This window comes from Pseudomonas sp. FBCC-B1565 (genome assembly GCF_059133265.1).
Genome location: NZ_CP101438.1, coordinates 3,202,332 through 3,259,319, shown reverse-complemented (window position 1 = coordinate 3,259,319; position 56,988 = coordinate 3,202,332). Strand labels below are relative to the sequence as shown.

Here is a 56,988-nt window from a genome sequence, read left to right as displayed (position 1 = left end):
TCATCATCGCCGTAATGCAAATGCGACTGCTCGGTTTGCACCAGCCCGGGGCTGACACAGACCACCCGGACCCTGGGCGCCCACTCCACCGCCAAGGATTTGGTCAAACTGAGCACGCCCGCCTTGGCCGCCGCATAGGTCGCACTACCCGGCCTGGCCGAGTAAGCGCCCACGCTGCCGATGAACAAAATGACGCCTCCCGTATCCTGATCCTGCATAAGGGCATTGGCCTTTAATGCAGTCAGCAACGGTGCGGTCAAATTCAGGCTGATCAACGACTCGTGGAAACGCGCTGAGCCGCTGGCCGCAAGAGCATATGGAGTGCCACCGGCATTTTTGACCAACACATCGAGCCGGCCATAATGCTCTTGAATGTGAGAAAACAGTCGGTCCAGGTCGGTGCCCTCACGCACATCGGCAGGAAAGAACTCCGCCGATCGCCCTTCTGCGCCAGGCAACGTCTGCGGAGCGTTACGTCCACACACCACCACCGTGGCGCCGGCCTTCAGGAAGCACTCTGCTATACCGTATCCGATTCCTTTGGTACCACCTGTAACCAACACCACTTTATTGGTGAAATCTCGTTCAACAGTCATACCCGACGCTCTCTCTGAAATTGGCCGTTGGATCTGATCCTAAAGGTCAAACAGATAGGCGTCTTAGTCTGAAGAGACGATAGAGAGCGTTTAATAGTTGATCGCTCGTATCCGTCCGGCCAACACACCTTCCTGACGCAACCGCCGAAGGCCATGGTGTCCCCCTAATTTGAACTGCCCCCCAAAGGTTGGACACCCGCGGGCACGGTAGCTCATTGGTAAGTGCCGGCCCCATAGCATCGAGAAAAACGGCAGGGACGTATTGACCCTGCTGGATGCGCTCGACGTGCAGCCAGCCAGCTTCTGTGGTTTATCCATGGGAGGCCTGATTGGTCAGTGGTTGTTGCTCAATGCGCCTCAGCGCCTGGACAAAGTGGTGCTCTGTAAGACTGCAATGAAGATCGCGAGCCGGAAGTCTGGAACCCGCGTATTGAAATGGTCCTGCGTGATGGCAAGGCTGGGATGCTGAGTCTGCGTCAGGCGACCGTCACTCGCTGGTTCAGCCCAAAGTTCGCGGCTTCACAACAAGGCGAAGTGGGACGCTTGCTCGACAGCCTTGTAAACACCTCTCCACAAGACTACGCCGCCAATTGCGCCGCCCTGCACGACGCCGACTTCACTCATCAACTTGCCGCAGTTCAGCTGCCTGTTATGGTTATATGCGCAGACCAAGATCCGGTTAACAACGTGGCTGACGGAGAATTGCTCGAACAGGCGATCACCGTCGCACAGCTTGTCACGCTGTGCGCAGCCCATCTTTCCAACGTAGAGGCTAGGCAATTCTTCAGCTCAGCACTTTTAGCCTTTCTGATGTCTCGCGCTTAGTGCAGTCGAGGGCTCGACAACAGCGTTCATGTTTGGGAACCACTGCGTCAGTGATTTGCCCGCTGCAAAGAACTGACAAATGGAATGATTACTACAGGGCTAGTTGCGCAGCACCATCAAGATGGCAATCGCTCAGCAAGCGCGACAGCGGGCTTCAACGCATGCAGTAACCACTATAGCCCCTACCGTTCAACGCCCAGTCGCCCTCATCCAACTCCTCGACGAGCAGCATAGGAGGCAGGTGCGGCAACAGGCTGGCCGCGCTGTTCGCGCGCGGAGTCGCCTTCGTCGTGTACGCCTAACCAAATGCAGTCACTCACGTCAATCCGCGAAACCGTTGAAACGCGAGCAGCGCGCCCCCAGATCTTCGTGACGTCTTCCTGTGACATGCGTGGGGCGACCGCCAAGGGCCTGCCAATGAGCTGAACAGATTGTTCGTGACTACTGATGTCAAAGTTCGGTTTAGCGAAAAGGACCTTGACCTCGGCGGACTGCGGCAATCAAACACCAGCGCTAGAGGCTCGCAAGCCTGAATAAACTTTTGAACACCAAGTCATCAAGGGCGACTGTCTAAAAAATAGTGCCCTCAAGAATGAGGGCACCTCCACCAAGGAGCAAAGTGAAAACTATTCCAGCCGCCACCCGGCTGAATGACTTAAAACGATTGACTGGTTCCGATCTCTGACTGCGTTTTACTCATGACCATCAGCTTTACGGCCTATTACGACAACTTGAAGGGGCAGGCGGTCGGGTTCTGTAAAAACCCGTTTTTGCTGAAGCCTCATATTCCCAGTTGGTTACTTATTTCATGCGTTTCTCTGGTCAAGCTATGGCGCCAAAGATGCCCAGAAATTTTTCCAAGCCGAACCCGGCGATCAAACCCATGGGCTATCGCGCTTATGGGCACATACCTTGTCTAAAGGGTCAGGGTCGAAAACGGTGACTGTAGTCACCCGCCAGAGATCAAAATGTGCTAGCAAACACTAACTGGGTGTAGACGTTGCTATCGTTGTTACCCAACTGCGTCCCCCCCTGCTCTGCGCTCTTGTCTGGCTGGTAGATGCCTAACAACGGCAAAACGGTCAAGTGCTGATTAACGCGCCATTCGGCATACAAGTCGATTTCATGCCCATCGGTGTTACGCACGTTACGATCGATGGTGTCGTAATTGAAGTACATGGCTCCAAGGGTCAGGCTTTCCAAAGGGGAGACCTTGAACGTGACGTTCTGGATACGAGCATTATTATTGAAGGGGCCGGCATAGTTACTTGCCACTTCACCTTGGAACCATGTGCCGTAGCCACGGCCCGTTCCATAAAACAAAGTGTCATAATCCTCTGAAAAGCGGCTGTAGCGATAGCTGGCGCTCGGCTTCCACGGAGCATCAGCAAAGGTCCACCCTGCTTCCAGATACCAAGCGTCCTCATTCGCCGCATTCGGTTTGTTTTGCCTGGCGTATTCACCCGACAAAAACAGGTTTTCCACGCCCGCATTACCCGCTGCGCGCACGCTGTAGGTCTTCATACCGTCACGTTCAAGCTGAAGAGGGGAAGCGTACTGTTCAGCGATTTTCGTGGTGTTGATGTACGTCAGGCCAACGGTACCCGCTGCAGCCACGTGTTCCAGCGTACCGACGTACATCTCGGTATTGGCCTGAGAGGGATTATCGGATTTAAGCCACATCAGATCGCCACGCCAACCCTCTTTACCGCCAATGCGCAATACGGCTGTCTTATCGAATGCTTTGCGGGCAGCCACGTAGAAAGCACCTCCACGATTGTACTGTCCGTCGCCGAGGCCGCGACCCGCACTGAAGGCGTCGCCCTGAATAAGGAAGCCGTCGCCCACTGCAATATTCTGTCGACCGAATGAAAAGTCGATGCCGTCTTTGCCAAGGACTTCAAACAGGTTGCCCGAACGCCATCCCAGATAAGCATCTTCAATCTTGGTGGTGCGTTCAGAACCATCAGTGTAGCCTGCAGCGTCCCCGTCCCCCCATGTGGCCGAACTGACGAGCGAGAAGGCACCATAGGCCGTCCCTGCGCCTCGCAACCCCTGATCGCCGCTCACGCCATACTTGATGTAGCCCTCTCTCCATGAGGACGATCCCTGTGTTAACCGGCCAGAGGCTGGATAACTTTCACGACTGTGGAAAACGCCAAAAACCGCATCCAGGTTAGCATTGAGACGGGTGTCATCTCGGGAAAAAAGCTCGTAAGCGCCCGCGGGAGTTGTTGCATTGAATAGTGCAGCGAGGGTAAAAAAGTGAAGCAGGGAATATCGACGCATGGTTGCATTTCCATTTTTTTATTGGATTAAGCGATGCATTAAATGGGCTATTCCTCACCTGCATTTAAATGTCGCCAGGATTCTGCAGTCGCTGGGGTAGTCAATGCGAACTACTGATTAATAGTTGCACAGTCTATTTTTTAAAAATCTGTTGCGTTTTTCTAAATTTTCACCTCCTCGCGATAGCTTGCTTGAATAACTCTCTACCAGTCCTAACATGAACATTATTATCTGCCCAGCAATTGCCTGAGTCTGAAGTGCTTTTTTATAGGGTATGTGCCAAGTATAAGAAGGGCTAAAACCTTAACTGTGCTGACTCAACAGAAAATACCCGCCTTTACAGAGACTGATATTTAAATCTATAACCGACGCCCTCAACAGACTTTGCGCCCATCAGCTCGATAAGAGAGAAAGGATCGCTTGTTATGCGTGAGCACTCCCCTTCTCAAGCACTACCTAACACAATGTTTTTAAGCCTTAACTGTTCAACCCCTACAAGGTGCCTTCCGATCAAAACGCTTGGCGAGTGTCAGAAGGCACCACTGTTATAGTCGGCGGAAACAGTGCGGACACTCCTCGTCTCCGGCACCCGAACTTTTAATTAAAGTATATAACCTATCCCAGCGAGCGCGTCGTCAGCGTTGATCAAACGAATCAACTTACGCTGAATCTTGAAAGTGTCACTGACGCGCTCAAGCTCGTAGACGATGTCCGCGCTGTAATGTTTGAGCGAGTCCTTACGGAACTCGCGCAAGTTTTGCGCGCAACGGACCGTCACTTTTCCATCGCTTTCGAACAGCACCCGAAAACGTGACAGGGTGCGCACAGTACGCGGCTGCGGGCTCGTGGAAATCGAATCACCTCCGGTCAAACGCTGGATTCGCAACTGACGCATGTGATGATCGTCATAGGCGTAGTTGAGGGTGTTTTCGAAGTCTTCTTCCTTGGGATTGATCGGGATAATGTAAGTACCCTTTTCGTTCCACAGGTTCAACCAAGTGTCGAATTCGCCATGGTCGAGCATGTCGCCTTCAGCCCAGATAAAAGCGGTGACTTGATTCAGTAATTGCAGGTTCATTTACTTAGTCTCTGCCGTCATCATCTTTTTCCACTGCTGGTAAGCAGCGCGCATGCCGGTCTCGGCGCTTACGTCGCTGACCAGCCCGTCTTCGGTCGGTTTCTCACCCGGCAGGCCACGGTTCAACATGATCCACAGGTCTTCGCCAGCACTTGCGCCTTTCTGCACACGCTCCCAGGCTTCGGAGTCGTCCGGAGTGCCAAAGCCCATCGGACCCTGGAAGTGCTCATGCAAACGCAGGCGGTAGCGGTTGGCTATAGCAGGGCCGCCGTCCATGGTGATTACCGAGTGATGAATTTCCGTCTCTGTCACCGATATCGGTTGCAGTGCGCGAAAAAACGCCATGGAACAGGCAACGTTGGGGAACAGGTTAAGATTGAAACCCGAGCCACCGACAGCACGAACAATACGGCGTACTTGCTGCTCTTCAATACCGTCGTCGCGCAATTGCGCAGCAAGCTCCTCGAAGCGCTCCGGAATCGGTTTGTCGAGATCGGCTTCAAGATCCACCAAGTCGGGGATCATCACCATTACGCTGTGCCCGTTACCAAGGTCTTCGACGTAACCCGGCCCTTCAACGAAGTCGAACAGTTTAAGGGTTTGCTCATCAACCGATGCCAGGAATGACTTGTGCACCAGCGGGAAGTGGTAGGCGTCTGTGGTATTTTCCAACTGGATTTTCCAGTTGCCCGGAAAGCGGAAACGGTGCTCACCTGGGACCTTGATCGGGTAACCGGCACCCTGTTTCATGAACAGGTCGATCCATTTCTTGGCAGGCCCGAGGAAGTCGACCAGTGGTTCGATGTCATCCTTGAGAGTGGCAAACAGCATGCCCGCATATTCTTCAACACGCAGGCTGACCAGAGGCAGCTCGCCCTTATCCAGGCAATCACCATAGCTTTCAGGGCTCGGCACACCACGCAGTGAACCATCCAGCGCGTAACTCCAGCCGTGATATGGGCAGACAAAGCTGTTGGTCTTGCCCTTCTTGTGTTCGCATACCGTAGCGCCGCGATGGCGGCAGCGGTTGAGGTGCACATGGACCTGTTTCTTGCGGTCGCGCACCACGATCACCGGCTGCTTGCCGATGTAGGTGCTTTTGTAGCTGCCCGCCTCCGGGATCTCGCTGACGTGCGCGACCCAGACCCAGGTACTGTAGAAAATCTTTTCCAGTTCCATGTCAAACAGCTTGGCGTCGGTGTACAACGAGGTGTGCACGCGGTCGTGCTTGATCAAGCTTGCGGGCTCCATATCAAGCCCCACTACGTTAATTAAATCGCTCACAATTAATTACCTTTATATCGCAATGTGACGAGAGTTATTTTGAAATAACCTTAAGCCCGCACCCACGCCTCATCAACCGCCGACCGCGAGAGGTTTATTGTTTTAAAGACAACAAGCGTCAGCCCACCTGGATCAAGCTTAACGGCGGTGTAGGCATGGCCTATATCATTTGATCCCGGACGAGTCAGCTTGCCTGAAGCGCCCCTTGATTATCCCGTAGAGAAACAAGACAACCAGAAGTAATGGAGTGCCATTGACCCAGGCAGATTCACTGCCCGTTAGCATGCCGTAATTATCGTAGATGAGATAAACGGCAGTACTAAGCCCAGCCAGTGCGATGAGTGGGCTGAGTAACGTTTTAAAATACCGTTTATCGTTGGCTTTTTTGAAGTGAACGACGACCCCCAATGTGACAAATGTCTGAAGCCCTATCAATCCAAGCGTCGACAATGCCACCGTTACGGGAAACAAAAATACAAAGGCGTCATAGCCCAGGGAGGAAGAGACGATAATGGTCAGCGCAACGAGCACGGTCACAAGCAGACTTGCATTGGCTGGAGATTTTTTCGTTTCATGAACATGTGAAAGAACATTCGGCAAGTGCCTATCTTTGGCCAAGACTTGAACATACCGCGTCGCAGCATTATGCAGTGACAACAAACAGCAAAAGTTGCTGGTGCACAGCATCAGGGAAACAATTGTCGCCATCGTGCTACCCAAACGAGTCGTGAACAAATTAATGACCAACCCGCCCTTCGCTATTGCTGCCTCGTCCTTGATGGTGTCAAACCCAACCTCACCGATGATCAGCCAGATAATGATCAAGTAGGCGACGCCTACCAAAACGACCGCCAAACGAGTGGCATGCGGAATGGTTTTTGCTGGCTTCCTGGCTTCCATCGCATAAAGCGCGGCGGACTCGACACCGAGGAATGACGCCAGCGCCACCATAAGTCCAACCCCCAGCCCCGGCAACATTATTGCGTCTACCGAGATGGCTTGAACTGGGAAGGCGTTAAGACCTTTATCCAAGAATATGGAAATACCCAGTAGAAAAAGCACAAAGAACTCTGCAAGCACCAAAGGCACCAGGATCTTTGCGGCAAAATCAATATTCGCCCGCCCCAGGTAACAGATCGCCCCCACGTATAACACGGTCCATGCTGCCCAGCCGATATCAATACCAAACCCTTGCATGGTCATATTCGTGTAATACCCGGACGCCACAGCAATCGCCGTAGTAATCGCCAGATAAGAGGCTAAGGCAACCCATGCCGCCCCCGCTCCTACACCCCGTCCAAAGATCACCGTGAGGTACTTGTAAAATGCGCCGGCCCCCGGGACCGCCCGGATTAATTCGCCATAGCCTATCGAGAAAAAAATCATCAGAATTCCCGCCAGCAGGAATGCTCCGGCAAGGCCAGCGCCATTACCGTGCTCAAAAGCAATGGGGGCCGCGGTGAGAACTGCCCCTAACGGTCCTGCGGCTGCAATCACCAATAACGCGATTTTATAAGCACTTAGATTACCTTCTAATTGCTGGCCGCCTGCAGGCACATCTGCAGATAGGGGCTCGGATAGCTCTGTCATCCCAATTCTCCACTCTAATTATTTTATGAATAACGGAAATAAATCGATGCAGCAGCATCCTTGCGGACCAACGCGAGCGCTCCTCAAGCGAAAGCGATACCTGCCCGCTGCCCCTGAAAACCGCAGCCTGGCTATTCTTTAGATCGCTCTTCACTCGTTGCCAAGTTCATCAAACTCTTATCTTGCCAAAGGCGGGTACTCAGAAACTCAAACCAATCACTTGTCTTCAATGACACGATTCATGACGTCTATTCAACGAGGCATCGATGTGAAGTGTATATTCCTGGCCTTGGCAACCGGATTGAATCTGGTTCAAGCGTATCCTTCTAATTTTCGGCGCGATGTAGATTGCGCATCAGATGTAGCCGGCTTCATATGGGGGTACGGCCTACCGGTATCCTTGCAGTACTTCGCCGCGAAAACGATGACATCGTAAGCGACATTCGTTGTACAGATTGCAACGCTGCAACCTTTTGGGTGACATCCCTGATCAGGCCCTTCGTCGCGCGAGAAGGAACTGAGTCACTTTTTGATTGCACCGCCTGACCAGCATGCTTGCTGCGCTCGATGACGAACGCTGATTTATTCAAAGGAACGCACCAGCAATAGCACACAGACGTGCATCCGCTCCCTTTGCTCCGATGAGTTGCAGGCTGGTTTTAATGGAGGAACCCGGATATGGAATTGGCACACTCAATGCCGGGTGCCCGCTCAAGTTGAACGGCCTGAGGAAGCGAGTCAGATCGATCACCGATTCACCCTTGCATACATCAACCAATAGCGGTGGCAGACGAGGCAAACTCGGAAGGACAAGTGTATCGAAGCGTTCCAGCAAATGGTCTACCTGTTCGCTGAATGCCATGCGCACCGCATGCGCAGCTTGTACGGCCACGGCATCGGTGTTGGCCGCACGCAGTAACCTCGCCTCAATATCGGCACCCAGTAAAGCCTGGCCGGTGTAATGACCATAAGCAGCCCACGTTTCAGCATTAATGACGGTCAATGCAGCTTCGAATGCCTGACCAAGAAGCGGCAGCGTGACGACTTCCCAGGCCCAGCCGCGACGATTCATCTCGTCCCGTATGGCTTGCTCAATCGCAGGATCGCAAGAGACATTGACCAAACCTACCCGAAACTTCCCGAGAGGCTTATGCGCCGAGAAAGTTGAGTCCATTGAAGTCATCGCAGCCACGAGCGTCTCGAGATCACGAGCCATGGGTCCTACAACATCAAGAGAACTGGAAGCCGGATACACACCGTGACGACTCAAACGACCGAACGATGGCTTGAGACCCAAGACCCCACAGCAGGCAGCCGGCATGCGCACAGAACCTCCTGTATCAGTACCCAATGCCACATCCACATTTCCCTGAGCAACGATGACCGCTGAGCCACTGGAAGAGCCACCAGGTATCCGATCCGGTGCCTGTGGATTAACTGGCGTTCCAGCCCACTCGTTGATACCGGTCACACCGAAAGCCAGCTCGTGCAGCACAGTCTTGCCAATGATTTGCCAACCATCGTCGAGAAGCGCCTTCACAACAGTTGCATGGTCTTGGGCTGACGGGGCGTGCTCGAAAGCACGACTCCCACACCGCGTTGGCCAACCTGCCACATCCAAAGAATCCTTGATGGCGACCGTCCGACCTGGCCCCCCGATGCAACCCTCAATGACCAGCGGGCTCACAGTGACGCCCCCTGGACATTCTCGAGACGAAAGGCATCAACGCGTTCAGTTGAAAAAGAGGAGATGCGCCAGGCGTCTGCCTCCCAGAGAAATTCCACGCTGAGGGCGGCGACAATTGATCCTGATTGGCCAGATTCGTAGCGACTGAGTTGCTGCATTACCCATCGGCCTTTGGCTTGAAAACCATCGACAGATATCTGCTCACCGGAAAGAAAGTGCATATTCGACAAAAAGTGTGGAGCCGGCGGCAGGTAACTCATGAGCATCGCCACTATCGCTTTGCGTCCGCCTACACGACCAAACTTAAGGGCATACCGAGATCCAACCCCCTGCCACACTGCGTCCTGGCAGAACAATTGGCCCAGCTCGCTTTCACGTGTTTCAGGCCCGGGAACGTCGCACAAAAACATATACCGATTCAGTAAATGGCGAACCGCAGATTCGGCCTCAAGTACCCGAATACGCTCTTCCAGCAGTGAAATGTCAGAAATGGGGGAAATCATGAAAAGGCTCCTGTCGAATCTGCAAAAACAAGACAAGGAAATTACTGACATAGAAATCGGACCACAATCACAGCAACCAGGGATCATGTTGCTTTTTAGGCAATGATGTTGATCGGTGCTTGACTGGAATTGCAGCTATAACCTGCTAGCGCAAGCGTTGTCATTACCACAACAAGTGTCGCCTCGAATGTCATCGAGTTCAAAAAAACGAACTGTAGGATAAGCGTGGTCTGTTACCTAGTTTAGCTTGAGCGCCAGAACTCATGCCGAATGCTCCAAGGCTGATTTGGAGCAGTTAAGCGCCGAAAACAGCGCATAACCGTCATGGCTCACCCGATTATTCGAAGGCCCTGCGATTTGGACCGTTCGATTCAGAATGACAACGGCGTTGAAGGTTAGAGCGCAACCGGTCAGATCACGTCCCCGCTGAGAAAGGTTCGTATCAGCGGCAAGAGCAGTATTTCAAAATGAGCATCAACGACTATGCACAACTTACCAAATATTGATTTCATTTACCTCTCCGAACCGGACATGATTCAGGCGGGCGTCACCAATATGGCAGCCTGCGTTGACACGATGGAAGAAATGTTTTCCCTGATGTACCACGGCGACTACCGGATGGCAGGTCCCAATAACAATTCCCACGGATCTGTGGTGGTATTTCCCGAAGACTCACCTTTTCCGGACATGCCCAAACCTACCCCCGATCGACGCTTCATGGCGATGCCTGCGTACCTTGGCGGTCAATTTCGAACAGCCGGGATGAAATGGTACGGATCCAACATCGCGAATAGAGAGAAGGGCCTTCCCCGCTCCATCCTTCTGTTCGTACTCAACGATGCCGATACGGGCGCTCCTCTGGCAATCATGTCAGCGAATCTTCTTTCTGCTTATCGAACAGGCGCTGTGCCTGGCGTAGGCGCCCGCCATCTGGCCAAAAAGAATTCGAAGGTGGTTGGCATTCTGGGTCCAGGCGTGATGGCGAAAACCTCACTTTCTGCATTCGTTGCCGAGTGTCCTGAGATTGACACAGTTAAAGTCAAGGGACGCGGCCAAAAAAATATCGATGCGTTTACATCGTGGGTTCGTGAGACTTTTCCGCAGATTGTCAACATTCATGTGGTTGACACCAACGAAGCTGTGGTGCGCGACTGTGACATCGTCACATTCTGCAATTCCGGAGCAATTGGTGATGCCTCTGCCTATCCTGTGGTGAAGCGTGAATGGGTAAGCCCTGGTACGTTCCTGTCCATGCCCGCCTTGACGAGTATCGATGAAGGCATGCAGTCACCCGACATCCGCAAGGTTCTGGACAATCCTTCTCTCTACCAGGCATGGCATGAAGAAAATCCCAAGCCAGTGCACAACATCGTGCCAGTAGTGGGCATCCAATTCCTGGATCTGATCGACGAAGGAAAAATGTCACCTGACCAGCTCGAGGATCTGGGCAAGATTGTTGTCGGTGAAGCACCCGGCCGTAAAAACGACGATGAAATCATCATCATGTCGGTCGGCGGTATGCCAGTAGAAGATGTTGCGTGGGGCACCGTGATTTATCGGAACGCATGCGAAAAAGGTATAGGCGTCAAACTTAATCTCTGGGAAACCCCAACGCTAAGTTGAGCCCGCACGGTGACCGCGCCTTCTGAGTCTTCATTGAATATCGGACACTCCACATGAAAGAAGTTATCGACGTTATTAAAGTTAAAACCGGATCCAAGTTTGAGGAGCTGGGTAGCTATTCGCGCCTGATCGCCGTCGGCGATCTGATTTTCGTATCCAATACCGCCGGCCGCAATCCCGCCACAAAGGAAATGCCCGAAGACCCGGCTGAGCAGACCCTTCAAGTCTTGGCCAATATAGAACATGCCCTTTCGGCCGTTGACGCTTCGCTTGGCGATATCGTCGCCGCGCGCGTGTTCATACCGTTTGCGAAGGACATAGATATCGTAATGGCGACCTACGCAGAAAAAATGCGAGGCATTAATCCAACGCTGACGCTGACCAGCCCTCCCCTGGGATCTGAGATATACAAAGTTGAAATTGAAGTCACCGCCTATCGCGGGGTCTCAAAGGCCAATGTCAAAGAAATCACGATTACTCATAACAACACGTGACACTTAGCAGCCTAAGGGCGTAGCGATTTAGTGCACTTTCGATAACGTATACAGTATCAAGGATAAGAAACTTGGCCCCCTCTATCTCTCCCGTTCAGACTTCTGTAGTTCTTCCTGCCGCCACGACAGTGGTGGTGATCGGAGGGGGCATCATCGGACTCACTGCGGCATTGTCGCTGGCAGAACGTGGCATACCCGTCACAGTACTTGAAAAGGGCAGAATTGCTGGCGAACAATCCTCGAGAAATCTGGGGTGGATCAGGAAAATGGGGCGGGCCAAACTGGACCTCCCTCTTTCAATCGCTGCAGAAAAACTATGGGGCACCATGGCGCAACGGCTCAATGCCGATGTTGGCTACAGACAGACCGGTATTTTATATACCGCCAGCTCAGCCTCAGAAATGGCTTTACATCAAGAATGGTTGAACTCAGTCGCTGATGCCTCGCTCGACTCACGCCTGGTCACGGCGAGAGAAATCGCTGATCTTTCTCCAGGGTGCACCGTCGATTGGGCCGGCGGAATTTATACAGCCTCTGATGGCCGAGCAGAGCCTACTCTTGCCAGCAGTGCCATCGCACGGGCGGCTATTGCAAAAGGCGTTATCATCGTGGAGAACTGCGCGGTGCGAACGCTATCCATGTCGGCAGGCAGAGTAAGCGGTGTTGTAACCGAGCGGGGGGAAGTGCGTTGCGATAACGTAATCCTTTCCGGCGGCATGTCATCGAGACGCTTCCTGGCTACCTTCGGTGTTCCCCTCTTGACGTTGCCGGTAGTCGCCTCAGTCCTTCGAACGGCTCCTCTGACGATAGAGGGAATGACTGAGGTAGCAGTAGGAACTCCAGATATCTCTTTTCGCAAACATCAGGACGGCGGATACATCATTACGAACCGGGGAGCTTTCATGGTGCCGATCGTACCTGACAGCTTGCTGATCGGGCATCACTACTTTTCCACACTGCGTTCCCAATGGAAAAACATGAATCTTTCCCTGGGACGAGAGTTCATGACAGAACTGGCCCTGTCGCGACGCAATTCTGATCAAGGTACCTCTGCTTTCGAGCAGAGACGGACAATAGACCCAAACGTCAATCACGGACTGAATCGGGCTGCATTACGCAATCTCACTGAAGCTTGGCCCGCTTTCAAAAAAGCCACCATAGAGCTCGAATGGGCTGGCATGATCGATGTAACACCGGACGGCCTCCCAGTGATATCCCCCGTGGATAAAATCCCGGGCTTGACGCTTGCTTCCGGATTCTCAGGACATGGTTTTGGCACCTCTCCAGCAGCCGGACAACTGGTCGCTGATCTCGTCACTGGCGACACACCCATAGTTAATCCCGCACCGTATCACCTCAAGCGTCAGCACAGCTGATCAAGCCAGGAAATCAGGGGTACCTCAGCAATCAAGAGTCCAATAGAACGTTAAACGTGGAACCTGGAACCTGGAACCTGGAACCGCAAATTCGGCGCATACAGAAACGCCTTCTTAGATCAAAAAGCTATAAAAACATTGTAGGTCACTGACCAAAAAAACTAGCCCGCAGTATTGCTTCCCGGCATTCACTAGCATAGATTCGTCAGCATAATAAAAAACTTATGATGCGAACCGTGCGAGGCACCCATGATGAATTCCCAAACTGAGCTTCAAGATCAACGCTTCAAGTATCTGTATTTGAGCTCCAGACTGGGAACCATGCGCGCGGCGGCCGAAGAGCTGGAGCTCGCCGTCTCCTCCATCAGTCGCCAGATTGCAAAACTGGAGTCCGATCTAGGTATTCAGCTCATACAAGAAGGTACTCACAGGATCTGCCTGACCGCCGCTGGTCAGGCTGCGGTTGATTATTATGTTGAGCGTATGGGTCATCACAATCAACTTTTGAAAAAACTCGGCCAACTCAAAGAAGGATATTTAACTAGAACCAGCATTGCGGTGGGCGAAGGACTACTTAGTACTCAGGCCATAGGTGAGCTTTATCAATTTTTTAAAGCTAACCGACAATCGCACACTGAGCTTTTGATTGCGCCCTCTCACGAAGTTGAGCGAATGGTCGCTGAAGACGAAGCAGACATAGGATTGGTGTTTTCCCCTACCAAGACCGCCAACATCAATAGGCTCCATTCTTTCGACCAACCCATGAGAGCTATTGTCCACCCCGACCATCCGCTGGCGGGCAGATCGATACTCAGTCTTCAAGACCTGGCTGGCGAAGATATTGTTCTCCCCCCGCCTGAGTACCGGATCAGAGGGATTATTGATCAGTTGCAAAGTGAAAGCAGCGCTCACTTCCAGCCTTACATTACTTCAAACTCACTGAAGATAATGTTGGACCTCACGCGCAATGGCATCGCTTCGACAATACTCAGTGACTTTCCCGTCATTGATGAGTTATGCAACGGCACATTAAAAGCTATTCCTATCGATTATCACGCCTTGAATGTAACACAAGTACAAATCATTTCGCGCCAATCCAGGAAGCTGTCCCCTCTTTCGCGTGATTTGGTGCATCACTTGGCAATGGCGATAAACGCACAGATTCGGCGCATTCGTGATTGCACCAGCAGAAATCCCAATAAGATTTTCTTGGTTCGGAAAAATGCCATAGCTACGGCAGTTGACTAGTCTCTTTTTTCTGAGCAATATTTTCCATGATTCTCCATATGATGGATTTAGCGTCTTGAACTATTCGCTCATAATTCTGCGCATCCGGCCAATCCACCATGTAAAGCACCATAATGCCATCGATGTGTAACAGCACTTGGGTTGCGACCCGTTTGATGGTCTCGCGCGATGCCTCAGGGTAAACCCTGGTAAGGATTGTCGAAAATTTTCGCCTATTGACTCTGTACAGTTTACGCTGAAAAAGGCGCGCCTCTACATCCCGGAGTGCCATCCCCCAGAGCTCGACGAAGATAGCTGTAACATCCAGTCGCATGAGATCGCTAAACAAATAATCCAACACAGCACACATCTGTTGCTCGGGACTGTTATAGGACTCCATCATTATGAGTTTATAATTTCTCAGATAGTCATTTACGGTATACCTGACCATCTCCAAAAATAGTTGATCTTTGGTCGGAAAAAAATATTGAAGATGACTCAGCGACATATCGACTTTTTTAGCCACGCTTCTCATACTGAATCCGGCATTTCCCGAATCGAGAAATACCATCCTTGCCTCGACCAAAATAGCCGTACGCCTCTCTTCAGTCTTTTGATTGTTTTTAGCAATCCTCATTGAGAATTTCCTTTTTCACCTAAAAAATTCCAAAAATTATACAACACTCTTAATTCGCCTTAAAGCCCATACTTGCTTGTATTACATACACGCCAGATATACCTGGCCGTTTAGATGCACTACTTTTTTACCCGATATCGTCATCGTCTCAGCTTAGTGCAGTCGTGGTCCACGGCCTAGGGCACGATCAGCAAAAACCAATCCGTCCTACACGCAAGTGAGACATTGGACGCACCACCTGGATGATTCGCCTTTGTTGCAGCAAGGGCAACAATAGGTACCTCTGCTGTCATTGTCCAACTCTTGACGGTGCGGGATATTAATTTCCATTATATTCCGCTAGTACGATAGCGGCCCCCGAAACAATAACAATGGGCATTCGATCATGACATTGGCAAATAACTACGAACACCTCAGCGCTGGGGCTCAATCCAGGATCGGCAAACGCACTCAAATCTTCATTAATGGTGAGTTCAGGGAACCGCATTCAGAAAAATACTTTTCTATCGCCGATCCTAGTAACGGTCTTGAATTAGGTCAAATCGCACAGGCAGACCAATTTGACGTCGACCTGGCAGTTGCCGCTGCACGCAAGGCATTTGAAGACAGCGCCTGGTCCAGAATGAGACCCTATCAACGTGAAGCTTTGATGCTGCGGCTAGCTGATTTGATTGCGGAAAATGCTCAGGAGCTTTCTGAACTCGAGACGCTCAGCAGTGGCCGCCTTATTCGAAACACTCGCGCATTCGATGCGGACCTGTCGGTTTATACGCTGCGTTATATGGCGGGGTGGTCCACCAAAATCTCTGGAAAAACCCTGGATTTGTCCGTTCCTTACCTTCCGGATCAAAAATTCTTTGGTTTCACAAAACGATCGCCACTGGGTGTCGTAGCAGCAATTACCCCGTGGAACGTGCCGCTTTGCCAAGCGGTCTGGAAATTGGCACCTGTTCTTGCAACGGGGTGCACTGTTGTTCTCAAGCCCGCTGAGCAAACCCCGTTCACTACTTTGCGCCTGGCGGAGCTGTGTAATGAAGCTGGTATTCCACCTGGCGTTGTCAATGTCATTACCGGCCTAGGTCATGAAGTGGGTGCGGCGCTTGTTGAGCACCCTGGCGTGGACAAGATAAGTTTTACAGGCTCGACTGAGACAGGGAAACGAATCGCCGCAATAGCAGCGCCCCTGATGAAAAAATACACGCTTGAGCTCGGCGGAAAGTCACCGGTCGTCATCGCCGAAGATGCCGATCTGAACATCGCTATTCCCGGCGCTGCCTGGGCTATTTTCGGCAATCATGGTCAAAACTGCTGCGCAGGTTCTCGGCTGTACGTCCACGAACGCCACTACGCCGAAGTCACTGCGGGAGTCGCTGAAATCGCACGGACCATCAAAATTGGCCCGGGTCTGGATTTAAGTTCGCAGATGGGCCCACTCGTTCATCACGCCCACCGCGACAAGGTTATGAGCATGATCCACCAGGGCCTTGAGTCCGGTGCAGAATTACTGTGTGGGGGCGAAACGATCAACAGCCCTGGTGCTTATATTCAGCCTACCATTTTGACCGACCTTACAAACAACAGCATCACATCCCAAAAGGAGATTTTTGGGCCGGTGCTAACAGCCTTTTCCTTCAAGGACGACCGTGAGGTTATCCAGCGCGCCAATGCGACCTCATTTGGTTTGGGGGCCAGTATCTGGACCAAAAACGTTGATCGGATCACGACCTTCTTCGGCGGCGTGAAGGCAGGCACTATCTGGATCAATAACCACAATGTGCTGGATCTCAGTCTCCCCTTCGGCGGCATGAAGGATTCAGGCGCAGGTCATGAATTGGGTGAAGAAGGCTTACTCGCCCACACGTCACTCAAGGCCGGTGTTATGCGTGTTTTTGATCAGGCTGAATGAAGATTGGCGAGCTTTTTTAAACCATCAATATGAATTGTCTTCCCGCGTGCGTACAGGTATTACCCGATGAATGAACTCCTAAACGTAGTCGTGCTTAAACGAGTGCTGCAAGGTGATGATGTGGTGGTCATCGAGCTGGCGCGGGCAGACCGCGGCAATTTACCGACCTTTGAAGCCGGCGCCCATATTGATGTGCACCTACCCTCAAATGTGATCCGCCAATATTCGTTGTGCGGCGATCCCGCTGACGCAGGCATTTATCGCCTTGGGGTATTGAGAGATCCTCAATCCAGGGGTGGGTCCATTGCAGTCCATCAGGAGTTGCTTGAAGGCGTAAAGGTAAGCATAAGCCTGCCTCGTAACCATTTCCCGCTGGACTTGAATGCCGAACGTTCAATCCTGCTCGGAGGGGGTATTGGCATCACACCGATGTTGGCCATGGCCTATGCGCTTGAAGCCAGGGGCAAGGCATTCGAAATGCATTATTGCGCACGCTCACGTAGCCGAAGTGCGTTTCTTGAAGAGTTGCAGCTCTCCGGATTTTCCCAAGCCGTCCAGCTGCACTTCGACGATGAACCTGAAAGCAAACTGGACCTCAAACGCGTATTAGGAGGCAGCCAGGAGACGGCTCACATCTATACATGTGGACCGGGAGGTTTTATGAAGTGGGTTATCAATAATGCTCTCGAACTTGGCTACCCTGATGCACACATTCACCGCGAATACTTTCAGGCCGACATTGATACCAATGGGTCTGGTTTTGAAGTTGTGGCGGCGCGCAGCGGTAAAACCGTCAATGTCATGACCGGGCAGACCATTTATCAAGCACTGGCTGAAGTAGGTATTGATATCGAAATATCCTGCGAGCAGGGTGTTTGTGGCACATGCCTCTGTGATGTTTTAGAGGGTGAACCAGACCATCGCGATGTGTATCTCACTGCTGATGAAAAAGCGGCGAACGATACGATATTAGTATGCTGTTCACGATCAAAATCTCCACGGTTGGTGCTGGATATATAACGTCAAAAGCGGTGCATCGCTGGCGTCATTTGCCTTGGGCACAGGGCTTATCATGCGTTGCCGCTCAAGCAAACCCATTGAGCCCACCGGGATTTTTCCTGCCGTATCGGCGGTTCAAATCCCTCTGTCTTACACATGACTACTGCTTTGCGCCGGTTAGTGTTGGCGCTATCCATTCGGCAGTTTCAATCCAGCGCTGCCTGACAACGTGCAGCTGAGAATTTTATGCTTAAGAATAACCTTCAGGGTTTATGGAAATATCGAGTGCCGTTGTTGGGCATATTCAGTATCGCGATAGCTCTTGTGCTGGCTTTCGCCTGGACAGGAGGATTCTTAGGCACCGGCGTTACCACAAAAGAGTTTCTGGGTGATTCCCTGGATAATTTTCCACCAGGCTATCGACGGGCCCACGGTAAGGGTATGTGTTTCAGTGGGACTTTTCATGCGAGCGGCGCGGCCGTCCCTCTGTCGACCTCACGTATTTTTCTACCGGCCAACATTCCCGCTGTCGGGCGTTTTTCAATCGGCACCGTGGACCCGCATGCGGCGGACAATTCGACAGCGACCGTCAGCATGGCACTCATGCTGGTAGGCGACGATAAGTCACAGTGGCGAATGAAGCTCAACAACGAACCCTACTTCGCGACTCGGGATGCAGAGGGTTTCCTGGCGCAGGTCGAAGCCTTTGAACCGGTGGCTGCCACTGGACAACCAGCCCCGGACAAGGTGGCCGCGTTTTTTCAAAAATATCCAGAGGCTCGCAAGTCTGTAGAGCGAGAGGCGAACGCGACTTGGCCGGCCAGTTTTGCAGGAACCGAATATAATTCCATCAACGCCTTCGTACTCATTGCAGCGGATGGAAAACGTCAACCTGTGCGCTGGTCCATGCGCCCTCGTGCGGCTGTAGAGATGTTGAGCAAAGAGACTCATGCGCAAGCCAGTCATGACTTCCTGTTTGATGAAATAACTCAGCGTGTGGGTGTAGCACCCTTGTATTGGGATCTGGTATTCCAACTGGCCGAGGCAGGAGATCCGGTGAACGACCCTTCTCAACCATGGCCGAGCAACCGCAAAGAGGTAATCGCTGGGACGTTAGAGGTCAACCAGGTGGTAGAGCAAATTCATGGGGCATGTCGTGACATTAACTTTGACCCTACGCTTGTACCTTCAGGAATAGCACTTTCAGACGATCCGGTGCTTGCAGCCCGTGCGGGTATTTACTCCCAGTCCTATAACGCCAGATTACGAGAAATCGGTTTTGGTAAAGCCACTGACGCGGTTGGCAAAAAGGAAATCAAATAATGCATACCCAGCAGAAGCACTCCGGTGTGCAAAATTTCAACTTCGCGGCACGGCTTCTCCATTGGCTCATGGCTGTCCTTATCCTGGCTATGCTATTTATAGGCGTAGGCATGATGTCTTCTCTGAGCCTGCGCCCCTGGCTCATTAATCTTCATAGGCCTCTGGGAATCGCCATTCTTCTTTTGGCTATCCTGCGTCTAGGCAATCGGCTTTTAAGCGCCACGCCGCCATTGCCTGCCAGCGTACCGTACTGGCAGGCAATGGCGGCGCATGTTTCGCATCTATTGCTCTACATGCTGATGCTCTGCCTGCCACTGCTCGGTTGGGCGACGCTCTCTGCCGGAAATTGGCCTGTCACCATGTTCGCGGGCTGGAATCTTCCACCCATTGCTCCTGTCAGCTCCGCGCTTTACGCTTGGTTTCGGGCCGCACATGGGTTATTCGCCTGGGTTCTGTTTCTGCTTGTGTTAGGACACCTTTGCGCAGCGCTGATACATGCCTGGATATACCGCGACGGCGTCTTTTCCAGCATCACGCGTAAGGCTCGTGGTAAATAAATGACGCACATCAACATGGCCACGATCGATCTGAATCTTCTCAGGACTTTTGTGGCTATTTGGGAACACCGCAGCCTGACAATCGCGGCCGAACGCCTACACCTCAGCCAGCCCGCCGTCAGTCACGCACTGCGTCGACTACGCGATGTGTTTGACGATCCGCTGTTCGTCCGAACAGCAACGTCGATGGAGCCGACTGACGCAGCTATTCGCCTGCACGGACCCATTGAACATGCGCTGATTATTATTCAAAGCGCATTAATGATGTTTTCGAACTTTGAACCGAAAACAGCGGATCGTACTTTTCGCATCTCCATGTCGGATATGTCGCAACTTTATGTGCTACCGACAGTGATGGAAGTGCTAGCGCGCGAGGCACCGAAAGTACGCCTGGATGTGCGTCAAATGCCTATAGAGCAACTGGCTATGGCATTGCGCAAAGGTGATGTAGATATCGCGATAGGCTATCTAGTGGAACTTGGTGAAGAGTGCATCTACGAAAAATTTCTAGACGACGAATTCATTTGTTTGTTGCGCAACGGCCATCCTTTTCAGGAAGATGAATTGAGCGTTCAGGACATACTCGCCCTGCGCTATGTTGACGTTTCGAGCAATATTACCGGCCATGGCCTAACCGCCGATGCAGCATTCGGAAAGGCCGGCATTGCGCGCGAAATCGCTCTGAAAGTACCTAACTTCACGATCGCCCCGAAAATCGTTGCTAACACTAATCTGGCATTGATTCTGCCGCGTGTCATTGCCATGCAGCTAAACCGCGACCAGCGCTATCGGCTGCTGAGTCTGCCCATCGAATTGCCATCAATCTCGGTGGGACTTTATTGCCATAGCCATTTCCTATCGGATGCCGGGATAAACTGGCTGCGCGGGTTAATCATTAGTCTGTTTGCCTCCGGCAGCCGTACTGGAGTTCACATCAAATGATGCGCGCGAGCATTATTCAAAACCATGTAACCCGCGAATGGGGAACTGCAATTATTCAGGACGCAGGAGTCTGCACGTTGGCGGCTGCAGCCCGCCCCAGACGGTGAAAGTTTCTCCCAAAGTAAATCAGACTCTCGCCCTCTTCACGGACCTGAATTTGGTTAATTTCGACAAATAATACCGAGTGCGATCCGACTTCCTTGATATCTACTATGTTTCCTTCGAGGCTTGCTAGGGCGTCGTTCAACACCGGCAGGCCCGAGGAGCCTGTACGCCAATCCTGGCCGGTAAAACGTTCAGCAGGCGGCAGGTCGGTCATACCAGCAAACTGTCGCGCAACACCCTCCAGATCACCGGTCAGTATATTTACGCACAACGCCCTGTTGCCCAGCAACGCCTCATGAATTGAACTGTTACGGTTGATGCAAACCAATAATGTTGGGGGCGTATCAGTGACCGAACAGACCGCACTCGCAGTTAATCCGAAGCGACCATGGGGTCCATCGGTAGTAATGATATTCACCGCCGCAGACAACAATGACAGCGCTTGCCGAAAATGTTGTTTTGATTGATCGCTAACCATAACCTTCACCTTGTAATTATTGACTGGGTGAATCCATGTTGAGACGGATTGTTCATCCGGTCAAATTCGCTTTACTCATACGCACTATTGACAGTAGGAATAGCCATCGCCCTTAAACGCCCTCCCCTTTAGAGGCGCATGGCACGACAGTTAATTCCCACAGATTATTTAGCTTATTCATATTCCGAATTTGATTTTTTCTTATCAGCCCACGCATTCTAAGCGTGTATGCAATCACCCTAGCAAGAGAACAATAAACATGAACAGCAAAAACAATTTCGATGATCGTGACACACTTGAAGGCGCTCCAATCAGCATCAAGGCGATTTCCCTGGATGATGTGATTGCGGAGATTGCCGAGCGTCGCAGCGAGTTTAACCAACGTTCCCATGTCCCTTTAGACATGATCGAAAAAATGAAAGCAGTGGGTATCTTCCGCGCCAGTACTCCCAAATGTTTCGGTGGCGATGCGCTGCCTCCAGCCGAGTTCCTGCGCATCGTAGAGCGGGTTTCCGAAGCCGACGGTTCGGTCGGTTGGGTGACCGCGTTCGGCTCAGCCAACATCTACCTGGCGGCACTCCCCCCGGCAACCCAAGCGTTGATTTATACCAACGGGCCAGACCAGGTCTATGCTGGCGGCCTTTACCCTCTACAACCTGCCAAAGAGACTGAAAATGGCTGGGAAGTCAGCGGGCACTGGCGGTTTGCTAGTGGGTGCAAAGGTGCCAACTGGATTGGTGTAGGCATCGGTGGCACATCGGCCAACGGTGGAGGACCGACGGCAGGCAAACCGCTGACCGCTGTGTTCCCGGCAAGCGAAGTGCAGATCGTCGACAACTGGAATGTTGTCGGGATGCAAGGGACGGGGAGCCATGACCTCAAATTGCACCAAAAGAACGTCCAACGCGAGTGGACTTTCGTGCGGGGCAGTGCCCCCACAATTGACGAGCCCCTCTATCATTACCCGTCCGTTTCCTACCAGGCGCAAGTTCATGCCGCCGTTAACCTTGGGCTGGGACGCGCAGCACTGGACTTGGTGATCGCAATGTCGGGCAGCACCAAGACTATCACCGGTGCCCCGCGTTTGGGTGATCGCGCTTATTACCGCAGCGAACTGGGTAAGGCAGAGGCGATGCTGCGAAGCGCCCAAGCGTTTTTCTACGAATCCGCCGAAGCTGTATGGGCCTCGCTCATCGCCGGTAATCCGGTGACCCTGCAGCAGACTAACTTATTACGCCTCAGCGCCACCCATGCCGCTCATACCGGAGCGGACGTAGTCATGAAGGCTTATCGACTGGCTGGGACTGCAGCCATCTTCAATGACAACCGTCTGCAATGGATCGTACGCGACTCCATGGTAGTGACACAGCATGCTTTCCTCGGTGAAGCGACGTACGACGGCGCTGGCGCGTTGTTCGCCGGCATCGAACCGACCATCCCCTATCCTTGAGCACCATTATGCACAGCATCTTCTGCCACGCTGCCGCAGCCTCTAGAACTGATTCTGCAAGAGAAATATGCAACCTTGGTAGCGAGTCTCTACCAACTGAACGAAAGTCGCGTCCAGGTCGTTTGGGTTGAAGATTGTCGCCATCGAGCTGCATCGGCCCAACATCAGTCGATGTCTGCAAGTTGGTGAGTGGGCAATATCAGTTTTAATATGCGGCACACAGCTGTATTCGCTCAAGTGTGCCATCAAGCGACCGATAAAAACTTATGCGCTGGACCATCCGCCGCTGCTTGCGGGGAGCACATTCCACGCTCTAGGAAAACCATGACAATAAGAACAATGAACATTGCTCCGCGCGCATTTCTGGGGTTCTCCCTGATAGGCGCGCTCATGCTGATTCTCGGCCTCTTCGCCTTGTCTCAGATGAGCAAGATCCGAGCAGCTGGCGACGACATCGCGATAAATGGCGTCCCTAGCTTTCAGACCCTGAATGCTCTCACTGTGACGGGCGTCCGCATGCGGGTTTTGTTGTATCGGCTGTTGACTGATCGCGAACCGAATACTCAGAACAGGACTATCGAATTACTTGCGGAACAAAACCAACAACTTAACAAGTCGCAGGCAGCATACGCCAAACTGATTTCATCCCCTGTAGAGCAATCCGACTACAACGACTATATGCGGCTGATGGATGAATATCGGAAGATTGAAACGCGCCTTGTTACCCTCAGTCGGGCTGGCGATCTGCAGGAGCTAATGCGCGTGCTGAACGCCGAGTCTGCGGCTAACGCTGAGCAGATAAACGTAGCGTTGGGTAAGCTTACTGACTTTAATAACGGCCAGCTGGCTATCATCAATCAATCCGCTGCTGACCAGTACAGCTCTGCGTTCAACTGGGTTGTTGGCCTCCTCATTATTGCCTCGCTGCTGACCATGCTGTTTGCCTGGCTGCTGACCAAGAGCATCACCCAACCGATAGCGTTGGCACTTGAAGCGGCTGAAACCATCGCCGAAGGTAATCTGACCCGATCGATAAAGGTTGATGGCACTGACGAAGCGGGCCGGTTGCTGCTCGCCATGCAAAAAATGCAGGAGAAACTGCGCGATACCTTGATGCGTATTTCCGGATCCGCAACACAACTGGCTTCCGCTGCCGAGGAGCTGAACGCCGTTACCGATGAAAGCGCCCGTGGCCTTGCGCAGCAGGACAACGAAATAGAACAAGCCGCGACTGCAGTCAACGAAATGACCAGCGCTGTCGAAGAAGTGGCGCGTAACGCAGTGAGCACTTCAGAGGCGTCAAAAAACGCGACGGCGTCAGCAGGCGATGGCCGGGACCTGGTTCACGAAACCGTCAACGCTATCGAACGCATGAGCGGGGATGTGCAAAGCACCGCCGATCTGATTGGTAATCTTGCGGAAGAGTCCCGCGACATCGGTAAGGTTCTGGACGTGATTCGTGGCTTGGCGGATCAGACCAACCTGCTGGCGCTGAACGCAGCTATCGAAGCGGCCCGGGCCGGTGAAGCCGGTCGCGGCTTTGCGGTTGTCGCCGATGAAGTGCGCGCTTTGGCCCATCGCACCCAACAGTCCACCAGCGAAATTGAACGCATGGTTGGCAGCATTCAAGGCGGCACCCAAAAAGCGGTCAGTTCAATGCGTAACAGCACTGACCGTGCTGAATCTACCCTGAACATCGCGAAAGGCGCAGGCTTGGCGCTGGAAACCATCAACACTGCAGTAGTCGAGATCAACGAACGTAACCTGGTCATCGCCGCCGCTGCGGAAGAACAGGCTGCAGTCGCCCGTGAAGTGGACCGCAACTTGGTTAACATCCGGGACCTGTCGACGCAATCTTCCAACGGCGCCGCCCAGACCAGCGCCGCCAGCGGCGAGTTGACCCGCCTGGCGGTTGACCTGAACAGCATGGTGTCGAGGTTTCGCTTGTAAGAGGTATCGGAGGCCATCTGTTGGAGCGAGGCTCGCCCGCGCGTGCGATGAAGAGGTCTGCCTGATATACCAAGGCGCCTAGTTCGCAGGCAAGTCTGGGTCTCACAGAGTTCAATTTGAACCCTGATCCCGCCCACAAAGTTACAGCCATTGGCACTAAGTGTCCCATTGGCCTGTGGGCCAACCGTGGCGCTGGATAACGGCGCCATATGGTCCTCTGTGTTGCCTCCAAATAGCCCCGACTACAACGAGATGGCCACCCTCTCCGCTCCCATCGCTGATGCGCAAGGTGACAGCGTTTGTCGATACATCCAGCGCGCCAGGCTCGAACGCAGCGTGATCGATTTGGCCAACCCGTTTCTGCGCACCGAGTCGCTTACCTCGATCGCTTAAAAATGATGTTTCACAGATTCCGCTCATTTCAGCCGCTTCTGGAAAAAAACACTTTGCACTGAAGCCTAAAACACTTTCGTGCGCATGCCTTGCCCGGAGCGCTGGCAGGTGCTGCCTGGCCACTAAAAAAATAACGGCTTGACCTTGCCTCTCGGTTCTCGTTAACTTCACACCACTTTCCTACCTTCCGGTAGGAAGCCTATCCTGAGTTTGTTATGAAAAAGAGTCATTTCGGCAATCCTCTACTGAAGTTTGCCATTGCCTTGGGCGCCATCGCCGCATTGGGGCCCTCAGCCGTCGATATGTATTTGCCAAGCCTACCCGAAATGGCGGTTGATTATTCGACCAGTGTTGCCAGCATTCAGCTGACGCTCACGGTCTTTTTGTTGGCAATGGGGCTTGGGCAATTGCTGTTCGGGCCGGTAGTCGACGCGTTGGGCCGTCGACGTCCACTGATAGCAGGCTTGTTGCTGTTCAGTTTGAGTGCGCTGGCTGCAGGAGCGGCACCAACCCTTGAGTGGCTACTCCTGGCACGATTTGCCCAAGGGATAGGCAGTGCTTTGACGTTGGTAGTCATCATGAGCATGGTGCGTGACGTCACTCAGGGCGTTCAGGCAGCAAAACTTTTTGGCCTGCTGCTGACCATTCAAGGTGTTGCTCCCATCATCGCCCCGGGGTTGGGTGGTTACATTGAGGCGCATTTCGGATGGCGGGCCGTCATGCTGGTACTGGCTGTTCTCGGTGCGCTGGTGGCGGTGAATTCGATGGCTGTTTTGCCTGAAACACTACCAATGCAAAAGCGCGAGCCATTGAATATGAGACTCGCGATACGCACGTATGCGCGCATCGCAAAAGACGGTCGTTTTCTAAGGCCAGCCTTAGCGCTGTCAGCCGTGTTCTTCTTTCTCTTTGCCTATGTGGGCGGCGCTACATTTGTTTATCAGAAGGAATACGGCCTGCCTGCTGCCCAGTTCGGTACGCTGTTTGGCGCAACCGGCATCGCGATTCTCATAGGGGCCGTTGTGGCTACCAGACTGGTGGGCAAGTACGGTTTGGCCCGCATGGCAACGGCTGGAGCTTTTTGCATCTTTGCAGGTTCTGTCATGGCCTACGGCGCAGCAGTATCTGGTTCTAGTTTGTACTGGCTGGCTGCCGGTGTCGCGATAGCACTGCTTGGATTGGGGATTGCAGAAACCTCACTGATGACGCTGGTGATGTCTTCGCAAACCACTGCCCTGGGTTCAACGGCTGCATTGCTCGGCGCGTTTCAGCTTGGCATCTCGGCCTTCGCCACACCGTTGACCGGTTGGGCGAGCAGCCATGGCGCCATTGCCTGGTGCGCATTCCTGATAGTCTGCGCCGTTATGGTGGGTGCGCTGACCTGGGTCAGTGTGCGCGAAGGCAGGGCCGAGCACATCACCGCGTTAAATCACTGAATTAAAAGGTCATCCCGATGAAAGTGCTGAGCCCTTCGGCAAGCAGAATCTGTGATATCGCTCTGGTGCATTTCGCTGAGCGGGGATACGACGCCTCGTCGCTCAATGAAATCGCTGTCGTGGCAGGTATGCGCAAGCCCTCGTTATACGCGCACTTCAAGAGCAAGGATGATCTGTTCAACGCCGTGCTGAATCTGGCGCTGGCGACGGAGAGGCACTATATCGAAGAGATGTTTGCAAGCGTCCCGGCGAATGATGACGAGCCCGGCAAGCTGTACACGGACAATCTTTCAAACCGCTACGAGTCTTCCGCTGCTCTGCGTTTCCTGCTGCGCACGGCATTCTTTCCGCCTTCGGAGTTAAAGGCATCGGTTACAAGTGGCTTTGAAGCCTATCTGGACCGTCTTCGTGAACGCTTTGGCGCAAGCCTTGAGACCAGGTATTCAGCACTGTCGGCGAACGAGATTTCGATGTTTCAGGATGCTTATATAGCTGTGATCGACAGCCTTCATGTCGAGTTGATTTACTGTAGTGAGGGCACTTACTGTCGGCGTCTTACCGCTTTGTGGCGCATTCTTGGTGATTCGCTGTCTCTGGCTGTGGGGAAGGTGGCACATAAGTAAGTCATCCATGCAAACGGTGCAAAACGTAGCGAGCGAGTCGCTTACATAGCTAACTAGCGTAGGCTTCACATTTTAAAGCACGACAATTAATTCCATGGAGATCACAGAATGAAGCTCTACTACAAGCCTGGCGCCTGCTCCCTTTCGCCACACATCGTTGCAAACGAACTTGGCCTCAATGTCGAATTCATCAAGGTCGACCTCAAAGATCATGTAACAGAACAGGGGAAGAACTTTTACAAGGTCAACCCGCACGGCTACATTCCTGCGCTTGAGCTTGATAACGGTGAAATGCTCTTGGAGGGCGTCGTAATCATTCAATATCTTGCGGACCAGCACCCCGAAATAGGCCTTGCTCCAGCCAACGGAACGTTTGAAAGATACAAGCTTCAGGAAATGCTCGCCTTCCTCTCAACGGAAATCCATAAGGGCTTTATTCCGCTCTTTTATGCTGCTCCGGCAGGAGATTACATTGAGATCGCAAGACCGAAGCTGGAGAAACGCTACGCTTGGATTAATCAGCATCTCTCAGACAAACAGTTTCTTATGGGTGAAAAATTCACGGTCGCTGACACCTACCTGTTTGCGGTGACTGGATGGGCTAAGGCGTCCTGGCTTAAGTCCTACGAGGATACGCCACTTCATCTTGACAGTCTTCATCACCTGCAAGCTTGGTACGAGCGCGTGAAGAGCCGTGAAGCCGTGCAACAGTCCATACTCGAGGAAGGTCTCGACTTGAACTAGCGTCTTCATGCCCGTTGCCAACGGGTAGCCCACTGCAGACAATCGCCGCCAGCAAACACCGAGCTTGTCCAGGTTGGCTACAGGCGTCCAGTGGATTGACGTTTCATAGCAGCGTATGCGTCCGGCCAAGTCATCTACCAGCGCCGGGAGTTGATCGGTATCCAGCTCCATTTCGCTGGATTGGGCACACTCCTGAATGACCTGGACTTTGAAGGAGTTGGAGTAGGAATAGCGTGTTGGCTGCATGAAATACCCGCTTAAAAGGCTAGAACTGGTGTCCATTTAAACTTAAGTGCACACCATGTCTGGGCTTTGCGGGGTTGGGTACCCCCTCTGCTCTGAATATCGTCTGGATGTCTGATGAACCTGCGCACAATCCTTATTCTCGGTGCCTTGAGCGCCTTCGGACCCTTGGCCGTCGACTTTTATCTGCCTGGCTTCCCGGCCATTGCCCTGGCGTTTGGCACTGACGAGAAGCATGTCCAGTTGACCCTGGCGTCATATTTTCTGGGCTTGTCCATCGGTCAACTGGCTTACGGGCCGGTGGCGGATCGCTTCGGCCGACGTATACCGCTGCTGTTCGGGGCTTCGCTGTTCACCCTGGCATCGCTGGCGTGTGCCTTCGCGCCGAATCTGGAATGGCTGATCGGCGCGCGCTTCGTTCAGGCGCTGGGCGGCTGTGCGGGGATGGTGATTGCCCGAGCCATTGTCAGCGACAGGTGCGATACCGTTCAGTCGGCCAAAGTATTCTCGCAATTAATGCTGGTGATGGGCTTGGCGCCGATTCTGGCACCCATGCTCGGCGGCTTGCTGGTCAACCTCTATGGGTGGCAGTCGATCTTTATCAGCCTGACGGCGTTCAGTGCGCTGGTTTCAATAGCCGTGGCGCTGGGCCTGCCGGAAAGCATGCCCGCCACTCATCCTCGCCAGCCTTTATCAGGCGCACTGACGCAGTACCGCCGCTTGTTGGGCGATCGTATTTTTCTGGGCCACACGCTCACTGGCGGGATCGCCATGGCTGGGATGTTTTCTTACATCGCCGGTTCGCCGTTCGTGTTCATCAAGCTGTACGGAGTGCCGCCTGAGCACTATGGCTGGCTGTTCGGTACCAATGCGGCGGGTTTCATTCTGGTCTCGCAGCTCAATGCCCGGTTGGTGGGCAAAAAGGGACCTGCGTTCCTGCTGTCGCGGGTTATCTGGATATACCTCGCTGCTGCACTGGCATTGTTGGCGATTGCCGGTCTGCGCACCGAACAGCTCTGGCCCCTGCTGTTGCCCTTGTTTATCTGCATTGCCTGCCTGGGCTCCATCACCCCCAATGCCTCAGCCTGCGCCATGAACGGGCAATGGGCGCGTTCGGGCAGCGCGTCGGCATTGCTCGGTTGCCTGCAGTTCAGCGTGGCGGCAGCAGCGGTCGCGCTGGTGGGTGTGCTTCACGATGGCACGGCGTTGCCAATGGCGCTGGTCATCAGCTCATGCGGTGCGTTGGCCGTGACGCTTGCAATGCTGACCCGCCGTTTGCAGCACAAACGTGATGTAGCGCTCCCGGGCTCATAGGAGATTACTCGATGCTTCACCGCCGAGTAACAAAACCTGCACCTCCCCCGATGGTCAACCTGTCCTTCAGGGCGATTCGGTGCCCATTGTTCGTTTGCGCGCATCGGCTCCAAACTCAGCGAGTTTCTGGTTCGATGTAACCCACTTGGATGCGGGTCACTATATGCAGCTACCGGCCCTTTGATAACCCTAGCCCTGGCCTAGCCTAGCCTCCATTCATCCGGATGCATAGATAGGTTTGAGGGAGCGCGCCGTGCCGTCGACCAGCACGGTGACTCAGGGACGAAAGTCTTAGGATACGATCTTGGCTTTCAGGTGTGCGGGCAAGCTAAAGACCAGCAATGTTGGACCGAAAGAGTTGGCAACCCAGTTCAGTATTGCTTGAACTTCCAGCGGCCCACGACGACAGATTTTCGGGCGGTCACGCCCCTACCCCCTAGGCTGAACATCTCACTTCCGATCCGGCGTTGACAGCAGCGACTCGATAACCGCGTTGAGCCGCTGCAGGATATCAACGAAGCAGTGGTTTAATTCCCCAAAGGAATAATAATATTCGCCTGAAAAAGCTGACCACTTAGCGCATTGCGAGAAGCAAAGTCACTCAGAATATTTGCATTCACTGCAATCGCACCGAACTGGCGAGTATAACCGATCCCGGCGGCCACCTGCCGCGATCGTCCAAATGTGGTACCACCGTATTCTGATCCATCGTTTCTGTCGCCTGTCATTTGCCACCGACCATAACCAACAAGCCCGATGCTGTGACCACCGAAATCCTTCATGGCTGTCCAATTCAGGAGCAACTCGTTACCCGAAGTGTAGTCGGTGTCTTTGTTCTTACTTTGAGTTGAAAATGTCAGGTCTATTGATAGGTTCCAACCGTCTCGCAGAAAACTGAATGCTTGAGAAAATTGTGTAGCGACAACGTTGGCACCCAAGTTGGGATGATTTCCTCGGGCATCGAAAGAGCCAGTAGGCACGCCAAATGCCAAGGAGCTACTTGTAAAGATTCCTGGAGATAGCATCCAACTAATAGAGATAGGTGTAAGTGTTATATCGGAAATGCCTGTACTCGTGCTTTTCCTAGTCGAGGTTCTTTGTGTGACACTGACTAACGGTATGGTTGTCGCCGCACGGTAGCTACCTCCTAGTAACTCGATGCCAGGGACATAATGAAACTGGAAGCCCGTACCTACGACATCGACGTCGACCGGTAAGTCTTTACCCTTATTGTCTGTCATAGTGCCAAAACTATAGCCATTACGAACGATCAGAAGAAAGCCTTCTGGGGGATTCGCCCCCACTGGATCACCCACTTTACCTCCAACAGGTACCAGCAGTGGTGTACCGATCTCACGGGCCAAAGTAATATTTGGCGCAAGCCCTAAACCTAGAATAACTATGCCGACTGTAACCAGGGGTAGATGATTTACAAATTTCTTCAGCATGGTCCGCCCTCGTTTTTATAGTTATAGTGTGTATTTTCTTGTGAACGGCTTTCGAGCAGAGCCTCACTCAGGCGAAGAAACTCTGTGGGTGACTACTTCTGGAGCGGCATACACGATACGGCCATCGACGATAGTCAAAAGAGCCTTGACTTTCCCTATTTCTTCTGGAAGCACCGATCTAAAATTTCGATCAAAAACAGCAAGATCTGCAACCTTCCCCACTTCAACTGTGCCTTTAATATCTTCCTGGTGATCTTGATAGGCAGCCACTCTGGTATGAGCTGCTAATGCCTGATCAATACTGATTGCGTATTCTGAACCGTTGGGTCGTCCGTCGATTGCCATTCGTGTGACTGCGAACTGCAACCCGGTTTTCCAGTCGGTAGGCACGACAGGGGAGTCCGTCCCCAAAGTCACTAACGTTCCTGAATTAATAAAGGGTTTGACTGCCATGTGTTTAGCACCGTAATAGTCGCCCCAGATTTTGCGGACGGTCGGTGCTGCATAAAAGGAAATAATAGGATTTGTCGACAGACCAATCTGCCACTTCCCCATCTTCACTATATCTTCATCAGAAACGCGGTCAGCATGAATCATATAGTGCCGTAGCGGGTTCAAAGCTGAACCTGCATGCACAGTGCTGTTTTCCTGAGCCGCGCTAATGAGTGCATCGACGGCAATGCGTGCAGACCGGTCTCCCGTGGAATGAAAGGCAATTTGGTAGCCCTGCTTGTCGAGGCCGATAATCGTACGCTTAATCTCGACCGCCTTGCCGTCCTCCGTAGCGCCATCAAATGTCAACGTCCCTTTTACGCCCTTGCAACACGCATAATCATCAAGCGTCGCGGCGGTTTTTGCAGGCGGGACGCCATCCAGCAGGAGTTTTATGCCTCGCAAAGTCAGTAACCCTTCGGTTGTTCCATCACCCTTCGCAGAAAGACCTGGAGGCAGGGTCGCGAGCATGTTGTCAGCCTCCTCCAACGAACTTCCACCCCACAGATGTATGGTGGCACGTGCATTAAGTTCGCCGTCTCGTTGTAGGGCTTGGTACGCTTTGAACTCGTCGGGTGTAAGTCCCGGTTCGGTATAGCTTGTCACACCTTGCGAATTGATCAGCGAAATCGCCGCTTTTATCGCGGATTTACGCTCCTCCAACGTGACCTGCGGCATCTTGCTGTTAATCAGCGTATAACCCTCTACTACGACGCCACTTAGCTCACGCGAACCTTCCACTCGCAGGAAATTTACGCCATTTTCATCCTCGCTATTTTCGTCGAGTCCGGCTAATTTGAGCGCTGCAGTATTTAGCAAAACTTGGTGATGACTCATCTCTGTCAGCATGACAGGATTATTAGGCGAGAGATCATCCAGATCTTTTTTTGTAGGCATTCGCCCCAAGCTTCTCTCCTCCCAACCTGTCCCTCTGATGAGTTTGCCGGGAGGCGATGTTTTGACGGCCTGAGCCAACGCCGCTCTAACTTGTTGGAGCGACATATTTCTTAACAACAGTCCTTGCATGGCCTCGCCGGTAGGCAAGGCATGTAGGTGGGTGTCATTAATTCCTGGGAACACGGTGCCCCCCTTCAGATCGATAAGCTTTGTAGTAGCCCCCGAAAATCTCATGACCTCAGTATTATTTCCTACAAAAACAACTTTATTTCCGCGAATGGCCACTGCATTCGCGACACTGAAGCTGTCGTCAACAACCTCAACAACGCCATGATGAAGAATAATATCTGCGACATCGCTTTTTTGCGCAAAACTACTTTCAGAGAACAGCAAGAGCGGGACAACCGTAAACAACAGGTAAAAATAGTTCTTTATAGCATTCATCTCCAAACTCCTCCGCATATAAAACAGAAAAAAATTGGCTACAAAATTACAGCGCAGTGCTTTACTGCTGGCCCCTCGATCAACTTTTTTAATAAAAACGGCGACAATCACTTCAAAAAAAACAGAACAATTAACTTCGTATAAGCCAAAAAAATTTTTCACTTTCGCCAGTTTTTTATTGCCTATTGGCAGACTTAAAGCAAACCGCTTCGCCAACTATTGCAGCCGTTACGATAACACTCGCCAGGACGGGCTATATTGTCGAAAGTCTGAAAAGTCCGTTCACTCACCATCGTAGGGATGGATTACCTTCACTGCAACTTAGTCATGACTAGCGTTCACTTTCCATAAGTCGCCACAAATCGTACAGAACAACCTGGAGAATATTGAAGGTAAACATCGCACTCCAGCCGAGCCATCGCGGTATCGGGATGTGAAGGGATAGCCCCCATGAGCGATATTTCAACTTCGCTGGGGGTGCTAATGGGAAAAGATACGCTCATGTTCTTGACCTTATTATATGAGGTAGTTATTGCTAGCATTGCTGGCTCGAAAACCTCACCGACTTCCAAAGCGCATTGTTCAGGTTGCACTGTGTATTTGATGCTATGCCCTGCGCCCGCACTTCACTATCCCAAATTGGCAGCATTCAAATCCGAGACCCCAAAACAGGTCAGCCCCACCCCGGATCACGATACCGCCAATACAACAATTCTCGAACACATAACACTTCTTAAACATTTTCTTGTTCGATAATCGAACGTTTTTTATCTAATGCTAACCATTTGTTTTTTAAAAAATTTGGCATAAATGCAGATAAATAATTAAGAACCCATTTACCACAACACTTTTAAAAGGCTTCATAACTTGATTGACTGGCGCCGCACGGTGTCAGGTAGAACGTCTGTCAGCTCATAAAAATAACAAGGGTGTCGTGATGAGTGGCTTCTCAATCGGGTTAAAGTCTTGGCTTGTACCTACCTTTGTGTGCCTTTTTGGCGTTACCTGTACGCAGCCTCGTCTCAGGGGGCAGCGGCTATGACTGTCGCGCTCAAGAACGCGGTAGATGAGCGGTCCATGGCGTCGTTCCAGTGGTTGGCCGTGGGCATCTGCATTGTCATAAACATGATCGATGGCTTCGACGTGCTGGTAATTGCCTTCACGGCTTCCTCGGTGTCTGCCGAATGGGGCCTGAACGGCGCGCAGATCGGGCTGTTATTAAGTGCCGGACTGTTTGGCATGGCGGCAGGCTCTCTATTTATTGCACCCTGGGCGGATCGCTTTGGTCGTCGACCATTGATTCTGTTTTGCCTGCTGCTCTCAGGGGTCGGCATGCTGTTGTCGGCACTGAGCCAGTCGCCATTGCAACTGGCGCTGCTGCGCGGGCTGACCGGCTTGGGAATCGGCGGCATCCTGGCCAGCAGTAACGTGATCGCTAGTGAATACGCCAACAGACGCTGGCGCGGATTGGCGGTGAGCCTGCAATCCACCGGTTATGCCTTGGGTGCGACCTTCGGGGGCCTGCTGTCAGTGTGGCTGTTGACGCACTTTGGTTGGCGTTCTGTATTCATTTTCGGTGGTACCGTGACCCTGGCGGTGATTCCACTGGTGCTGATGTACTTGCCCGAATCGCTGGGTTTTCTGATCGCCCGCCGCCCCGGCAACGCCTTGGCTCGCATCAATCGCCTGGCCGTCCGCCTCGGTCAGCCGGCACTGCACGAACTGCCCGTCGCCCACTCGGCGCCAACTTCAGGCCGCACGCGCTTGGCACAGTTGCTCTCACCGGCGTCACGGCGCACGACCCTACTAATCTGGCTGTTGTTCTTCCTAGTGATGTTCGGCTTCTACTTCGTGATGAGCTGGACGCCGAAGCTGCTGGTTTCGGCAGAGCTATCGGCACAGCAAGGGATCAGCGGCGGTGTGTTGCTGAGCGTCGGTGGTATCTTCGGCGCGGCGTTGATTGGCGCCATGGCCTCGCGCTGGCGACTGACCCGCGTGCTGTCGCTGTTCATGCTGGTTACGGCGGGCCTGCTGGTGCTGTTCGTTGACTCGGCTTCATCGGTATCGATGGCGCTCGGCCTGGGTCTATTGATCGGGTTGTTTTCCAATGGCTGCGTGGCGGGTTTGTACGCGCTGTCGCCAATTGTCTATGACGCTTCGGTACGAGCAACAGGCGTCGGTTGGGGAATAGGTATCGGGCGGATCGGCGCGATTCTTTCGCCGACGGTCGCCGGCCTGTTGCTCGATAGCGGCTGGCAGCCACTGCACCTGTATGGCGTGTTCGCCGTGGTATTCGTCATTGCTGCCACCGTTCTGCTGCTACTACGGCCTGAAGACAAACAGCAACCTGACGCCCAACTCAGCCAGGCTTGACCCTACGCCAAGCCTAGCGAGGGGGCGCTCAGCGAAGTGGGTTCCCATACATGCAGGAATATCCGGACGCCTTGTGCAAAAACATCGAAAATGACGCCACTCAGGCGGGTAAAAGATACTGATGAGTGCCCATCTCGATGGCGAAACTTGGCACTTTCGGCCCAGAGCAGTCGTATTTGAAACCGCCATCAACGTACAAAAATATGAACAGCCTATCGGTCGCGCCTTGGTACATACACATTCGAGTCAGTTGATGTAGGTATCAATCCAGCCACCGGCCAGAGTCACCCAGTTCGTGTGAGAAGTAATATCATCGGAGATACTGGTTACAAAATGGAATGGAATGACCTCACCGATTTGGTCAACGGAAGAAACAGCTGGACTGATTAGCTAGTTCGATCCATAGACAGCCGGTGAGACGTTTCCATTAGGAATGGAGGCCCGCCGCAGATGAGCGTTTATGTTTTCAATCCGAATACGAAAACCTTCTATCGCCCTATTGATGCAGCGTTGCGCTGGTGCAATCTCACTCACTGCGAAGCCCAAATAGTACAGGCGGACTGGTCTCGTCCCGGAAACCTTGAAACCCTCTTTCCCCAATGGCCTAATCTTCACATCGCTTTCGAAAGGATTTTAGACGCCATACGCAATGGAGAATTGCCGTACGGCTGCCTCGGCATTTCTGTTCCTTTGGGAAGCTATGTAGAGCCCTATCAGCTGACGATCCGCCATTCGGACTTACGCCGTTGGATGGAGATCCATTACCCCGACCATAAGCCCAGTTTCTTATTCGAGTCTGGTGAAGATGCGCCTGCAAAGGTCAGTCTAGGAACTTTTCTCTCCTTGAAAGCAGATCGAGATGAGTTATCGAGAGCGTTCAAAGCGCAACAGCAGCGCATTCAAGAAATCTTGGGAGAGCTCCAGTCGATTGGACTCGAAAGAGATGATCTCAAAGCCTTGGCCAAAACGAATGGTCAACTCAGCGAGCGCAGTGAACTGACCTATCACAACATCATTGGGGCATTGGTCAGCCTTCTCTTGGACCATTCGCCCGCCGGAAAACCTCTTTCGGTATTCACGAATCAAGCAGCCATCGTTGATGCCATTGTCGCTCGTCATAAAGATGTGCCCGGCCTGAGCAAGCGTACGCTGGATGAAAAGTTTGCCGTGGCCAATCGTAGCCTCAAGAAAAACAACTGATCCAGTCAATTGCGTTGCAATAGGCTTGATTGCAATGCAATGACTCATCCCGCCTCCTGCGATTCAATCCATGTCACTTCCCAACACGCGCCAATTGGCGCCAGGAGTGACTAGCATGTCCAACCAATCTGTCACCTCAGTTGAAGCACCTCAACCCCAACGCCACATCATGCGACGTGATGAGGTTGAACAAAAAACCGGCTTCAAACGTGCGCACATTTACAACCTGATGAAGGAAGGCAAGTTTCCGCGAGCGAAGCGTATCGGACTGCGCGCAGTCGGCTGGGACTCATTGGAAATCGAGCACTGGATTGCAGAGCGCCTTTCGCGACAGGAGTGAGGGTGATGCACGTGGTCTCGGTGGTTTCCACTAAGGGTGGGGTAGGCAAAACGACAGTAGCGGCCAATCTCGGTGGTCTGTTGGCCGATGCTGGCTTGCGCGTTCTGCTCTTGGATCTAGATAGCCAACCCACCCTCTCCAGTTATTATTCACTGAGCCAGAAAGCTCATGCAGGTGCGTACGAGCTCATTGCACTCAATCTAACAATACCTGAACGAATAATTTCTAGGACTGCCGTCTTCGGTCTCGACCTGATTTTCTCCAACGACGATCAAGGTCGACTGAGCACCTTGTTGCTGCATGCACCTGATGGGCGACTACGCCTGCACAATTTGCTCAACGACCTGTGTCTTAATTATGACCTGCTTTTGATTGATACTCAGGGAGCACGCAGTGTACTGCTGGAGATGGCCATCCTGGCCTCCGATCTTGCCCTCTCTCCCATCACGCCAGAAATGCTCGCTGCCCGCGAAGTGCGCCGTGGCACCTTGAAGCTACTGAGTGAGCTCGAACCGTTTCGCCACCTAGGCATCGACCCACCGCCCTTACGGCTCTTACTGAACCAGGTGAACGTCAATCGAGTGGACACCCGGATGATCATCCGAAGCCTGCGCGAGACTTTCGCAGAGGCTACCAATACCTCCGTGCTAGATACCGTAATCCCCGACCGCGTGGCATATCTCAATGCCGCCTCCCTCGGTTTACCAGTCCACCGAATAGATAAGTGCCCGTCGAGTAAACGCCGACGCTCGCCGTGTGCGTTAGAAATCATGCAAGCGCTGGCCATCGAATTATTTCCTGAATGGCGTGAAGCGATCTCTTCGGTAATGAGGTGTGCGAAGCCTCGATAAAGCAAATCGCCTAATCAGCATTTCTCCGTTTTTTGTTTGATCGACCTTGAAGCCAACAGGGCTTGGTATGGAGTTTTCTAATGTCGGAACAGTTTCCGATTGTTGTTCAGCCTTCCATTCGACCACGCGACGCGGCTTGCGAGGAGTACTTCACCGTGGTTTTTCGTTTGCAAGGGGGGCGCTCGGCCATGGTGTGGTTCCTCGCCGAACTATCCGAACATTTCGAAGGCTCAGGGACTGCCGAAATCGTGAAATTCGAGGTCGGTGACCATTTGCGTAGCCGGCGTTAACCGAGGCGGTTGAGATGAAAAAGCTCAGTCAGGAGGAAATCACCGACAAGCTGCACCAAGACCACTTCATTCAAGGTCTTGGACTGGAGCGACTGGCCGATCCTGTCATCGACACTCCCATGCTAGTTACTCTGGAACAGTTACGCCCCTACGAACACAACCCACGCTTTATCCGTAATCCACTTTATGACGATATCAAGGCATCGATCCGTGAACGCGGGCTGGATCAGCCGCCACCGATTACCCGCCGCCCAGGTGAAACCTCTTTCATCATCCGCAACGGCGGTAATACGCGCCTGACGATTCTCGGCGAGCTGTGGCAGGAAACTCGTGACGAGCGTTTCTTTCGGATTCACTGCCTGTTCCGACCTTGGAGCAATGAAACCAACGCCCTACTCGGCCATTTGGCGGAAAGCGATCTACACGGCCAACTTACGTTCATCGAACGGGCTGTGGCGGTAGCCAAACTCAAAACCATGCTTGAGTCGGATGGTCCAGAGCTATCACAACGGGAGCTGGCTCGACGTCTTGCCGCTGGAGGCTATCCGATTTCGCAGTCGCATATCAGCCGGATGCTGGATACCCTCGAACACTTATTACCCGCCATCCCACAAACTCTGTATGCCGGGCTGGGTAAGCCTCAGATAGAGCGCCTGATTGGTCTACGTAGTCAGGCTGAGCGAACCTGGAACCGTTATCCAATCGCCGCAGTTTCATTTGCAGAGTTCTGGCTAGAGACCATGGGCTACTTCGATGGCGATCCTGGATCCTTTGATCTTGAGCAGATCCAGGACGAATTGCTCGAACGCATGAGCCACTTGCTCGGACAGTCCTACCGTATGCTGGCCCTGGAGCTGAGCGATAGCCAACGGGTCGTCTCCACGCCTGAGGCTGTCACAACTACGCCCTCAGAGAACATCTATCCGCCAAGCGTACATGAAGCCGCAGCAGTACCGCACTCCTCCGACGCTGAATCAACCGAGACCGAGACCGAGAGCAGGATAGACCCAGTTTCAGAAGAGCTGCTCGCAGACCTCCAAACAAATGTTTCACCAGCGGTTAGTCCTCTATCACGCGTTCAACAGATTCGTGAGCAAATCGATCGCGAGATCATTACCGAGGCGAAGCCTTCAGTCGAAACCTGCACAATCGACGATATCTGGACCATCACACCAACGCTGGATACCCCCGAACAACTGCGTTTAGCCATTGCCGGACTGGCCCATGAAATGGCGGCCTATGCCGGAGATACCGAGTGCATCATTGATCAAAAGCTTGGCTTGGGCTTCACCTTGGACATTGAGCGACTTGATCTTTCAGCGCCTCGGTCGACCGGCGTTCACCTAATGCTTCTGGCCCTGTTACGGGCTCAAGACGAGGTGAACTGGGAGGACCGCAAGCAAATACCCTCCGCACTGTTCGGGCAGCTGTTGTTGGGGGTCTATCAACTCCCTCTACCAGATCGACCGGTCACGGATGTGGGGCTGGAGCGACTGCCCGACAATCTGTTAATCAAACTGTTTCGCCTGATCCGCCTGGCCCGGCGTCTAATCGACTTAACGCTCACCTCTGAAGACAACTCAACGAAGGAGCTGAGATGAACCTGTCCTTTAATATGCTCAATCAAGCCATGCTAACCCAGGTACTACACGAACTCCGCCTGGGTAACTTGCAACGCTGCAAGGCCCTTGGACTGAGTGAGGACGACATCTTCTTGCTGCAATCCTTACCGCCGACCACGCTATCCCGCCTGGCCCATGCCACCGTCCCTTGGCTTGAGGTCAAGATTGACTCGCCGGTGCTGCATCGGCTGATCGAACAAGCTGACCGCGATGAACAGAACGAACGGTTGATCAATCGAGCGCTCAAGCTCGGCGCCAGCAGCACCATCATGTACCAGTGCTTTGGTTTGGCGCATTCGGAAACTGCCATGCGCCGGCGTCTACTCAAGTTAGAGACCCGTAAAGGCCGTCCTCAGCATTTGAGCGAAGCGCAGGAACATGCGTTATGGCAGCGTTGGTGCCAAATACAAACAGAAGACGGGACCGAGGATAAACTCGACGCCATGATGATGCTTGCCGAAGAGCAGCAGATCAGTTTGACCATCGTCTGGCAGCAGATCGACCAGTACAGCAACAAGACATGAACGCTGTTCCTTCCAGTCGCTGGCAACGTGTCCTGCAGCAATGCACACAGCAGCTGCATGAGCGCTGGCCAGCACGCCCTACCACTGAACAGCCCTCCAACCAGCCTTTACAAGCGGGCTTTCTGTTCAGCGGCCAATCCCACGACGTCGTGCCACGTCGGCTGCTATTGGATAATCGGCTGACGCCATTGGAGCGAAATGCCTGGCAGGTATTTCGACTCATGCTGCAAGGTCAGGGCGTAGTCACTCCGCGCTATGAAGATTTGCAGCCTTATCTCTCAAGCGTGCCCTACGGTATGTCAGCCTCGCGTGAAACCATTGCTCGCGTGTTGACGATGCTTAGGCTCACTCGCTGGCTCAGTTTGGTGAGCCGCGGTCGCGATCAACTCAGTGGACGGCTACAAGGTTCTTTGTACGTTCTGCACGATGAGCCGTTAACCCCCGCCGAAGCCATGGAGCTGGATCAGGACTACCTAGAACTGGTCGGACATGCCCTCAATCATGCGACGAAGGCCGTGCGAATTGTCGCTCAGCACATTGTGGAGGAGGTCCGACAGGACACGAATATCGATCGGGATCGGTTACCGACTCGGCTCGACAGCTGGGGCGAACAGTGGACGCAACAGGGCTTGGATCAGCCACCCGGTGATGCATTCCACGATTCCGAACGGGGGGAAGATCACCACGTTCGGAATCGTGCAGCCCCTCGTTCGAATTCCGAATCAGGCTTGAACGCTAATGTTTGCAGCACCGTACGGAATCCGAACGCCGCCTGTACTGTATTAAAAGAAAGTAATTGTACAGTACCGCGCGCGACCTCTGCTGTGGATAACCTGCACTGGCCCACTTCGCTGCACCTGAGCCCAAGCGAACGTCAGGCCGTCACCGTGGCGCTGAACAAGCTCAGAACGACGGACCAACAGGCGGTGCTTAACGAAGCGGGGGCGCGCTGTGCGGCCGGTGGTATACGTAAGCCAGCGGCCTATCTGATGGGCTTGGCCCAGCGTGCGCTGAAGGGCGACTTTCGTCCTTGGGCAAGTCAGGCCGAACCATCACCTATCGCAGAGCCGCCCCCACCTGCCCCCCCGCGGCCATCTCGAAAAAAGGGCGAACCTGCTTCAGCCCTCGCCCAAGCGTGTCTGAATGAGCTGCGCCAGCTGCGTAGACGCGGTGGAGCTCAATAGATTTGATGCCAGTGGCATCAAATCCATAGCGTACCGATCTACGAAAATATCGGACCGAACCGTGGAGCGTTTAGGGAAACGCCGGGGCGTAGTTCCAATAAAACGTAGACGTCAGGAGTTTGCCCTCTCTCACAAAACCGAACAGACCGCGTTCAGCTTTTTGGCTGCCCTTGTCCCTCATCTGTCGCAACGTTTCCGTCCAAGCCTATGCGAGGACGACACGATGGCCGATCACTATCAGCTCAACCTGGGCTCATTGCGCAGCAGCATCACCCTGACCCTGCACACACACCACGCCGCCCGAATCTGGCAAGGTCGAAACGCACGCGAAGGCGTCCACTCGATTATGGGTATGGCGGGCTACATCAGTGTCACTAACCTGATCAAACAAGCCGCAGCGCAGGACGATCCTTATGCCGACTGGGCGATCGTGCAGCTCGAAGAAAAATTGATGCAGGCCAAAACTGGGATGCTGGAACTGACCCAGCAGTTGGACCGGATCAGACAGGACCTGCCGACGCAGATCGACATGAGCGATAACCTCAACATCCACCCCGTCACCTTACCCTTGTACATCGGCAGCCAGCTGGGGTTTCTCGCCGTCTACCTGCTGACTGACTACGACACGCTGGTGCGACATACCCTATTGGCCCATCACACCGCCTTGATCGGTCGCCGGGACATGGAAGCCTGGATTGACGACGGCGCCCATCTGCTGCGCAGCCTGCTCGGTCAGGCGCAGCGCTATCGGCATGCTGGTGCCACCCGTGATGACATGGCGGCGAACAACGCTCGTGCTCTAGCGGCCATGGAGAAGTTTGGATTACCCCCTATGGACATCCTTGAGGGACATCGTCGCTCCCAGTTCGCGCCACCCATCATTCGTCATGGTGCTGTGGCAGTGGATAATGCTGACGCATTGGCAGAGGAAGCTTTAGAGCCATCTGCGACAGTCGATGAGCCGGAGGACGAAGTATGAAGCCCCTAATCCCGACTCAACCAATGCCCCTCAAAACGCTAACATCGGATGCCTATCGACAGCTCGAACACGCAGTCTCCCTAAAAGGCCTTTTAAAACCTTTTAAGGGTAAGGGGGAGCTGGAATACCTGGCACAGGTGGCGAGGGAAACCGAGGTGCAGTTATGTCGTCTGATGGAGGCTGTGGCGCAGCAGGCCGGACAATCTCCTTACTCGTTGCTGGATATCCGATTGGTGCTGCAGAACACCAGCGCGGGCAGCACCTTTTTGCGATGGCGCACCCGTGACTTCGCCCGTATGGGCGTTGCGATCTGGGAGCGCCAGGTCTCCAACAAGGCCTTGCCGCAAGCCGTACGCGAGGGCCTGCACCGTTTCGAATGCGAGCGCATTGCACTGAACTTGCAGATGAGCGTGGTGCATTCGCTCTACCGTCAGGCTTCAACCTGCGCAATCAAAATGGCCAGCGCCGAACGGCTGCTGCGCCAATTCACACCAGCAGCGGAGACATCACGATGAGTACCTTTTTCGTCGGTGAAGGCAACATCGGCAGTGCGCCAGAGTTTCAGGAGTTCCCATCAGGCAATGACGAGCCACGGCGTTTGCTGCGCCTGAATGTGTACTTCGACAACCCCGTGCCACGCGATGGCAGCTACGAAGATCGAGGCGGCTATTGGGCGCCAGTCGAGCTCTGGCACCGCGAGGCTGAACACTGGAGCACGCTGTACCAGAAAGGCATGCGCGTGTTGGTAGAGGGCCGCACCGTACGCGATAAGTGGGAGGACAGTGAAGACAATGCTCGGGTCACCTTCAAGATCGAGGCGCGTCGTGTCGGCATCCTGCCTCATCGCGTTCAGAACGTGGTCATGCGGGAGCGCTCAAGTGAATCAGCCTCGTCTGCGGCTCCCGTCGGGCAGGCTACAGACCAGGCCAGCTCGCCTGCGTCGAAGTCCAAAAAGCGCAGAGGGCAGCCACCATCGGCATGACTAATTTGAGGCATAAAAATTGCGCCTTTGCGCGAAGTGCCTGGCCTTTCATTACTCGCTGTTCGTGAAGCACTGTCGTCCACGTGGCTACAAGGTAAGTAGCCTCATCCCCAATCAAGACTGCCCTCACCGACTAATATAAGGAACCTGCCATTCAGGTTTCTCATAGCTCGCCACCGCTATTTCCAACAACGCTGCTCCGAACTTAACCCGGAGCAGTTCTATGCGTCTCTTTCTCTGCGAGAAACCTTCCCAAGGTCGTGACATCGCCAAGATTCTCGGAGCCAGCCGACGCGGCGATGGTTGCTTGATCGGACGCGAGACAACCGTCACCTGGTGTATCGGTCACCTGCTGGAAACGGCCCCACCTGAAGCCTATGGCCATCAGTACAAAACCTGGTCGTTGGATCATCTACCGATCATTCCCGCGCAGTGGAGGGTTGAGGTCAAACCCAAGACCGTCGCGCAGTTCAAAATCATCAAACACCTGCTCAGCGAAGCTGCCACCGTCGTCATCGCCACCGACGCCGATCGCGAAGGTGAAATGATTGCCCGCGAGTTACTAGAGCTCTGTAACTATCGTGGCTCTGTTGAGCGCCTCTGGTTATCCGCACTCAACGAGGCGTCGATTCACAAAGCACTGTCGTCGCTGAAGTCTAGTCAGGAAACCTTCCCGCTCTATCACTCAGCCCTCGCCCGCAGCCGCGCCGATTGGCTGATTGGTATGAATCTCAGTCGTTTGTTTACTCTCCTAGGACGGCGGGCGGGCTATGACGGCGTGCTGTCGGTTGGACGCGTCCAGACGCCCACTTTGCGCTTGGTGGTTGAACGAGACCGCGCGATTGCCAGCTTCGTCTCCGTGCCGTACTGGGTCGTGGAGGTGCACCTGTCTTCAATGGGACAACCATTCATCGCGTCGTGGATACCGCCAAGCTCAGGACGTGACGAAGCCGGTCGCTGCCTGCAGCAGGCGCTTGCCAGTCAGACCGTCCTAGCGATTTCTAGCAGCAAGACCGCCATCGTAGTCTCGCTGCAGACTGAGCATTTCCGCGAAGCGCCACCCCTGCCCTTCGACCTGAGCACACTGCAAGAAGTCTGTTCACGCAAGTTGGGACTCGGCGCGCAGGAAACCCTGAACATCGCGCAAGCCTTATATGAAACCCACAAAGCCACCAGCTATCCGCGCAGCGATTGCCGCTATTTGCCAGAGAGCATGTTCAACGAGGTCGCCGCGGTATTCGATGCCCTGCTCAAAATGGATCCCGCGTTACGCCCAGCGCTCGGAAGCATCGATCGATCATTGCGCTCACGAGCATGGAACGATGCCAAGGTCACTGCGCACCACGCCATCATCCCCACCACCGAGCCGGCGAACCTTGAGCGGATGTCAGAACAAGAGCGCCAAGTCTACGAACTGATTCGTAGCCACTACCTCGCGCAATTCCTGCCGCATCACGAGTTTGATCGAACCGAGGTCGAACTGGGCTGCGGCGCCGAGTGTTTGTCTGCTGTTGGCAAACAGATCCTCATCCAAGGCTGGAAAGGCTTACTCTCCGACAACGCCGAAGGCGATGAACCCAGTCAAAAGTCCCAGGTTTTGCCCGCCCTACAGCAGGGTATGCAGTGCGCAGTGGACAACGTCGAACTCAAGTCCATGCGCACCGCTGCGCCCAAACCGCTCACCGAGGGCGATCTGATCAAGGCGATGAAAAACGTCGCCAAGCTGGTCAACGACCCGCGCCTGAAACAGAAACTTCGGGATACCACCGGTATCGGCACCGAAGCCACGCGAGCCGGCATTATCAAGGGGTTGATTGAGCGCGGTTATTTGCTGAAGAAAAAACGTGCCTTAACGGCCTCCGCAGCGGCCCACACACTAATCGAAGCCGTGCCCGCCGCAGTCGCCGATCCGGGTATGACAGCAATCTGGGAGCAAGCTCTGGATGAAATCGAAGCAGGACGTCTGACCTTGGAGGCGTTCGTCGCAAAGCAGGCGAACTGGATTGCTAAGTTGGTCGAACACTATGGAGCGCTCAACTTGTCGATACCGGTCGATGCCGGCCCGGCCTGCCCCATTTGCAATGCCTCAATGATCAAGCGGAAGGGCAAATCTGGGCCGTTCTGGTCATGCTCGCAGTATCCGAACTGCAAGGGCACTACGCCGTTCAGAAAAGAGACGCGCCGCCCATGACAGTTCGATTGAGATCAACATGAAGTTAGGGTGGTGCACCGCTCAGTGCATCATCAGCGGCGCCTGATACCGCTCCAAGTCGATCAAAGGTTGTCCGACTTCACGGGCCAAGGCGATGCCTGTCGCTATCCATATCTGCCCCAGTTCGTTAAACGCTTTCAGGTGAGCAGGATCTTCGTTAAGCCAATGAACAAGGTTGTCGCGGTGTTCGGGATTATCAGGGCAGTCATGGATCTTGACGAACAGCTCCAGTGTTCGATCCCAGATCAGGTCCATAACGCTCTCTCGCTGCTCATCCATGCTCAACCCTGCCTCCCTTTGGCCCTATCAGGCCGCTCAGTCTCGCTGGTCACTTCGGCCTCTGATTCCTAGAGGAATAGATCTCACGTCGCGACAAACAGCTATTTCAGTCAATATGGCAACCCTTTAAGTCGATACTCAACCGTTAAGGATGTTCATGTCAATGGGTCTTTGCTCAACCATTCGGGTTGAATTGGAGAACTCATCACTTGGCACATAAACATCCGACCCAAGCCCAAATCGGGCGCATGATCGCGAAACACCGCACTCAGCGTAATCTGACCCAGGAAGAGGTGGCTGAACGCCTGGGGATCGGCAGCGAAGCCATTTCGCGCCTTGAGCGGGGTGTGGTGGAGCTTTCCGTGGTCAAGCTGATGCAACTGGCAGACGTCTTCGACTGCCGGATGGATGAACTGCTGACGGAGTCGAGCAGTCGCCCCAACGACCAGGGCCAGATGATCGCGGGCCTGCTGAGCGGCCTTCAAGAAAGCGACCGTGCCTTTATCCTGACGACCGTCGAACAGCTGGCCGATCATCTCAGTAGCAAATAATCTCTCAGCACACTGGCTTGACGTCCTCCCACCCCCTCTGCTGTAGTGCCTCAGAATCATCGTTTGCGACGACCCAAGACCGATTCGCTCCGGGTAGCTCGGTCGGACTCTTAGAGTTCGGAGCCTTCTCTTCTGCGGAATTTCATTTCCCGCTTCGTGTTCGACCTGATTGTTGTGGCGGATGACCGCTGTTGCCTCTGCCAGGCATCAGCGGTCATCCGCTACGGCGATCGCATTCAGTCCCGGAGCCCGCCGGGGAAACACTGGGCACCCTTTGTGCGCGGATGTGTGCCAGCGTATTCCGACCCAGGCCACGATAAGGGTCGGTTGGTGAATCATGGCGCAGTTAAATCAAGTTTTGCGAGGAGCTTGTCGACTGCGTCAGACCGCCTAAGGTGGCTTTTCTATTCCTCGCCTGGCACCCCGCCAGGCCTACTCTTCACTTTCTTCAGTCCAGTGATTGCCACTGAATTCCAGCCTAAAAAAATCGGCTTACGGCGTCTTGACGCTCCCCTGTGACGGGCTTATACAAAGGGTGTGGTTCGCTGTCGTTGACAGCACAGCCCAGGTAGCTTGAACCTTCAAGGCTACGCCACGCTCGTGGTGGTTTACCCAAGTGCGATCAGCATTCGGAGGCTCGCACGATTACCGCTTCAGCGGTGGTGAATGCCCACTACCCTAGATCCGCAGATCTGCTGCGGATTTCTCCTCTGCTGCACCTCTATTCTCCAGGCGCATCGATCTGATGGTCATCGGCTTGCCGGTGACGAGTCGTTCATCGTTCGCCTTCACCTAACCCACCCTGACGGGGACTCACTTCCCCGTCAGGGGCTGTGCGTCGCCGTTTTCCCTTGAAACAGGAGAACCACCATGGCCCACGCCAACCAATCCCAAGAAGCGACCACTTACTTCAATCTGCACACCGTCGGCATCGGCTACCTCAACCGTGTTCGCGAAGTACAAGTCCGCCGTGGCCAGCCGTTCATGGCCTGCGATATCGCCGCCCTGCACGGTGCCACAGATGCGGTCGAGTACACTCGCCTCGACTGCAAAGTCGCTGGAGGCGAAGCTGAACGCTTGATTCGTCTCTATATGGACGCCGTCAAAGCCGAGAAAAAGGTTTTGCTGTCGTTCCGTATCGGCGACCTGTGGATCGACCCATTTCTCTATGAGAAAGGCGATAAACAAGGCCAACCGGGCGCTAGCCTGAAAGGTCGTCTGCTGTACATCGACTGGATCAAGGTCAACGGCACGTTCGAATACAAAGCGCCTGCCAGGCAGGAGGCAACAGCACCAGCTGAGCAAGCGCCAAACAGTGAGCCATCCCCAACATCGGCTGATGCCGAAGTTGAGGAGACCGACAACCCAGCAGAGTCCAGGATTGAATCTGAATCTGCACCCACTCCCCGCACGGCCCGCCGTGTCACCACAAGCACTGTTCAGCCCGCCTGAACAATTCACGATGTTTACATTAAGGCGCTCAATCGAGCGCCTTTTCTTCAATCAGCACAGGAGACCCCACATGGAATCCTTCTGGCTTTGCGACGACTGCCTGTTCGCTGCGGCTTACGAGGACTACAGCACGTTATCGCTCTACTACACGACCGATGAGATCGAGAAACGCATCGCCGGTATCCATCTTGGACTGGTCCGGCTAATGCCCATCAGTGCCGACTTCGATCCCGAAACTGGCCGGGGAATAAGAACCTTCTCTCCGTTGCCCTGCGACGGTTGTGACTCACATCTGCACGGACAACGCCACCGATTCACTCGGCTGTAAACAGCGCGTCATCGGGCAATGCCCGTCACTCTATATCCACCTCGGGGACAACACTCCCCTCGGGTGTGTACCCCCGGATTGTTCCCTTCGGAGGTACCTCATGAACACCCAGCTCACCCTGATTGAAGCCTCGGATGTCGAGGCTGATCGTATCGCCCAGGAAAACCAGTTGATCGACGAAGCGCTGCACATTCTGGATCGTCGGCTGTTCACCCGCGGCCCCAATCTGACGTCACCTGACGCCGTGGCCTCATACTTAAAACTGCATATCGCACCCCAAGAGCATGAGGTTTTCGGTGTGATTTTTCTCGATGCTCGCCATCGCGTTCTGGCATTCGAGATCCTCTTTCACGGGAGCATCAATGGCGCCAGCGTTTACCCCCGCCAAGTCGTCAAGCGCTCCCTAGCGCATAACGCAGCAGCCGCGATTTTTGTTCACAACCATCCCTCCGGTTGCACGGAACCCAGCCTGGCGGATCATGCCTTGACCGCAAGACTGAAGGAGGCCTTGACCTTGGTCGAAGTCCGCGTACTGGATCATTTCATCGTCGGTGAAGGTCGCCCTCTCTCCCTTGCCGAGCATAGCTGGCTTTAACCCCCCAAAGGCGTCTTCGGACGCCTTGTTCATTTCCCTTCTGGAGAACCCTCATGAACCCAACAACCCAACCCCCGGCTCTGCTGGAAACCTCAAACCCGTTTGCTCGCGGCTACAACAACTTGCATATCGAACGACTGCTACAGATCGCCTATGCAAATGACTGCCCACCGTGCATTCGCCCCGTACACGACGCACAATCCCATCTGCCCGACGATGCGTTAGAACTGTTCCCTTGTCTGTTCAACGACGACTTCGCTCTGATCAGCGAGGGCCAGTCCACTCCGGATGAATTGAATGAACGCTTCCAGTCCACCGGACTGGTGCGGCAAGTGATCTATGCCGTAACTGGCGAAATGCTCAACGAACGACATCACGTCGGTGACCTGTATTCCCTGGAAGAAGCCCAAGCCATGGTCCATCGTTTGAGCTTCGACACAGGACACTACAGTCGAGCCTGGGAGATCAGTGCCGCACACCTCACTGACGAAGTACTGCGCCACTTGGAAAGCCGAGTTGGCAATTTCGACTCCAAGCCAACCGGACTGCTGTTTGAACCCTTTGCCCTGCCAGACTGCAATGGCGTCGGATGTAAGCTGATCGGAACGCCCTGGACCGACGATAACTTGGTGAAGATCGAGGGCAATCCTTACTCTTCGCTGAGGCAAGAGCAGCTCGACGCCGGCACGCCGGAGGCCTTGGTCAACGTACTGTATCTGGCGGCATTAGCGGATGTGAGGTTGTTGATTTTCGACCCCGACGCTGCCGTCTTGGATGGGCTAGCCATTTTTGATGAGTAGCAATGCCTTCGGCGTTAACACGACTCGCCTTGAATCAACTTTCTCACTGAATGAATCCTTCACCTCATGTCAGGTTCTGCACGGAATCTGACATGAGGTTTTTTCCATGGTGCGTTTTTTCACGCCTGTCTGCCTGCTGGGCTTGTTGAGCGCCTGCACCGCGCCAATCCCAACCCCATTGCCGACTCATCCAGAGATTGACGGTGGCTCCAATCGACCCCAGTTATCGAGGAGCCCAGCCGACGAACGCCATCCGTCAGAGCTCCGCTATGGCCGCTATACGCTGGTCAGCACCGAGCCCACCACGGAACAACGTGATCTTCTCGCTCAAATCGTTGACGTGAGCATTCCGTCCAACCTGAATCCTTCGGTACAGGAAGCAATGCACTACGTGCTGCAGCGCTCGGGTTATTCGCTCTGCCCTGCCGAGGAACCAGTGAAAATACTGTTTACCCGGGCTCTGCCCGCCGCCCATTACCGACTCGGCCCGATCTCATTACGCAACGCGCTACAAGTGCTGGCAGGCCCCGCATGGCAACTCACGACCGATGAGGTCAGCCGTTCGGTCTGCTTCGAACGGGAGAAAAATGATGCTGGCAAGGTGCGGGCCACACCAACCTCGTCCCATCAGTCGGAGGCACGCCCATGAAAGCCTCGACATTTCAAACTCTCATTGTCGGCTCCCTTTGTCTGGCGGTCTCCGGGCTTAGTGGTGGCTTGTATAACCAGTATCAACGCGTGACCGAGCTGGAAAATGCGAACGCCCAACGCTTACAGACCCTGGATACCCTGCAACGTGGTTCAAGCACCCTCATGGATGCACAGGAGAAGCTGCAGTACGCACTGAAAGACCTGAAGCAAACGGTCGATACAGGTGAGCAACAGGCCAATATCCTCGATCCGATGTTGGATCAATGGGCACAAGAGATACAGGAGCTACGCGACGGCCTGGCAGACCGTGCCACCGCAGCCGACATGATCGCGCTACGCGCACGACTTGAGCACGTCGAGCAGCGACTCCTGGACCTCGAGACCCAGCCATCACTCCCATCACCGGCGCCTTCCTCGGCCAAGTCGAAAAAAACCGCTCGCCCCAAACCTGCCCCGCTCTCGCCGCCGTTCTCAGTGTTGAGTGTCGAGTCCCGCGGTGGCGAGCGCTTTCTGGCAGTCGCTCCTCCTGATAGTCGCTCGCTCAGGGATATCCGGTTGCTGCACAACGGCGAGCAGCTCGGCGCCTGGCAGCTGAAGGTGCTGGAGCAGAGCGCGGCCATCTTCGCGGTGACCGCTCAGCCAGACCAGACAGTGCAACTCCCTTGAGAAGCGATTATGTACCGAGCGCTGCTGTCCCCCATCGTCTGTCTCGTTTCATTGCTTAGCACGGGCCCTGCGATGGGCAACCCTGTCACGACACCGTCGCGGATCCAAGACACACAGTCCACTCCGCTGGGGCGCTCACACTCTGGACAGGCGGCAAGCTGGAGTCTAACGGAGCAAGAATGGACACGCTTCGAACAGATCCAAGCCGGCCCGCGTGGTTTCTGGAGCCCTAACCTCGATCCGCTGACTGCGCTCGGCGTCGAGGCAGAGACCGACCAAGAGCGCCAGCGTTATGCGGAGTTGCAGGTAGCGCTGGAAGCCAAACGCGCCGAACGCGAGTTGGCCTACCAAAACGCTTACAACGCGGCCTGGGCCAAGCTGTTCCCCGGGCTGCTGCCGATCCAGGGTATGGCACCCCCACCCCCTGCCAACTCATTGGCCGCACCGCGACAGGCCCTGTTTGTAGAGGACAACTGCGCGGCGTGCAACGCCCAAGCGAAACTTCTGCAAAGCAGCGACATGGCTTTCGATATCTACCTAGTGGGCAGCCAGGGCGAGGATGAACGCGTCCGTAGCTGGGCTCGTCAAGCAGGCATCGATCCAGCCAAAGTTCAGCGTCGGCAGATTACCTTGAACCATGACCGTGGTCGCTGGTTCAGCCTGGGTGCCCCTGGACCATTGCCCGCCACGCTTCAGCAGGTGAATGGACAATGGCAACGCCTCGATTGAGCGGTATTGCACTCATGCTGACGGTGCTCGCCGTCCAGGCTGATGAACTTCCGCCCCCCGCGTACCAATTGGCAGCGCATAACGCGGACATTCCTTCCAGGGTGTTATTCGCAATTGCTCTGCAGGAGAGTGGGATCCACGTCCGTGGTCGGCTGCTGCCCTGGCCCTGGACACTGAATATCGCAGGAACACCCTACCGCTTCGCCACTCGGCAGGCAGCCTGTCACGCTTTACTTCAGGCGCTCGCCCGGCAGGAGGCCAAGCGGGTGGATGTCGGACTTGGGCAAACCAACCTAGGTCATCACGGACAACGTTTTTCCAGTCCCTGCGAAGCCCTTGACCCCTATCAGAATCTCGCCGTGACCGCCGCGCTATTGCGGGAGCATCACGCCGTTACCGGCGATTGGGTGTCAGCTGCGGGACGCTATCACCGCCCGGCGGGAGGAATGCCGGCCGCACGTTACCGCGAGGGTTTCTCTCGGCAACTCGAACGTCTGCCGGTTTCTTTCAGGCAGGGCACATCACCATGAAACGAATACCTCTTACCCACTATTTCCTCCTGTTTTTAGCACCTTTCGCTCAGCCGGAACTGACCGTTGCCGGAGACCAACCTAGCGGCTTCGTCCGGCCCCAATTTCAGGTTTCCGGGTCGACAACAAATAGCAACATCCAGCCTTCTCGAGCCATGCATGCGGACCTGTCCGCGTTTGCCGATGAAGCATGGATACTGCCCGTCCGGAGCTCCCACTTGAGCCCCGGCCAGATCACGTCTCGCGCCCTGAACATGCCGGGCTTACGATCATTTTTCCTGGTCGGTGAGGATCCCCAATCGTTGGCTTGGTTGCGTCAACGTGCGGCTAAACTGCAGGAAATGGGTGCGGCTGGCCTCGCCGTGGAAGTAACCGATACTGAAGCCCTGGCCCGGATTCGAGCAGCTGCTCCCGGCATCACTATCCTGCCGGTCAACGGCAACGACATTGCCACCCGTTTGCAGATTGAGCACTACCCCGTCCTGATCACCGCCACTTCACTGGAACAGTGAGCCCAAGTCGTGGCCGAGCATGCGATGGAGTCCAAGCTCCGGCCAGCGGTAGAACTGTACACCGTAGCGATCTGCATCGCCGCCGCGGTGTTGTGCGTGTACTCGCCCTGGGCTGTAACTCTATCACCCGAGATCGGTCTGGTTGCTGCGCTGGCCTATGCCTTGTTCGGCCTGATCCGACTGCGACAAGCCTGGGAGGTGCTGCGCTATCGGCGCAATATCCGTCGGTTGCCCCGCTACGAACTGACCAGCCGTCAGATTCCGGTCAGCCGCAAGCGTCTGTTCATGGGCCGCGGCTTTCGCTGGACCCGCCTGCACACCCAGCGCTTGGTCGAGGCGCAGGATCCGGCTGTCGCGCACTATGTCGACCAACCTCTCCGTTATCGCCTGGCCCGCGGACTCGAACGTCGACTGGAACATGCACCGTTTCCACTCTCTACATTGGCGCGTGTCACGGTCTGGGACAGCGCTTTCAACCCGTTGCGCCCATTACCACCGGTCGGTGGCTCGTCGCTGTTGCATGGGGTCGAGCCCGATGAAACTGAAGTCGGTCTGCCGCTGGGTGAACGAGTCGGACACACCTTGGTGCTCGGTACTACTCGTGTCGGTAAGACGCGACTCGCTGAGGTGTACATCACCCAGGACATTCACCGTGTCGAACATGAGGTGGTCATCGTCTTCGATCCGAAGGGTGATGCCGACCTACTCAAACGCATGTACGTCGAAGCCAAGCGGGCCGGCCGGGAGAAGGAGTTTTATGTGTTCCATCTGGGCTGGCCGGAGATCTCTGCCCGATATAACGCCGTTGGCCGTTTCGGACGTATCTCGGAAGTGGCGTCGCGCATCGCCGGGCAACTCAGTGGTGAAGGTAATTCCGCAGCTTTTCGTGAGTTCGCCTGGCGTTTCGTCAACATCATCGCCCGCGCTCTGATTGAGTTGGGCCGACGCCCAGACTACCTACAGATCCAACGGCATGTGGTCAATATCGATGCATTGTTCATCGAATACGCCCAGCAGTTTTTCGCCAGAACCGATCCGAAAGCGTGGGAAGTGATCGTCCAGCTTGAAGGCAAGCTCACCGAGAAGAACATCCCCCGGCATATGGTGGGACGCGAAAAGCGGGTGGTGGCCATCGAACAATACCTGGCGGCGAAGCGGGTGTTTGATCCGGTAATGGACGGATTGCGTTCGGCGGTGCGTTATGACCGCACCTACTTCGACAAAATTGTTGCCTCGCTACTGCCGTTGCTGGAGAAACTTACCACCGGTAAGACCGCTCAGTTACTAGCCCCCAACTACACCGATCTGGATGATCCGCGGCCGATCTTCGACTGGATGCAAGTCATCCGAAAACGCGGCATCGTTTATGTCGGCCTCGATGCACTGACCGATGCCGAGGTGGCTGCCGCCGTGGGCAACTCCATGTTCGCCGACTTGGTCTCGGTCGCGGGCCACATCTACAAACATGGCATTGACCACGGCCTGCCCGCATCGGGCAGCAGCAGTGAGAAGCTGCCGATCAACCTGCACGCCGATGAGTTTAACGAGTTGATGGGCGATGAGTTCATTCCGCTGATCAACAAGGGTGGCGGTGCCGGCATTCAGGTGACGGCCTACACCCAGACCCTCAGCGACATCGAAGCGCGAATCGGTAACCGGGCCAAGGCCGGCCAGGTGATCGGCAATTTCAACACCCTGCAGATGCTACGCGTGCGTGAAACCGCTACCGCGGAGTTACTCACCAAGCAGTTGCCTATGGTGAATGTACTTACGAAAACGCTGGTGTCCGGTGCCACCGACACCTCCGATCCCGACGCCAACACAGACTTCACTTCGTCTTCGCAGGATCGCGTCAGCAGCACCAGCGTGCCGTTGATCGAGCCCGCTCACATCGTCAGCTTGCCCAAGGGGCAAATGTTCTCCTTCCAGGCCGGTGGGCAGCTCTGGAAAGTCCGCATGCCTTTGCCTAAGCCCTCCAACGGTGATGCCATGCCCAAGGACCTGCAGGAGCTTACCCAGCGGATGCGGGCCACTTACAACGAACAGGCGGGCCAATGGTGGAGTGCGAGCGGTGGCGGCCCAACAACCAACTTCGATCTAGATCAGGTGGGGTAGCCCGCCCCGCTGCAGGTTTTGATTCAGCAGAAAACGATCCAGAAGACATCGTGGCGACATCTGCTTTGCAACGCATTGGAGTGAACGATGACGACTTCCGCACCAAACACGCCACCACAACCGATCCAGCCCCCAGGATTAATCGTCTCGGCGATTGGCTTGGTTCTACGCATCATCGGTTTGCTGATCGCCTCGTTGCTATTCTCGATCCTCATTGAGTTCGTTGGTCTACTGCTGTTCTGGAGCGACCAGGGTTGGCGACACAGCCAAGCCATGTTGAATAGCGAGTTGGGATGGCTCACCGAGCACTTCAAAGCCTCACTCATCCTCCAACAACCCGGGCCAACGATTGTCCAGTGGTTGGATCTCCTCAATCAGTGGCTGCTAGTCAAGACTGGCTTTGCGGATTTTGCCCGGCAAGCGAGGGTGTCGAGCCAGGGCAACGGGTTTGGGAGTTGGATCACCCACCTCTACGTGAGTATTGAGGATTTCGTGCTGGCAGCGGTGTATGTGACCTTTACCTTCGTGGTGCGCCTGACCATCCTGTTCCTGGCCATGCCGCTGTTCTTGCTGGCCACATTCACTGGTTTTGTCGATGGTTTGATGCGCCGTGATTTGCGTAAATTTGGCGCGGGACGAGAAAGCAGCTTTGTTTATCACCGCGCTAAACGAGCAGTGTTACCACTGTTGATCGTGCCCTGGATCATTTACCTATCTCTGCCCTTTTCGCTCAACCCCATCGCTTTTCTTTTGCCTTGTGCAGTGCTACTAGGAGTGGCAGTAGCAATCACATCGACGACGTTCAAAAAATATCTCTAAATACTTAGTTAAGCTGTTCCCTCAACATCGCAGACGCGGAAATGTACAGCCCTGCTGCCTGGTCGCGCACTTTAGGGCGGGCTTGTGGTGTACCTGAGCGTTTTCATCGCCGTCCGATCAGTATTCGGAGAAGCCTTATTACGATCTCTCTCGACGCTGTGGATCAATTAGCTGAACGCAAGCATCCTCAGTCCTTCCCCAGAAAAAGCGATTTATCAGACCTCAGGTTTCTTGCAGAAAAATTCGACCTCTGACTTGATTCTGCTCCCAGATCCATATGGACCAGCATCATGCCAACTACCGTTTTTCGCTGCTTACTATTCTCGCTGGCTATTGTCGATGGCAGCAGCTATGCCACATCTGGTCATGAGCAGGATCAGCTCAGCCTAGTCCAGCAGCAACTCGACACTCTCGAACGCCTTGCAACGCAAGCTCAGGCAGCCAGCACGGCTGAACCCGACGATCGCTATCGCTTTGACTACCCCCGATTGATTCGAGACATACAGCGCATCCGTCTTGGTGTGCATGGCTATCTCTCCCCTTCACGCGCTCAACCTCGCGATCCCGCTGAATTGGTCGGCGATTACCGCCTCGACACCCCGTCCGCGGAGTCCTCGCCATGAGCATGACTGACGCCCAGATCGCAGCGTTCCAAAACGCCTCCGGTTTCTCGGCACAGAGCAGTTCGACGCTATGGCTGTCTCTGGTTCTCGTTCTGGCTTTGCTTTGGTGCGCCTGGGTGATGTGGACGGCCTACCGGGGTTGGGCCACTGGCAGTGTGCGCTTTGGAGCCTTCGGTGGCAGCGCCGCACGCGTGCTGCTCACCTTGCTGGTTTTGATGTTCTTCACCCTGTCTTAACACCGGAGATCACCATCATGCTCAAGTGCCTTGCCCCCCTAAAAAACAATTTGCGAGATCATACGAACCAGCGCTTAATCGGTCTGCTGCTGGTACTCGGTCCAAGCCTGGCTTTTGCCGAGTTACCGACAATGGAAGCCCCTTCGCGCGGCGAGGGTTCCGGTCTGATCGAGACGATCAAAAACTACGCCTATGACGGCGGCATCCTACTCGGCCTGCTGATCGCCCTTCTCGCATTTCTTGGTGTGGCCTGGCACTCGCTGACCGTCTATGCCGACATACAGAACCAGCGAAAGACTTGGAAAGACCTTGGTGCAGTGGTCAGTATCGGCGCCCTGCTCGTGGTGATCATTATCTGGTTCTTGACCAAGGCTGCCGCGATTCTGTGAGGTCGGTATGAACGACACAATCGAACGCCTTGCCGACGGTACCTTGGTTTTTCTGCCCGAGCGACTCAATCGTGATCCCGCCGTATTGCGAGGGTTGACCAATGATGAGATGTGGGTAGCACTCGGCACCGGCGCTGTCGTTGGCCTGCTGCTGGGCGTTCCTCTGGCGATTGCCACCGCTTCCATTGCCATAGCGCCGACCG

At 54.2% G+C, this 56,988-nt stretch carries 58 protein-coding genes and 1 pseudogene (2 of these 59 running past the window's edge); 47 read left to right on the top strand and 12 right to left on the bottom strand.

Going from position 1 to position 56,988, the window contains the following annotated elements; translation table 11 throughout:
• A protein-coding gene (locus NL123_RS15380; protein WP_494358199.1) for an SDR family oxidoreductase crosses the window boundary here: on the bottom strand, positions 1 to 596 show its 5' portion. Its footprint begins 184 nt before the window's first position; 596 of the gene's 780 nt are visible here — the first part of the coding sequence; it begins with the start codon at positions 594 to 596; the stop codon falls past the left edge of the window.
• Between the two features lie 286 nt (positions 597 to 882).
• Here NL123_RS15380 and NL123_RS15375 point away from each other — a divergent pair, with 286 nt between their 5' ends.
• Positions 883 to 1,065, top strand: a complete 183-nt coding sequence (locus tag NL123_RS15375; protein WP_256575703.1) for a hypothetical protein — start codon at positions 883 to 885, stop codon at positions 1,063 to 1,065.
• Positions 1,032 to 1,421 carry an alpha/beta hydrolase gene (locus NL123_RS15370; protein WP_092250757.1) on the top strand — a complete coding sequence of 130 codons (390 nt, stop codon included), beginning with the start codon at positions 1,032 to 1,034 and terminating at the stop codon, positions 1,419 to 1,421. The genes NL123_RS15375 and NL123_RS15370 overlap by 34 nt, the downstream gene beginning before the upstream one ends.
• Before the next feature lie 963 nt (positions 1,422 to 2,384).
• Here the strand turns inward: NL123_RS15370 and NL123_RS15365 are convergent.
• From NL123_RS15365 to NL123_RS15340, 6 genes are all read right to left on the bottom strand, one after another.
• Positions 2,385 to 3,710 (bottom strand): alginate export family protein, encoded by a 1,326-nt coding sequence (locus tag NL123_RS15365; protein WP_092250760.1) that lies wholly within the window; start codon positions 3,708 to 3,710, stop codon positions 2,385 to 2,387.
• A 601-nt stretch (positions 3,711 to 4,311) separates the two neighbouring features.
• Entirely contained in the window at positions 4,312 to 4,788 is a 477-nt protein-coding gene (locus NL123_RS15360) for an aromatic-ring-hydroxylating dioxygenase subunit beta (protein ID WP_092250763.1), read from the bottom strand.
• Positions 4,789 to 6,072 carry an aromatic ring-hydroxylating oxygenase subunit alpha gene (locus tag NL123_RS15355; protein WP_092250766.1) on the bottom strand — a complete coding sequence of 428 codons (1,284 nt, stop codon included), beginning with the start codon at positions 6,070 to 6,072 and terminating at the stop codon, positions 4,789 to 4,791.
• Positions 6,073 to 6,237: 165 nt separating this feature from the next.
• Positions 6,238 to 7,662, bottom strand: a complete 1,425-nt coding sequence (locus NL123_RS15350) for an APC family permease (RefSeq protein WP_494358198.1) — start codon at positions 7,660 to 7,662, stop codon at positions 6,238 to 6,240.
• A gap of 586 nt (positions 7,663 to 8,248) precedes the next feature.
• On the bottom strand, positions 8,249 to 9,349 hold the full coding sequence (locus NL123_RS15345) for an amidase (protein WP_092250772.1): 1,101 nt from the start codon (positions 9,347 to 9,349) through the stop codon (positions 8,249 to 8,251).
• Complete coding sequence (locus NL123_RS15340) at positions 9,346 to 9,852, bottom strand: nuclear transport factor 2 family protein (protein WP_065935483.1); 507 nt, start codon at positions 9,850 to 9,852, stop codon at positions 9,346 to 9,348. Before NL123_RS15340 ends, NL123_RS15345 begins: the two co-directional genes overlap by 4 nt.
• 483 nt (positions 9,853 to 10,335) lie before the next feature.
• Between NL123_RS15340 and NL123_RS15335 the strand changes: the two genes are divergently transcribed.
• From NL123_RS15335 to NL123_RS15320, 4 genes are all read left to right on the top strand, one after another.
• Entirely contained in the window at positions 10,336 to 11,475 is a 1,140-nt protein-coding gene (locus tag NL123_RS15335) for an ornithine cyclodeaminase family protein (protein WP_003173918.1), read from the top strand.
• A gap of 53 nt (positions 11,476 to 11,528) precedes the next feature.
• Positions 11,529 to 11,969 (top strand): Rid family hydrolase, encoded by a 441-nt coding sequence (locus NL123_RS15330; RefSeq protein ID WP_003232737.1) that lies wholly within the window; start codon positions 11,529 to 11,531, stop codon positions 11,967 to 11,969.
• 71 nt (positions 11,970 to 12,040) lie between these two features.
• Positions 12,041 to 13,345 carry an NAD(P)/FAD-dependent oxidoreductase gene (locus tag NL123_RS15325; protein WP_092250775.1) on the top strand — a complete coding sequence of 435 codons (1,305 nt, stop codon included), beginning with the start codon at positions 12,041 to 12,043 and terminating at the stop codon, positions 13,343 to 13,345.
• Between the two features lie 249 nt (positions 13,346 to 13,594).
• Positions 13,595 to 14,593, top strand: coding sequence for a LysR family transcriptional regulator (locus NL123_RS15320; RefSeq protein WP_256575699.1), 999 nt, complete (start codon positions 13,595 to 13,597; stop codon positions 14,591 to 14,593).
• On the opposite strand, the gene NL123_RS15315 is transcribed toward NL123_RS15320, so the two are convergent.
• Entirely contained in the window at positions 14,577 to 15,209 is a 633-nt protein-coding gene (locus NL123_RS15315) for a TetR/AcrR family transcriptional regulator (RefSeq protein WP_494358197.1), read from the bottom strand. The two genes, NL123_RS15320 and NL123_RS15315, sit on opposite strands and share 17 nt — an antisense overlap.
• 385 nt (positions 15,210 to 15,594) lie before the next feature.
• Here NL123_RS15315 and NL123_RS15310 point away from each other — a divergent pair, with 385 nt between their 5' ends.
• From NL123_RS15310 to NL123_RS15290, 5 genes are all read left to right on the top strand, one after another.
• Entirely contained in the window at positions 15,595 to 17,115 is a 1,521-nt protein-coding gene (locus NL123_RS15310; RefSeq protein ID WP_494358196.1) for an aldehyde dehydrogenase family protein, read from the top strand.
• Positions 17,116 to 17,181: 66 nt separating this feature from the next.
• Positions 17,182 to 18,135, top strand: a complete 954-nt coding sequence (locus NL123_RS15305; protein WP_092250784.1) for a PDR/VanB family oxidoreductase — start codon at positions 17,182 to 17,184, stop codon at positions 18,133 to 18,135.
• A gap of 225 nt (positions 18,136 to 18,360) precedes the next feature.
• Positions 18,361 to 19,437 (top strand): catalase family peroxidase, encoded by a 1,077-nt coding sequence (locus NL123_RS15300; protein ID WP_494358195.1) that lies wholly within the window; start codon positions 18,361 to 18,363, stop codon positions 19,435 to 19,437.
• Positions 19,437 to 19,994, top strand: coding sequence for a cytochrome b (locus NL123_RS15295; RefSeq protein ID WP_494358194.1), 558 nt, complete (start codon positions 19,437 to 19,439; stop codon positions 19,992 to 19,994). Before NL123_RS15300 ends, NL123_RS15295 begins: the two co-directional genes overlap by 1 nt.
• Complete coding sequence (locus NL123_RS15290) at positions 19,995 to 20,936, top strand: LysR family transcriptional regulator (RefSeq protein ID WP_494358193.1); 942 nt, start codon at positions 19,995 to 19,997, stop codon at positions 20,934 to 20,936.
• Positions 20,937 to 20,991: 55 nt separating this feature from the next.
• On the opposite strand, the gene NL123_RS15285 is transcribed toward NL123_RS15290, so the two are convergent.
• Positions 20,992 to 21,519 carry a flavin reductase gene (locus tag NL123_RS15285; RefSeq protein ID WP_092250797.1) on the bottom strand — a complete coding sequence of 176 codons (528 nt, stop codon included), beginning with the start codon at positions 21,517 to 21,519 and terminating at the stop codon, positions 20,992 to 20,994.
• 259 nt (positions 21,520 to 21,778) lie between these two features.
• On the opposite strand from NL123_RS15285, the gene NL123_RS15280 reads away from it, so the two are divergent.
• The 7 genes and pseudogenes from NL123_RS15280 (at position 21,779) to NL123_RS15250 (ending at position 29,672) form a co-directional block, all read left to right on the top strand.
• A complete protein-coding gene (locus tag NL123_RS15280) occupies positions 21,779 to 22,969 on the top strand; it encodes an acyl-CoA dehydrogenase family protein (protein WP_494358192.1) in 1,191 nt (396 codons plus the stop codon).
• Positions 22,970 to 23,293: 324 nt separating this feature from the next.
• Positions 23,294 to 24,919, top strand: coding sequence for a methyl-accepting chemotaxis protein (locus tag NL123_RS15275; RefSeq protein WP_494358191.1), 1,626 nt, complete (start codon positions 23,294 to 23,296; stop codon positions 24,917 to 24,919).
• Positions 24,920 to 25,198: 279 nt separating this feature from the next.
• Positions 25,199 to 25,454 (top strand): annotated as a pseudogene (locus NL123_RS15270) (hypothetical protein); the annotation flags it as partial.
• A 73-nt stretch (positions 25,455 to 25,527) separates the two neighbouring features.
• Complete coding sequence (locus NL123_RS15265) at positions 25,528 to 26,748, top strand: multidrug effflux MFS transporter (RefSeq protein WP_494358190.1); 1,221 nt, start codon at positions 25,528 to 25,530, stop codon at positions 26,746 to 26,748.
• A gap of 17 nt (positions 26,749 to 26,765) precedes the next feature.
• Positions 26,766 to 27,371, top strand: coding sequence for a TetR/AcrR family transcriptional regulator (locus tag NL123_RS15260; RefSeq protein ID WP_494358189.1), 606 nt, complete (start codon positions 26,766 to 26,768; stop codon positions 27,369 to 27,371).
• Between the two features lie 108 nt (positions 27,372 to 27,479).
• A complete protein-coding gene (gene gstA / locus NL123_RS15255; RefSeq protein ID WP_092250812.1) occupies positions 27,480 to 28,115 on the top strand; it encodes a glutathione transferase GstA in 636 nt (211 codons plus the stop codon).
• Positions 28,116 to 28,475: 360 nt separating this feature from the next.
• Complete coding sequence (locus tag NL123_RS15250) at positions 28,476 to 29,672, top strand: multidrug effflux MFS transporter (protein ID WP_494358188.1); 1,197 nt, start codon at positions 28,476 to 28,478, stop codon at positions 29,670 to 29,672.
• Between the two features lie 527 nt (positions 29,673 to 30,199).
• Here NL123_RS15250 and NL123_RS15245 read toward each other — a convergent pair.
• Positions 30,200 to 31,120, bottom strand: a complete 921-nt coding sequence (locus NL123_RS15245; RefSeq protein ID WP_494358187.1) for a SphA family protein — start codon at positions 31,118 to 31,120, stop codon at positions 30,200 to 30,202.
• A gap of 63 nt (positions 31,121 to 31,183) precedes the next feature.
• The gene (locus NL123_RS15240; RefSeq protein ID WP_494358186.1) at positions 31,184 to 33,169 is read right to left on the bottom strand and encodes an amidohydrolase; all 1,986 of its coding nucleotides are present in this window, start codon (positions 33,167 to 33,169) and stop codon (positions 31,184 to 31,186) included.
• A 234-nt stretch (positions 33,170 to 33,403) separates the two neighbouring features.
• Between NL123_RS15240 and NL123_RS15235 the strand changes: the two genes are divergently transcribed.
• The 13 genes from NL123_RS15235 (at position 33,404) to NL123_RS15175 (ending at position 45,489) form a co-directional block, all read left to right on the top strand.
• The gene (locus tag NL123_RS15235) at positions 33,404 to 33,709 is read left to right on the top strand and encodes a hypothetical protein (RefSeq protein ID WP_494358185.1); all 306 of its coding nucleotides are present in this window, start codon (positions 33,404 to 33,406) and stop codon (positions 33,707 to 33,709) included.
• 282 nt (positions 33,710 to 33,991) lie between these two features.
• On the top strand, positions 33,992 to 35,326 hold the full coding sequence (locus NL123_RS15230; protein ID WP_494358184.1) for an MFS transporter: 1,335 nt from the start codon (positions 33,992 to 33,994) through the stop codon (positions 35,324 to 35,326).
• Between the two features lie 450 nt (positions 35,327 to 35,776).
• Positions 35,777 to 36,526 carry a hypothetical protein gene (locus tag NL123_RS15225; protein ID WP_494358183.1) on the top strand — a complete coding sequence of 250 codons (750 nt, stop codon included), beginning with the start codon at positions 35,777 to 35,779 and terminating at the stop codon, positions 36,524 to 36,526.
• Between the two features lie 115 nt (positions 36,527 to 36,641).
• Complete coding sequence (locus NL123_RS15220; protein WP_494358182.1) at positions 36,642 to 36,866, top strand: AlpA family transcriptional regulator; 225 nt, start codon at positions 36,642 to 36,644, stop codon at positions 36,864 to 36,866.
• Positions 36,867 to 36,871: 5 nt separating this feature from the next.
• The gene (locus tag NL123_RS15215) at positions 36,872 to 37,717 is read left to right on the top strand and encodes a ParA family protein (RefSeq protein WP_494358181.1); all 846 of its coding nucleotides are present in this window, start codon (positions 36,872 to 36,874) and stop codon (positions 37,715 to 37,717) included.
• Between the two features lie 80 nt (positions 37,718 to 37,797).
• On the top strand, positions 37,798 to 38,007 hold the full coding sequence (locus NL123_RS15210; protein ID WP_494358180.1) for a hypothetical protein: 210 nt from the start codon (positions 37,798 to 37,800) through the stop codon (positions 38,005 to 38,007).
• Positions 38,008 to 38,021: 14 nt separating this feature from the next.
• Positions 38,022 to 39,608 carry a ParB family protein gene (locus NL123_RS15205; protein ID WP_494358179.1) on the top strand — a complete coding sequence of 529 codons (1,587 nt, stop codon included), beginning with the start codon at positions 38,022 to 38,024 and terminating at the stop codon, positions 39,606 to 39,608.
• Positions 39,605 to 40,153, top strand: a complete 549-nt coding sequence (locus NL123_RS15200) for a DUF2857 domain-containing protein (RefSeq protein ID WP_494358178.1) — start codon at positions 39,605 to 39,607, stop codon at positions 40,151 to 40,153. Before NL123_RS15205 ends, NL123_RS15200 begins: the two co-directional genes overlap by 4 nt.
• Positions 40,150 to 41,337, top strand: coding sequence for an STY4528 family pathogenicity island replication protein (locus NL123_RS15195; protein ID WP_494358177.1), 1,188 nt, complete (start codon positions 40,150 to 40,152; stop codon positions 41,335 to 41,337). The genes NL123_RS15200 and NL123_RS15195 overlap by 4 nt, the downstream gene beginning before the upstream one ends.
• A 223-nt stretch (positions 41,338 to 41,560) precedes the next feature.
• Positions 41,561 to 42,316, top strand: coding sequence for a PFL_4669 family integrating conjugative element protein (locus NL123_RS15190; protein ID WP_494358176.1), 756 nt, complete (start codon positions 41,561 to 41,563; stop codon positions 42,314 to 42,316).
• Positions 42,313 to 42,831 (top strand): DUF3158 family protein, encoded by a 519-nt coding sequence (locus NL123_RS15185; RefSeq protein WP_494358175.1) that lies wholly within the window; start codon positions 42,313 to 42,315, stop codon positions 42,829 to 42,831. The genes NL123_RS15190 and NL123_RS15185 overlap by 4 nt, the downstream gene beginning before the upstream one ends.
• The gene (locus NL123_RS15180; RefSeq protein WP_494358174.1) at positions 42,828 to 43,298 is read left to right on the top strand and encodes a single-stranded DNA-binding protein; all 471 of its coding nucleotides are present in this window, start codon (positions 42,828 to 42,830) and stop codon (positions 43,296 to 43,298) included. The genes NL123_RS15185 and NL123_RS15180 overlap by 4 nt, the downstream gene beginning before the upstream one ends.
• 223 nt (positions 43,299 to 43,521) lie before the next feature.
• Positions 43,522 to 45,489 (top strand): DNA topoisomerase III, encoded by a 1,968-nt coding sequence (locus tag NL123_RS15175; RefSeq protein WP_494358173.1) that lies wholly within the window; start codon positions 43,522 to 43,524, stop codon positions 45,487 to 45,489.
• A gap of 42 nt (positions 45,490 to 45,531) precedes the next feature.
• Here NL123_RS15175 and NL123_RS15170 read toward each other — a convergent pair whose 3' ends face one another.
• Positions 45,532 to 45,765 (bottom strand): DUF4880 domain-containing protein, encoded by a 234-nt coding sequence (locus tag NL123_RS15170; RefSeq protein WP_494358172.1) that lies wholly within the window; start codon positions 45,763 to 45,765, stop codon positions 45,532 to 45,534.
• A 233-nt stretch (positions 45,766 to 45,998) separates the two neighbouring features.
• Between NL123_RS15170 and NL123_RS15165 the strand changes: the two genes are divergently transcribed.
• The 16 genes from NL123_RS15165 to NL123_RS15090 form a co-directional block, all read left to right on the top strand.
• Positions 45,999 to 46,340 (top strand): helix-turn-helix domain-containing protein, encoded by a 342-nt coding sequence (locus tag NL123_RS15165; RefSeq protein WP_494358171.1) that lies wholly within the window; start codon positions 45,999 to 46,001, stop codon positions 46,338 to 46,340.
• Between the two features lie 870 nt (positions 46,341 to 47,210).
• Positions 47,211 to 47,792 (top strand): STY4534 family ICE replication protein, encoded by a 582-nt coding sequence (locus NL123_RS15160; protein ID WP_494358170.1) that lies wholly within the window; start codon positions 47,211 to 47,213, stop codon positions 47,790 to 47,792.
• 70 nt (positions 47,793 to 47,862) lie between these two features.
• Complete coding sequence (locus NL123_RS15155; RefSeq protein ID WP_048392834.1) at positions 47,863 to 48,120, top strand: hypothetical protein; 258 nt, start codon at positions 47,863 to 47,865, stop codon at positions 48,118 to 48,120.
• 100 nt (positions 48,121 to 48,220) lie between these two features.
• Positions 48,221 to 48,715 carry a RadC family protein gene (radC, locus tag NL123_RS15150; protein WP_494358169.1) on the top strand — a complete coding sequence of 165 codons (495 nt, stop codon included), beginning with the start codon at positions 48,221 to 48,223 and terminating at the stop codon, positions 48,713 to 48,715.
• A 53-nt stretch (positions 48,716 to 48,768) separates the two neighbouring features.
• Positions 48,769 to 49,515 (top strand): DUF5983 family protein, encoded by a 747-nt coding sequence (locus tag NL123_RS15145; protein WP_494358168.1) that lies wholly within the window; start codon positions 48,769 to 48,771, stop codon positions 49,513 to 49,515.
• 106 nt (positions 49,516 to 49,621) lie between these two features.
• The gene (gene pilL2 / locus NL123_RS15140; protein ID WP_494358167.1) at positions 49,622 to 50,164 is read left to right on the top strand and encodes a PFGI-1 class ICE element type IV pilus protein PilL2; all 543 of its coding nucleotides are present in this window, start codon (positions 49,622 to 49,624) and stop codon (positions 50,162 to 50,164) included.
• A complete protein-coding gene (locus NL123_RS15135; protein WP_494358166.1) occupies positions 50,161 to 50,832 on the top strand; it encodes a chemotaxis protein in 672 nt (223 codons plus the stop codon). Before pilL2 ends, NL123_RS15135 begins: the two co-directional genes overlap by 4 nt.
• Before the next feature lie 9 nt (positions 50,833 to 50,841).
• Complete coding sequence (locus NL123_RS15130) at positions 50,842 to 51,561, top strand: TIGR03759 family integrating conjugative element protein (RefSeq protein ID WP_494358165.1); 720 nt, start codon at positions 50,842 to 50,844, stop codon at positions 51,559 to 51,561.
• A complete protein-coding gene (locus NL123_RS15125; protein WP_494358164.1) occupies positions 51,543 to 52,091 on the top strand; it encodes a lysozyme family protein in 549 nt (182 codons plus the stop codon). The genes NL123_RS15130 and NL123_RS15125 overlap by 19 nt, the downstream gene beginning before the upstream one ends.
• Entirely contained in the window at positions 52,088 to 52,603 is a 516-nt protein-coding gene (locus tag NL123_RS15120) for an integrating conjugative element protein (protein WP_494358163.1), read from the top strand. Before NL123_RS15125 ends, NL123_RS15120 begins: the two co-directional genes overlap by 4 nt.
• 9 nt (positions 52,604 to 52,612) lie before the next feature.
• Positions 52,613 to 54,718, top strand: coding sequence for a type IV conjugative transfer system coupling protein TraD (gene traD / locus NL123_RS15115; protein ID WP_494358162.1), 2,106 nt, complete (start codon positions 52,613 to 52,615; stop codon positions 54,716 to 54,718).
• Positions 54,719 to 54,805: 87 nt separating this feature from the next.
• Positions 54,806 to 55,537, top strand: a complete 732-nt coding sequence (locus tag NL123_RS15110; RefSeq protein ID WP_494358161.1) for a TIGR03747 family integrating conjugative element membrane protein — start codon at positions 54,806 to 54,808, stop codon at positions 55,535 to 55,537.
• Between the two features lie 290 nt (positions 55,538 to 55,827).
• The gene (locus NL123_RS15105; RefSeq protein WP_494358160.1) at positions 55,828 to 56,160 is read left to right on the top strand and encodes an integrative conjugative element protein, RAQPRD family; all 333 of its coding nucleotides are present in this window, start codon (positions 55,828 to 55,830) and stop codon (positions 56,158 to 56,160) included.
• Complete coding sequence (locus tag NL123_RS15100) at positions 56,157 to 56,396, top strand: TIGR03758 family integrating conjugative element protein (protein ID WP_044310629.1); 240 nt, start codon at positions 56,157 to 56,159, stop codon at positions 56,394 to 56,396. Before NL123_RS15105 ends, NL123_RS15100 begins: the two co-directional genes overlap by 4 nt.
• Before the next feature lie 17 nt (positions 56,397 to 56,413).
• Complete coding sequence (locus tag NL123_RS15095) at positions 56,414 to 56,785, top strand: TIGR03745 family integrating conjugative element membrane protein (RefSeq protein WP_494358159.1); 372 nt, start codon at positions 56,414 to 56,416, stop codon at positions 56,783 to 56,785.
• A 7-nt stretch (positions 56,786 to 56,792) separates the two neighbouring features.
• Positions 56,793 to 56,988, top strand: partial view of a TIGR03750 family conjugal transfer protein gene (locus NL123_RS15090; protein ID WP_494358158.1) — the start only. 218 nt of this gene lie beyond the right edge of the window; 196 of the gene's 414 nt are visible here — the first part of the coding sequence; its start codon is at positions 56,793 to 56,795; its stop codon lies off the right edge, out of view.

Bases quoted from the DNA above. Each gene is read 5' to 3' on its own strand.
- NL123_RS15215 (WP_494358181.1), top strand. From the start codon at position 36,872: ATGCACGTGGTCTCGGTGGTTTCCACTAAGGGTGGGGTAGGCAAAACG.
- NL123_RS15170 (WP_494358172.1), bottom strand. From the start codon at position 45,765: ATGGACCTGATCTGGGATCGAACACTGGAGCTGTTCGTCAAGATCCAT.
- NL123_RS15180 (WP_494358174.1), top strand. From the start codon at position 42,828: ATGAGTACCTTTTTCGTCGGTGAAGGCAACATCGGCAGTGCGCCAGAG.
- NL123_RS15120 (WP_494358163.1), top strand. From the start codon at position 52,088: ATGAAACGAATACCTCTTACCCACTATTTCCTCCTGTTTTTAGCACCT.
- NL123_RS15290 (WP_494358193.1), top strand. From the start codon at position 19,995: ATGACGCACATCAACATGGCCACGATCGATCTGAATCTTCTCAGGACT.
- NL123_RS15145 (WP_494358168.1), top strand. From the start codon at position 48,769: ATGAACCCAACAACCCAACCCCCGGCTCTGCTGGAAACCTCAAACCCG.
- NL123_RS15235 (WP_494358185.1), top strand. From the start codon at position 33,404: ATGAGCGATATTTCAACTTCGCTGGGGGTGCTAATGGGAAAAGATACG.
- NL123_RS15265 (WP_494358190.1), top strand. From the start codon at position 25,528: ATGAAAAAGAGTCATTTCGGCAATCCTCTACTGAAGTTTGCCATTGCC.
- NL123_RS15300 (WP_494358195.1), top strand. From the start codon at position 18,361: ATGCTTAAGAATAACCTTCAGGGTTTATGGAAATATCGAGTGCCGTTG.
- NL123_RS15275 (WP_494358191.1), top strand. From the start codon at position 23,294: ATGACAATAAGAACAATGAACATTGCTCCGCGCGCATTTCTGGGGTTC.
- gstA (WP_092250812.1), top strand. From the start codon at position 27,480: ATGAAGCTCTACTACAAGCCTGGCGCCTGCTCCCTTTCGCCACACATC.
- NL123_RS15200 (WP_494358178.1), top strand. From the start codon at position 39,605: ATGAACCTGTCCTTTAATATGCTCAATCAAGCCATGCTAACCCAGGTA.
- NL123_RS15280 (WP_494358192.1), top strand. From the start codon at position 21,779: ATGAACAGCAAAAACAATTTCGATGATCGTGACACACTTGAAGGCGCT.
- NL123_RS15225 (WP_494358183.1), top strand. From the start codon at position 35,777: ATGAGCGTTTATGTTTTCAATCCGAATACGAAAACCTTCTATCGCCCT.
- NL123_RS15340 (WP_065935483.1), bottom strand. From the start codon at position 9,852: ATGATTTCCCCCATTTCTGACATTTCACTGCTGGAAGAGCGTATTCGG.
- NL123_RS15295 (WP_494358194.1), top strand. From the start codon at position 19,437: ATGCATACCCAGCAGAAGCACTCCGGTGTGCAAAATTTCAACTTCGCG.
- NL123_RS15250 (WP_494358188.1), top strand. From the start codon at position 28,476: ATGAACCTGCGCACAATCCTTATTCTCGGTGCCTTGAGCGCCTTCGGA.
- NL123_RS15210 (WP_494358180.1), top strand. From the start codon at position 37,798: ATGTCGGAACAGTTTCCGATTGTTGTTCAGCCTTCCATTCGACCACGC.
- NL123_RS15310 (WP_494358196.1), top strand. From the start codon at position 15,595: ATGACATTGGCAAATAACTACGAACACCTCAGCGCTGGGGCTCAATCC.
- NL123_RS15370 (WP_092250757.1), top strand. From the start codon at position 1,032: ATGGTCCTGCGTGATGGCAAGGCTGGGATGCTGAGTCTGCGTCAGGCG.
- NL123_RS15195 (WP_494358177.1), top strand. From the start codon at position 40,150: ATGAACGCTGTTCCTTCCAGTCGCTGGCAACGTGTCCTGCAGCAATGC.
- pilL2 (WP_494358167.1), top strand. From the start codon at position 49,622: ATGGTGCGTTTTTTCACGCCTGTCTGCCTGCTGGGCTTGTTGAGCGCC.
- radC (WP_494358169.1), top strand. From the start codon at position 48,221: ATGAACACCCAGCTCACCCTGATTGAAGCCTCGGATGTCGAGGCTGAT.
- NL123_RS15185 (WP_494358175.1), top strand. From the start codon at position 42,313: ATGAAGCCCCTAATCCCGACTCAACCAATGCCCCTCAAAACGCTAACA.
- NL123_RS15305 (WP_092250784.1), top strand. From the start codon at position 17,182: ATGAATGAACTCCTAAACGTAGTCGTGCTTAAACGAGTGCTGCAAGGT.
- NL123_RS15350 (WP_494358198.1), bottom strand. From the start codon at position 7,662: ATGACAGAGCTATCCGAGCCCCTATCTGCAGATGTGCCTGCAGGCGGC.
- NL123_RS15155 (WP_048392834.1), top strand. From the start codon at position 47,863: ATGGAATCCTTCTGGCTTTGCGACGACTGCCTGTTCGCTGCGGCTTAC.
- NL123_RS15245 (WP_494358187.1), bottom strand. From the start codon at position 31,120: ATGCTGAAGAAATTTGTAAATCATCTACCCCTGGTTACAGTCGGCATA.
- NL123_RS15315 (WP_494358197.1), bottom strand. From the start codon at position 15,209: ATGAGGATTGCTAAAAACAATCAAAAGACTGAAGAGAGGCGTACGGCT.
- NL123_RS15285 (WP_092250797.1), bottom strand. From the start codon at position 21,519: ATGGTTAGCGATCAATCAAAACAACATTTTCGGCAAGCGCTGTCATTG.
- NL123_RS15220 (WP_494358182.1), top strand. From the start codon at position 36,642: ATGTCCAACCAATCTGTCACCTCAGTTGAAGCACCTCAACCCCAACGC.
- NL123_RS15125 (WP_494358164.1), top strand. From the start codon at position 51,543: ATGGCAACGCCTCGATTGAGCGGTATTGCACTCATGCTGACGGTGCTC.
- NL123_RS15110 (WP_494358161.1), top strand. From the start codon at position 54,806: ATGACGACTTCCGCACCAAACACGCCACCACAACCGATCCAGCCCCCA.
- NL123_RS15360 (WP_092250763.1), bottom strand. From the start codon at position 4,788: ATGAACCTGCAATTACTGAATCAAGTCACCGCTTTTATCTGGGCTGAA.
- NL123_RS15135 (WP_494358166.1), top strand. From the start codon at position 50,161: ATGAAAGCCTCGACATTTCAAACTCTCATTGTCGGCTCCCTTTGTCTG.
- NL123_RS15160 (WP_494358170.1), top strand. From the start codon at position 47,211: ATGGCCCACGCCAACCAATCCCAAGAAGCGACCACTTACTTCAATCTG.
- NL123_RS15330 (WP_003232737.1), top strand. From the start codon at position 11,529: ATGAAAGAAGTTATCGACGTTATTAAAGTTAAAACCGGATCCAAGTTT.
- NL123_RS15320 (WP_256575699.1), top strand. From the start codon at position 13,595: ATGATGAATTCCCAAACTGAGCTTCAAGATCAACGCTTCAAGTATCTG.
- NL123_RS15260 (WP_494358189.1), top strand. From the start codon at position 26,766: ATGAAAGTGCTGAGCCCTTCGGCAAGCAGAATCTGTGATATCGCTCTG.
- NL123_RS15335 (WP_003173918.1), top strand. From the start codon at position 10,336: ATGCACAACTTACCAAATATTGATTTCATTTACCTCTCCGAACCGGAC.
- NL123_RS15175 (WP_494358173.1), top strand. From the start codon at position 43,522: ATGCGTCTCTTTCTCTGCGAGAAACCTTCCCAAGGTCGTGACATCGCC.
- NL123_RS15095 (WP_494358159.1), top strand. From the start codon at position 56,414: ATGCTCAAGTGCCTTGCCCCCCTAAAAAACAATTTGCGAGATCATACG.
- NL123_RS15130 (WP_494358165.1), top strand. From the start codon at position 50,842: ATGTACCGAGCGCTGCTGTCCCCCATCGTCTGTCTCGTTTCATTGCTT.
- NL123_RS15100 (WP_044310629.1), top strand. From the start codon at position 56,157: ATGAGCATGACTGACGCCCAGATCGCAGCGTTCCAAAACGCCTCCGGT.
- NL123_RS15205 (WP_494358179.1), top strand. From the start codon at position 38,022: ATGAAAAAGCTCAGTCAGGAGGAAATCACCGACAAGCTGCACCAAGAC.
- NL123_RS15190 (WP_494358176.1), top strand. From the start codon at position 41,561: ATGGCCGATCACTATCAGCTCAACCTGGGCTCATTGCGCAGCAGCATC.
- NL123_RS15105 (WP_494358160.1), top strand. From the start codon at position 55,828: ATGCCAACTACCGTTTTTCGCTGCTTACTATTCTCGCTGGCTATTGTC.
- NL123_RS15365 (WP_092250760.1), bottom strand. From the start codon at position 3,710: ATGCGTCGATATTCCCTGCTTCACTTTTTTACCCTCGCTGCACTATTC.
- NL123_RS15230 (WP_494358184.1), top strand. From the start codon at position 33,992: ATGACTGTCGCGCTCAAGAACGCGGTAGATGAGCGGTCCATGGCGTCG.